Here is a 56,704-nt window from a genome sequence, read left to right as displayed (position 1 = left end):
CAGATGGAGAACGGCTGCGACGGTTACCACGTCAGCTCCGTGCACTGGAATTACTCGGCCACCATGGGCCGCCGCAAGGAAACCGGCACCAAGGCCGTGGACGCCAACGGCTGGAGCAAGAGCGTCGGCGGCGTGTACGGCTTCGAGCACGGCCACATCCTGCTGTGGACCAACTCGCTCAACCCAGAAGTGCGTCCGGTGTGGAACCGCCGCGCCGAGATCGCCGCGCGGGTGGGCGAGGACAAGGCGGACTTCATCACCCGCCAGACCCGCAACCTGTGCCTGTATCCGAACGTGTACCTGATGGACCAGTTCTCCACCCAGATCCGCGTGACCCGCCCGATCGACGTGGACAAGACCGAGATCACCATCTACTGCTTCGGCATCAAGGGCGAGAGCGCTGAGGACCGCGCCACCCGCATCCGCCAGTACGAGGATTTCTTCAACGTCTCGGGCATGGGCACCGCCGATGACCTGGAGGAATTCCGCGCGTGCCAGCAGGGTTACGCCGGCACCTCGGCCGCGTGGAACGACCTCAGCCGCGGAGCCCCGCTGTGGGTGGAGGGCCCGGACGAAAACGCACAGAAGATGGGCATCAAGCCGCTGCTCAGCGGCGGCCGCAGCGAGGACGAGGGTCTGTTCGTACGCCAGCACGAATACTGGGCCAAGGCCATGCGCGATGCGCTCGCGCGCGAACAGGCTGGAGACGCTGCGTGAGCCACGACCTGCCTGCGGTTGCCGCGTTCCTGTATCGCGAAGCCCGCCTGCTGGATGATCGCCAGTGGGACGAATGGCTGGAGCTGTACGCCACCGACGTCACCTACTGGATGCCGGCCTGGGACGATGACGACCAGCTCACAGAAGACCCGCATTCGCAGATTTCGCTGATCTATTACCCCAGCCGCGACGGGCTGGAAGACCGCGTGTTCCGGATCAAGACCGAACGCTCCGGTGCGTCCACGCCCGAGCCGCGCACCAGCCACAATGTCAACAACATCGAGGTGGTGGACACGCGCGGTGAAGAAATTGACGTCCGCTACAACTTCCACACGCTCAACCATCGCTACAAGACCACCGACCACTTCTTCGGCACCTGCTTCGTGACGCTGCGCCGCGACGGCGCCGGCTACCTGATCAGCCACAAGAAGATCGTGCTGAAGAACGACTACATCCGCCAGGTCATCGACGTCTACCACATCTGACCCGCGCGAGAGGAGGACCGCCATGAGCTATCGCATCGCCCTGAACTTCGAAGACGGCGTCACCCGCTTCATCGACTGCAACGCAGGCGAGAACGTGCTGGATGCCGCCTACCGCAACAAGGTCAACCTGCCGATGGACTGTTCCGACGGCGTGTGCGGCACCTGCAAGTGCCGCGCCGAAGCCGGTGCCTACGACCTGGGCGACGAATACATCGACGATGCCTTGACCGAGGACGAAGCGCAGGCCGGCCTGGTGCTGACATGCCAAATGGTGCCCTCCAGCGACTGCACGCTGGCCGTGCCGGTCACCTCCACCGCCTGCAAGACCGGCAGCACCAGGTTCAAGGCCGCGGTGGTGGACGTGGTCCCGCACGAGGACGCCGCACTGGAATTGAAGCTGGAAGTCACCGGCGACGCGCCGGGGTTCCTGCCGGGCCAGTACGTCAACATCGCGGTACCGGGCAGCGGCCAGACGCGCTCGTATTCCTTCAGCTCCAAGCCCGGCTCGCACGAGCCGAGCTTCCTGATCAAGCGCGTGCCCGGCGGCCTGATGAGCGGCTACCTGGATAGCGCCAGCCCCGGCCAGGTGCTGGACATGACTGGCCCGCTGGGCAGCTTCTACCTGCGCGAAGTGAAGCGCCCCGTGCTGATGCTCGCCGGTGGTACGGGCCTGGCGCCGTTCCTGTCGATGCTCGCTTGGCTGGAAGAACACGGCAGCGGGCATCCGGTGTACCTGATGTACGGCGTCACCCGTGGCGCGGACCTGGTGCTGGTGGATGAACTGCAGAAGTTCGCCGAGCGCCTGGACTTCTTCAGCTTCGATACGTGCGTGGTCGAGCCCGCCTCGCGCCACCCGAAGATCGGCTACGTCACCCAGCACTTGATGCCCGAGGCGCTGCACGACGGCAAGGTGGACGTGTACCTGTGCGGCCCGCCGCCGATGGTCGATGCGGTGCGTAAACACTTCACCGAAACCGGCGTGACCCCGGCCAGCTTTTATTACGAGAAGTTCACGCCCAACGCGCCGGCCAGCACGCCGCAGGACCTGGCCGCGTGAGCTCTCGCTTCGCCGGCAAGGTGATCGTGGTGACCGGCGCCGCCCAGGGCATCGGCCGCAGCGTCGCGCTGCGGGCCGCGGCCGAGGGCGGCAAGGTCGTGCTAGTGGATCGCGCCGAGTTCGTTGGCGACGTGGCCAACGAAGCCGATGGCGTGGCCGCGTCCTTCGTGGCCGATCTTGAAACCCATGCCGGCGCGCAGGCGGCGATGGACTTCGCCGCGCAGACTTTCGGCGGCATCGACATCCTCATCAACAACGTCGGGGGCGCGATCCGGATGCGGCCATTTGCCGAGTTCGAACCGGCGCAGATCGATGCCGAGATCCGCCGCTCGCTGATGCCCACCCTGTACGGCTGCCACGCGGTGCTGCCGCACCTGATCGCGCGTGGTGGCGGCACCATCGTCAACGTGTCCTCCAACGCCACGCGCGGGATCTACCGGGTGCCGTATTCGGCGGCCAAGGGGGGCGTCAACGCGATCACCCAGTCGCTGGCGATGGAATACGCCGATCGCAACATCCGCGTGGTCGCCACCGCGCCAGGCGGCACCTCGGCGCCGCCGCGCCGCGTCGCCCGCAATGCGCAGGGAGACACCGCGCAGGAACAGGCCTGGATGGGCGAGGTGGTCGAGCAGGTCACCAGTTCCACGTTCCTCAAGCGCTACGGCACCATCGACGAACAGGTCGCGCCGATCCTGTTCCTGGCCTCCGACGAGGCCTCCTACATCACCGGATCGATCCTGCCCGTGGCGGGTGGCGATACAGGCTGATTTTCAACGCGCCCGTTGTTGGCGGCCGCGTCTATCCAAACGCAATGCATCCTGGGAGGGAGAGGTCATGCGCAGCATCGATGTCAGTGAAGCGATCGACTCAGGTCGATTCAGCAGGTTCCAGTGGTCGGTCGTGGTCATGTGCGGGCTGTTGCTCGTCGTGGACGGCTACGACGTGTTTGTCGCGGGCACGGTGCTGCCCACGCTGATCAAGGAATGGGGATTGACCAAGCCGGAGGCTGGCATCCTGCAGGCCTGGGCGCTGTTCGGCATGATGTTCGGTGCGCTGGTGCTGGGGCCACTGGCGGACAAGATCGGCCGCAAGAAAGGCGTGACCATCAGCTTCATGCTGTTCACCCTCGCAACGCTCTGTACGGGCTTTGCCGCGAACCCCGAGCAGTTCAAGGCGCTGCGCTTCGTCGCCGGCCTGGGCTGTGGCGGGCTGATGCCCAACGCAGTGGCACTGGTGAATGAGTACGCGCCCAAGCGCATGCGCGGCACGATGGTGGCGCTGATGTTCAGCGGTTACTCGGTGGGCGGCATGGTGGCGGCGATGCTGGCCATCTGGGTCATCCCGACGATGGGCTGGCAGCCGATGTTCTGGGCTGCCGCGGTGCCGCTGCTGGCGTTGCCGTTGATCCTTTGGAAGTTGCCCGAGTCGCTGGGTTTCCTGATCCGCCAGGGGCGACAGCAGGAAGCGCAGGCGATCTACGCCAAGCTCGACACCAGCAGCGCGCTCGAGGCGCTGGACGTGCTGGTCTGCTCCGAAGCCAAGGGGCCGGCCTCGTCGGTGGTCGAGCTGTTCCGCCACAACCGCACGGTACGCACGCTGATGCTGTGGGTATCGTTCTTCTGCTGCCTGCTGCTGGTGTTCCTGCTCAGCTCCTGGCTGCCCAAGGTCATGCAGGAAGCGGGCTACGCGCAGAAGGCCAGCATGCTGACCCTGTTCTCGCTGAACTTTGGTGGCATGGCCGGTGCCATCGCGGGCGGCTGGCTGGGCGATCGCTTCGGCCTGCCCAAGGTGGTGGTGGTTTTCTTCATTGCCGCGATGGCCTCCATCGCCTTGATCGGCTACATCCCGTCGGTGCCGGTGCTGTTCACCCTGGTGTTCATCGCCGGCGCCACGACGATCGGCACCCAGATCCTGCTGTACGCCAGCGTTGCCCAGCTGTACACGATGTCGGTGCGGTCGACCGGCCTGGGCTGGGCCTCGGGCGTAGGCCGTGTCGGTGCCATTGTCGGGCCGACCCTGGGTGGCGTCTTGCTGGCCAAGGAGATGCCGCTACAGCAGAGCTTCCTGATCTTCGCCATCCCGGCTGCCGTGTCCGCTGTGGCGATGCTGATCTTCGCCATTTCCCAGCAGCGCGCCGGTGCCGCGGCACCGCTGCTGACGGCAACCCAGGCGCCCTGAGCCGATGGGCTACGCCCGCCAGCTGATCAGGGACGCATCACTCCCGGCCATCCTGGCCGGGGTGATCGCCACGCTGATCTCCTTCGCCGGCCCGCTGGTGATCGTGTTCCAGGCCGCCTCGGGACTGCCGCCTGCGGTACTAGCTTCGTGGGTGTGGGCAATCTCGATCGGCAGCGGCGTGCTGGGGCTTGGACTGAGCCTGTGCTATCGCGTGCCGGTGGTGATCGCGTGGTCGATTCCTGGCTCGGTGCTGCTGGTCAGCCTGTTGCCGACGGTGGACTTCGCGGTGGCCGTCGGTGCGTACGTGGTGGCCAGTGCGGTGTTGCTGGCGGTGGGCCTGTCCGGTGCGTTCGACCGCATCGTGGCGCGCCTGCCACCGGCGATCACCGCGGCGATGCTGGCCGGCATCTTGTTTGGTTTTGCCACGAAGCTCTTCGTCGGCATGGCCGCGCAGCTGCCGCTGGTGCTGGTGATGTTCGTAGCGTTCTTCATCGGTCGTCGCTGGTTTCCGCGCTATGCGGTGGTAGCGGTGCTGCTGAGCGGCGTGGCGGTAGCGCTGGCCACAGGTCAGGTAGGTGGGCCGAGGCCGACGCTGGCGGTGACGCTGCCAGTGTGGGTGAGCCCGCGCTTTGACTGGCAGGCGATCGTGAGCATCAGCATTCCGCTGGTGCTGGTGGCATTGACCGGACAGTTCATGCCGGGCATCGCGCTGCTGCGCACCAGCGGTTATCCGCGCCCGGCCGCCGGGCCGCTGCTGGCCTGGTCGGCGGCGGGCTCGGCGCTGCTGGCGCCGTTTGGTTGCCATGGGTTGAACCCAGCCGCGGTCACCGCGGCGATCTGCACCGGGGTCGAGGCGCACCCGGATCCACGGCGGCGCTACGTGGCCGGCGCGTCTGGTGGCGTGGCCTATCTGGTGCTGGGCTGTTTTGCCGGCACGGTGCTGGCGCTGTTCGGCACGCTGCCCAAAGAGTTGATCGCCACGCTTGCCGGTCTGGCGCTGTTCCCCAGCATTGCCGCGTCGCTGACCACGGCGGTCGCTGATGCCAGTGACCGCGATGCGGCGCTGGTGACCTTCATCGTCTGCGCGTCGGGGATGTCGCTATTCGGGCTGGGTGCGGCGTTCTGGAGTTTGTTATTCGGCGTGGCCACCCACCTGCTGCTGCAGTGGCGTCAGGTCCGCGTCGCGGCACCTGCGGGACAAGTGCCGCGCTGAGGCGGTTGTTGCAAAGGGGAACCGGAGAGCCAGCACGGCCTGCCGGCACGTTGAGCCACCACATCGCCACGGCCTGACCATCGGGGACAGGCGCGGCATCGATCACGGTTATTCCTGGGAGGGAACACATGGATTCATTCGCCGCCGCCACCCGGCGCACTTCGCTGACGTGCGCCATCGCCATCGCCCTGTTCGCACCGGGAATCGCCTCGGCACAGGCCGCCAGCGACGTCGCACAGGACAAGCGCATCGCGCAGTTGGAAACCGAAGTGCTGGCGCTCAAGCAGATGGTCGAACAGCAGCAGACCCAGCTGGTCGATGCGCGCACGCGCCTGGATGCCGCCACCCAGCCGCCGGGCGCGCCGCTGCTGCGCGGCCCGGGCATGCAGAGCAGTGGCGCCATCGTCACCGCGCCTCCGGCACAGGCCTCGCCCGCGCTGGGTGCCGGTGCGCCCTCGCGCGCGCCGATTCAGAACACGGCCATCGTCGCTGGCGGTGACAGCCACTTCACCTACGGCGGCTTCATCAAGCTGGACATGATGTCCACCTACACCAGCGACGGCGCCATCGCCGACAGCACGCCGGGCCGGCTGTTCTATTTCCCCGCGGCCACGCCTGTCGATGCAGGTCCGGGCAAGAGCTACACCGACTTCCACGCGCAGTTCTCGCGTATCTGGTTTGGCGTGGACCGCGTGACCGATGCGGGTGACAAGCTCAAGGGCTATGTGGAGTTCGATTTCTTCGGCGGCGGCAACGGCAATGTCGGCAACGAGAAGTTCTCCAACGGCTATCCGCCGACCCTGCGCCACGCCTACGTGCAGTGGAACCACTGGCTGGCCGGCCAGACCTGGACCAACGCAATGGACCTGGGCTCGCTGCCGGAAACGGTGGATTTCGTGGGCATCGTCGACGGCACGTTGTTCGCACGCCAGGCGCAGATCCGCTACAGCACCGGCAACTGGTCTTTTTCGCTGGAAAATCCGCAGACCTGGTACCAGGCCGGCAGCCCGGCGCAGGTCAGCTCGGGCGAGAACAACATCCCCGACGTGACCGCGCGCTGGACCACCAAGGGCAACTGGGGCCACTTCAGCGTGGCCGGGCTGGCGCGCCAGCTGCGCACCGCCGACGACAGCACCGCAGGCTATGCGCTCAGCGTGGCCGGCTCGTTCAAGCTCAGCGACACCGACCTGCTGCAGTACACCGTCAGCGGTGGCCCGGGCCTGGGCCGCTATATCGGCTTCGGGCTCATCCCGGATGCCTATATTGAGCGCGATGGCGGGCTGAAGGCGCAGGACGGCTACGCGGGCTTTGCGGCATGGCGCCACAACTGGACGGGCAACCTACGCAGCACGTTGGCGTATTCGGCCGCCTACATTTCCACTGACGAATCAGCCGTGGGTCAACTGGCGACCGAGCGCACCCAGTCCTGGCGCCTGAACCTGATCTATTCGCCGTTCCCGCGCCTGGACGTCGGTGCGGAAGTGAGCTGGGCCAAGCGCCAGCTTGCCAACGATGCCGAGGGTGAATTGAACCGGCTGCAGACCACGGTTAAGTACACGTTCTGAGGCATGGCCTTGCCCGCCAGTTGGCGGGCACAGGGCACTACAAGCACGGCTGCTCCGGCGCCAGGGCGGCGGTCTGCGATTTAGTCTGCGCGTGGACCGGTGTGCAGTTTGTAGACATTTTCGTGCGTGCCACCCTGTGAGCGCGCGGCTCGCAGGTGTTCATGCTCACGGCCGATGATCGTGGCGGCCCGACGCACGCACGGTGGCGCGGTTAAAAGTTCCCTTTTCTAAGGGGTAGTGCGACTGTACGCCTTGCCTCTGTACATTTATTAGTGTGCAACGACTGATTCGAAAGCGGCGAAAGCGCCGCCATGATCGCTCTTGATTTGGCAATACTTCTAGACAAGATCGATCGTCACCTGAGCAAGGCACGGCAATGATCAGCCTCAGTCAAACTCCGGTGCGTTTGGATCTTCTGGCACCGAGAGCGGGGTTGCCTTCGTCCCAGCATATGTCACGATCACTTCAACGGCCTCGTCACCGGTGAGGCCGCGATGAACAACGCCGGTTGATTCGCAGCATGCTTGGCCTTCCTTGATCGTGTGTTTTTCCCCTGTTTCCTTGTCTTCAAGCGTCATCTGTCCCTTGATGACATATGCAGCGTTTGGAACCACATGTGAGTGCCAGGGGAGGGTGGTATGAGGCGGGATCGTGATTCTCAGGACGGTGAGTTGAGCGCGCCCCGTTGGATACTCTGCATATGGCTTGCCGTTCCACGCCGACTCGCTTTGCAGGACAGTTTCGGCTCGCGGCTTGCTTTTGTTGACCTCTGATTTCGAATCGTGGCCCTGTTGGGAGTTTCTTGTATCTTCATTTTGGGTCTGGCCCATAATTACCTCTTACTTTGAAAGAATGTGTTTACTTTTGAAGGCCTGCGAAAGCTGAGGGCCGAGCTCTATTCCGCCGTCTGGGCGACAGTGTTCGCCTGCGCTGGAGTCTTCGCGGCGTGACGGAACAAAAGCAGGTTCAGGAGTGCGCATGCGCCAACGGCCGCGACGCAGATCAACATCGACGCTGACATTCCAGCGGTGAAAGCCATGCGATTCGTTGAGGAAATCAGGATGCCGAATACGGCCACACCAATGATCCCACCGGCTTGTCTGGCTGATGACATAAGACCCGCAGCTATACCCGCATCATGTTGACTTACCGCGGCCAACATCGAGTTGTTCATCGACGGCACCGTTGAGGCGCTTCCGATGCCCACGATGATCAGCGCTCCATTGAGAAGCCAAGCGGAACTGGATGGGTCGGCAACTGAGAGCAGTCCAAACCCGACGACCTGTATCAACAAGCCGGCTGTCATGACTGAGAGGGGGCTTGCCCGTTGGGCAAGTCGCGCCGAGAGCAGCGAGGAGATCGTCATTACTGCAGTCAGCGGGATAAATGCCAAGCCTGTCCTCACAGGATCGTAGTGCAACAGCGTCTGGAAATAGATGCTCAGTACGAACACCACACCGTAGAAGGTCAGATTGATGACCGATCCGGTCATCATCGTGGCGACCAGAATGTGATTGCGGGCCAACCGTGCGGGAAGCATTGGTGAAGAGGTTCGGCGCTCAACCATGAAAAAGATGGCAACAAAAATCGCCGCCAAGATCAGGCACGCCTTGGGAATAAGCGTCCAGCCTTCTCCTGCGATTGCAGTCAGTCCATAGGTCATCAGAGCAAGCGCGATAGCAATGGTTGCTTGGCCACCAAGATCCAGCTTCTTCTCGACGCCAGGCGCTTTGGGCGTGTACATCACCGTCAATCCAATCGCCAGCAGGCCGATCGGAATATTTACCAAGAACACGCTTCTCCAACCCACGTGTTCGATGAGAAATCCGCCGATCACAGGTCCTGCTGCGAGCGCAATGCCACCGCACGCCCCCCAGAGTGCGACGGCCGACTGCCGCTTGCGAGCGTCGGCAAAGTTGAGCCGGATCAGCGTGAGGGAGGTCGGTATGAGCAGCGCCGCCCCGAGACCCTGGACGCAGCGCATTGCAATCAACATCGACATGGACGACGCAATGCCGCAACCGACCGAGGCGAGGGTAAAGATGCCGAAGCCCAGTGCGAATACTGGCTTGGCGCCCCATTTGTCGCCAAGCCCCCCTGCGAGGATGAGGAGTGCCGAAAACAGCAGTGCGTAGCTATTGATGACCCATTGCATGCCGTTCAAGCCGGTGTTGAAAGCCTGTTGTAGGGCTCCTAGCCCCACATTTACGACGCTGACATCAAGCTGGACAACCAAGAAGCCCAAGCACGAAGCAATTAAGACCGCTGTTGAACTTGCGCGCTTGACCACGGTTGTCTATCCGAAGAAGGGATGATCACGTTAGGCGCTTGCCAGCCATGCGTAAATGATAATATTTGCATGACATCAATGCGGATATGCATGCATCGTGAACTGGGAAGATCTGCGTTTTCTCTTGGCCATTCGATCAAGCGGCACGATATCCGGTGCAGCGCGAGAACTTGCGGTCGATCAAGCCACCGTCAGCAGGCGGCTGCAGGCGCTTGAGGCTGCCTTGGGCGTGCGTTTGGTCGATCGTTTGCCTAAAGAGGCGCGCTTTACCAAGGTCGGTGCGGACATTGTGGAACGCGTGCTGGAAATGCAGTCCAAAGCATTTGAGATCGAGCGAGTTCTGAAGTCCTCACGCAACGACAAGCAGCGGGAGATCGCTGTTTCCGCACCGCCGGTGCTTGCACGCCATCTGCTTGCGCCACATCTTCAAGATCTGTCCAAGCGCTTGGGTGCACCGAAGATTACGATCCTGAGTGAGCCTCATTTGGCCTCTCTCGCCCGCATGGAGGCGGATCTGGCGCTACGCCTGACGCGAGGTACGGACGATGGTGAAATCGTCAAAAAAGTAGGGCGCATGAATTTTGCAATGTACGCGCATACGAGCTACCCAAAAATTGATCATCCTGCCGAGTGGGAGTTCATCGGCTATACGCGGCGACAACCGGATTTTGAGCATAAACGCTGGCTATACAAGACAATCGCCAACCGCCGGGTCGTTTGCGAAGTCACTGACTTGAGTAATCAATACGAGGCAGCCTGTTCTGGCATTGGGGTAGCAGGCCTTCCACGCTTCATAGGCGATGGCGATTCACGTCTGCTGAGGCTGACGACCGAGCAGACGATGCTGGAGCTGGGCATCTGGTTGGCGCTGCATCCGGATCGCCGCAAAGACGTCCTTGTGCGGCACACGATGAATGCAATCGTCGAGGTACTGCATTTGAAGTCGCTCACCGATTGAGTTTATTTTTGAAATTGATGATTAGATCCTGATTCTTCGACGCCCACGATCCATGCGGTTCTTCGATTCGTTGCTGCATGGCACTCATCATGGTTGATCATGGGCTGGCAGTGCTCACCACAGCGCGGAAAGTCCAGGCTGTTCACCGTGCGGTTTGCCCATTGGTTTGGACCTGCGTTCTACAATCGGCGTATTTGGGAGGCATGTCTTGGAGATCCTTCCCGATTCGCTTTCAGGGCTCAGCGCCTTCGTCTCGGTTGTCCAGGCCGGAAGCTTCACCGCCGCCGCCGATCGCCTGGGCATCACCAAGTCTGCCGTCGGCAAGAGCATCAAGCGACTGGAGACGCGGCTGGGCGTGCAACTGCTCCATCGCACGACCCGGCGGCTGCGCCTGACCTACGAAGGCGAGGCCTACTTCAAGGCCTGCGAGGCGGCGCTGGAGAGCATCGTCACGGCCGAGTCAATGATCAGCAGCCAGGACCGCGGCCTGCGTGGTCGGGTACACATCGACATGCCGATCGCCTTCGGCCGCAGCCTGCTGATGCCGATCCTGTTCAAGGTGACCTCCGGGCATCCGCACCTGCACCTGACGATGACCTTGAACGACGGCGTCATCGATCCAATGACCGTCGATGCGGATCTGGTGGTGCGGTTCGGCAAGCTCCAGGACAGCAGCCACCTGGTCGCGCGCAGGCTAGGGCGCCAGCCGCGGGTCATCTGCGCGGCGCCGGCCTACTTGGAGACGCATGGTACGCCCCAGACCCCGGACGACCTGGCAGAGCATCGCTGCATTGTCGGCACCGAGCACGGCCCCCCCCAACACTGGAACATCCGCGAGGAAGGGCGTTCGCGCTTGGTCACGCCGCCGGCCACCCACCAGATCAGCGATGGCGAGTCGATCGTGGAGGCTTGCGCGGCGGGATTCGGGTTGTGCCAGATGCCGCTGTCGCTGCTGCGCTCGCGGATCGAGCTCGGGGCGCTGGTGCCGGTGCTGTCGGGCTATGCCGACGTGGACGTGGATATCCACCTGCTGTGGTTGCGCCAGGCGGAGCTGGCGCCGCGCGTGCGCTATCTGGTCGACCGCTTGGTCGAATATGCCGAACAAGGCGCCTTCAACTAGCGGCACGGGTGTGCCCACGGTGCGAGGGCGGCGGTCTGTGGCGCGGAACGCTCAACTGGCGACATCCCGTCAACAATCTGGCGACATGCGGTCTGTTTATCGCAGCCGCCGCGCCTCCTATAGTGCCGACCGGCTTGGAACGGTGGCGCCGGCTGATTGTCCGTAATCGCAACGGCATGCGCGGTATTGCTGCAGGCGCCATGAGACGGTGCCTGCGTTCTGAAGGACGCGGCATCGCCGCGCTGGTCCGTCTCCAAGGCCGGGACAAGACACACATGCGCTGGTGGAGCAGGACCTTTGCCTGTGCCGGTGGCGCGAGTGCGCCTGCTTCGCACGCGTTGACGTGCATCCAACGGGCCGGATAACCCGGCTCCCGGGAGACTCTCCATGTCGTTCGTTTCCGAGCCCAAACGTCGGGATGTTTCCGTCGGCTTGAGGCTCTATGTCTACATCCTTGGCGCCGTGATCGCGCTGGTGGGTGCCTATCTGGTCTATGGCGGAATCCAGCTCCTCTCGCTGGGTGGATCGCTGTATTACCTGCCCGCTGGCCTCACCCTGATCGCCAGCGCCGTGCTACTGGCACGGCTGCGCAGGAGCGCGGCGGCGCTGTATTCGGCGTTCTTTGCCGTGACTGCGGTGTGGGCGTTGTGGGAAGTGGGGCTCGCGTTCTGGCCATTGGCGGCCCGGCTTGGCCTGTTCGCGGTGCTGGGCGTGCTGCTCGCCCTGTGCGTGCCCTCGCTACCAGCAAGCCGAAGCACCAGGCATGTCCGCGCGGTGTCCTATGGCATTGCCGGACTGACCTTCGCGGCACTGGTGGCCACCTTCATCGGGGCGTTCAGCCCGATCTGGCTGGTCAAGCCCGGCAAGGCCGTGGCGGCTGCGCAGGATTACGATGCCGCGCGCGAACCCAAGGACTGGGTCGGATTCGGCCGCAGTACCACGGGCGAGCAGTTCTCCCCTGACAAGCAGATCAACAAGGACAACGTTGCCCAGCTGCAGGTGGCCTGGACGATGCATACCGGTGACATGACCATCCCGGGCAGCGAGAACCAGAACACGCCCCTGCAGATCGGCAACACGCTGTATCCGTGCACGCAGTCCGGGCGGGTATTCGCCGTGCGCGGCACCACCGGCGAGAAGCTCTGGCATTTCGATCCCAAGGTCACCGCCAAGTCCGCGGCCAACTGGCTGCGCTGCCGTTCGCTGGCCTATTACGAGGTCCCGTCGCTGCCGGACGGCGCGCCGGGCAAGAAGCGCATCTACCTGACCACCGGCGACATGCGCCTGATCGCGCTGGACGCCACCACCGGCACGCCGGTGGCCGCGTTCGGCAACGGCGGCACGGTGGCCCTGGCCAGCAACATGGGCGAGCTGCGCCCGGGCTTCTACAACCCGACCTCCGGTCCACTGCTGGCCGGCAGCAACCTGCTGGTCGGCGGCTGGGTGATGGACAACCAGTCCACCGATGAGCCTTCAGGCGTGGTGCGTGCGTTCAACGCGGTCACCGGCGAACTGGCCTGGGCCTGGGACGTGGGTCGTCCAGGCCAGATGCAGGCGCCGGCCAACGGCGCGTCCTATACCCGTGGCACGCCCAACATGTGGGCCACGCCCAGCTACGATCCCAAGCTCAACATGGTCTACCTGCCCACCGGTGGTGGAACCCCGGATCTGTTCGGCGGGCAGCGTTCGGCCGCCACCGACCGGGTCTCGCAGTCGGTGGTCGCGCTGGATGCCACCACGGGCCAGGAGCGCTGGACCTTCCAGCTGGTCCACCACGACGTGTGGGACTACGATCTGCCGTCCAAGCCGGTGCTCTACGACATGCCCGACGGCAAGGGCGGTCGCATCCCGGCGCTGGTCCAGGCGGGCAAGAACGGGCAGATCTACGTGCTTGACCGCCGCACCGGCAAGCCGATCACCCAGGTGGTCGAAAAGCCGGTGCCCACCAACGGCGTGCCCGGCGAGACGCTCTCGCCGACCCAGCCGTATTCGGTGGGCATGCCGGCCATGCGCGATGGCGTGCTGAGCGAAGCCAAGATGTGGGGCATCACCCCGATCGACCAGCTCAACTGCCGCATCCAGTTCAAGCAGCTGTATTACAAGGGCGACTACACGCCGCCGCAGCTGAGCTGGTACCTGGAGAATCCCTCCTGGTACGGCACCACCAACTGGGGTGGCCAGTCCATCGACAAGCAGCACGACGTCATGATCGTCAACGACATGCGGATCATGATGAAGGGCCGGCTGATGTCGCGCGGGGAAACCAACGGCATGCTGGCGGCCAAGTCGTCCGAAGGCGTCGGCGGCGTGATCCCGATGTCCAACACGCCTTACGGTGCCGAGCGCGGCATGGTCCAGTCCTTCCTGGGCGTGCCGTGCACCGACCCGCCGTTCGGCACCATGGCCGCCATCGACATGACCACCCAGCAGGTGCTGTGGCACCGCTCGCTGGGCACGCCCGAGCAGTTCGGCCCGCTGGGCACCAAGACCCACTTGCCGATAGAGCTGGGCATGCCGACCCTGGGCGGGGCGGTGACCACCGGCTCGGGCCTGGTGTTTTTCTCGGCGACCTCGGACTACTACCTGCGCGCGCTCGACGTGATGACCGGCAAGGTCGTGTGGAAGAGCCGTCTGCCGGTCGGTGGTGGCGCCACGCCGCTGGTGTTCACCTCGCCCGAGGACGGCCGGCAGTACGTGGTGGTGACGGCCGGCGGTTCGCGCTCGGCGCCGGACCACGGCGATTACATCATCGCCTACGCATTGCCTAAGACCACGCCGACCCAGCATTGAGCCTGCGGGGCAAGCAAAGCGCAGCCTGCTGGCTGCGCTTTGCCGTGCCCGCCTTAGCTTTCCCTCCGTCAACGCGCCATGTCCATGGCGTACCGAAGCCCGCGCGAGGCGCTGTGTGCACCCGCGCTCGACATGGTCTCGAAAGGAACCCTGCATGCCCTCCAAGAACACGCTCGCCCTGTTGTGCGGCTCGGCGCTGGCCTCGCTCGCGGCCGGGGCCGATGCGCAACAGCAGCATGTTGCCCCCTCCACCGACAGCCTCAGCCAGCGCGCCTTGCTGACCGGCTCATGGGATGGGCTGCGGACCCGCTTGGCGGACGCGGGCTATACCGTGACCGGCAGCGAGGTCGTCGACTCGGCCCATAACTACACCGGCGGCGATCGTGAGATGAGCCGCGCCGCGGGCCAGTTCCTGTTCGGTCTGACCATCGATACGGACAAGGCCTGGGGCCATCCGGGCGGCAAGGTGCAGATGACCGTCACCAACCGCCACGGCCGCAATCTCTCCAACGATGCCAACCTGGGCCTGCTGCAGCCGATGCAGTCCATCTACGGGCGCGGTGAGATCTGGCGCCTGGCCGACTTCTGGTACGAGCAGACCTTCAACGATGGCACCACCGCGCTGAAAGTGGGGCGGGTCACCCACGGCGAGGACTTCGGCGCCACGCCTTGCGGCAACGTCTCCAACGTCGTGCTCTGCGGTCCGGCCTCGAGCCAGATCGTCAGCGGCTACCTGTACAACCTGCCGGTCAGTTCGTGGGGCATGCGCCTGCGCCAGCAGCTGGCGACCAACCTGCACCTCAATGTCGGCGTCATTGAATCCAACCCGGTCAACCTGCGCGAGGACCGTGGGTTCTACCTGGGCACCAGCGGTGCCACCGGGACGATCTACGCCACCGAACTGCAGTGGACGCCAAGCTTGGGCGCCGCGGGCAACCTGCCGGGCACCTACAAGATCGGCGGCTGGTACGACACCAGCAACTCGGACAACGTCGCCTACGACATCCATGGCAATTACACGCTGCTGAGCGGCCTACCTGCGGCGCGCGAAAGCCATCATGTCGGCTTCCACGGCAACGTCGTGCAGCAGCTGGTAGCCCCGCGCGCCGATGGCTCCCATGGCCTGAACGTGGTGGCCAATCTGGCCGTGACCGACCGGGCCAGCAACAAGCTGCGCAGCAAGATGGCGATGATCCTGAGCTACACCGGTCCCATTCCGGGCCGGCCCCGGGATGATGTGACCTTCGGCATCGGCCAGGTCACGGTCAACAACCACGTCACCCGCGCCCAGCGTGCGCAGCACGATACCGGCCTGCGCCTGCTGGACCCGCAAAAGAACGAAGTGGCCGCCGAGCTCAACTATGGCTTTAGGATCACCCCGGCGGCCACGATCCGGCCCGGCCTGCAGTTCGTGCGTAATCCGGGTGGCCAGCGCGACCGCGGCGACATCCTGGCCGCCAGCCTCAAACTGGTCCTGGCGCTTTGACGGGGCGATGCCACACGTGATTGCGGACCACTGAGCTGCAAAGAAAAATGGCGACCTGCCTGCTCCTGAAGGGAGCGGGCAGGTCGCCATCTTGCTCTGCAGGGCCACCGTGATGGTGGGCGCTGCGAAAGGTCAGTCAGGCAGGCGGTCGAAGCCGTCGAAGGGCTTCAGGTAGACCGCGCCGAACGGATCGAGCCGCTTGCGGGTTTCCGCATCGGGATTGCCGTAGACGGTCAGACCCACAAAGCGCACGTGGTCGTTGAAGGGCTGCGCGAATGGGGCGAAGGTTTCGTCCACGTGCGAGACGACAGTGTCGGCCTGGTAACGCTCGACGATGTGCGCGGTCTTGCCGTCATCGCTGAAGCTGTATTCGTAGATCAGGGTTCCCGGTTCCTTCTGGGTCGCTGCGACGGCGGCCTTGACGATCTCCTTGAAGCTCTCGAGCTTGCCGGGCAGGATTTCCATCTGGAAGACGTTGGTGATGTGGTCTTTCATGGGCGATATGGCTCCAGTGATGTGGCACGCAGGCTGGTCTAGACCAACGTGCGTCGATGGCCCGCAGGCCCGCAGGTCACGGACCTGCAGGCCATCGGGCGCGGGTGGGGCGCGGTCAGGAGGCCGACGCCGGCCCTTCGCCGAACAGCTTGCCGGCGCCGGCCCAGTCCGACGGCTTGACGTCTTCGAAGATCACGTAAACGTAACTGGCATCGGTACCGGTGTTCTTGACGATGCTCTCGGTGATCTCGGCGGCAACGGCGGCCTTGGCCTTGGTGTCTTTTCCTTCAAACCAGCTCACGCGTACGACGGGCATTGGAGATTCCTCTCGTTGATGGGGAGTAACGATGGGCCAGGCGCAACACACTGCGCCAACCCGTGGGTGAACTAGGGATTGGCGTCGCCGCGGTCGGGCGCCGGCACCGAGAGCGGCATGCCTGGCGTGCCGGCATAGGTGATCACCACCACGCACGGCTCGTCACCGGTGAAGCCGCGGTGTTCGGCGCCGACCTGCTCGTTGAAGGATTGCCCGGCGCGCACGACATGGGTCTGTCCCGTCGCACGGTCTTCGACCGTCAGCTGGCCTGACAGGATGTAGGAGGCGTTGGGCATCGGATGGGTATGCCAGGCCAGCTTGGTCCTGGGTGGAATGGTCATGCGTTTGACCGTCAGCTCCGGCGTGCCCGGGGGATAGGCGTCGTAGGGCTTGCCATTCCATGCGCACGTCCCCTGCGACACGATCTCGTCGCGGGTGGGCGGGGCATGCTCGTGGTCATCTTTGGACATATTGATGCTTGGTCCATCCAGGGATTGTTCGCATGCGGAGCGGTCGGCGGCGCAAACGGGACAGGACTGCCGGTGCAGGTCGCAGGAAGCCGCTGTTCGATCGACGGCGTGGGACGGGACGTCAACCGCCCGGTCTTGTTGCAGGGCTTGCATCGTAGATCGCGCGCGTGCCCCGATAAACGACTGGCGCGGAGACGCAGTAGCGACTTCAGGTCCACAGTGCCTGGCGGAACGTGCAGGCGAGGGCCTTCGCATGCTCATCCGCTCCAGACCGGATAATGCAGTACTTGCCGAGCGCGAAGCGTCCCCACGCCATGACCCATCCTTCCAATCCTGCGGCCGACGGCTTTGTCCGGGTCCGCGGTGCGCGCGAACACAACCTCAAGGATGTCGACGTCGACATTCCGCGCGATGCGCTGGTGGTGTTCACCGGGGTCTCCGGATCGGGCAAGTCGTCGCTGGCCTTCGGCACCCTGTTCGCCGAGGCGCAGCGTCGCTACCTGGATTCGATCTCGCCGTACGCACGGCGGCTGATCGACCAGGCAGGCGTGCCGGAAGTCGATAGCGTCGAAGGCCTGCCGCCTGCGGTGGCCCTGCATCAGCAGCGCGGCGCGCCGACCACGCGCTCGTCGGTGGGCAGCATCACCACCATCTCCAACTCGCTGCGCATGCTGTATTCGCGTGCCGGTGACTATCCCAAGGGCCAGGAGATCATCTACGCCGATGGGTTCTCGCCGAACACGCCCGCCGGCGCCTGTCCGACCTGCCATGGCCTGGGCCGCGTCTATGACGCCACCGAGGCCTCGATGGTGCTGGATCGCAACCTGACCATCCGCGAGCGTGCAATCGCCGCGTGGCCTGGTGCCTGGCACGGGCAGAACCAGCGCGACATCCTCACCACCCTGGGCATCGACGTGGATATGCCCTGGTCCAAGTTGCCCAGGAAAACCCGCGACTGGATCCTGTTCACCGATGAGCAACCCGTGGTGCCGGTCTATCCGGGTTTCGATCTGGACGAAGCCCGCAACGCGCTCAAGCTCAAGACCGAACCCAGCTACATGGGCACCTTCACCAGCGCGCGCCGCTACGTGCTGCATACCTTCGCCACGACCCAGAGCCCGCAGCAGAAAAAGCGCGCGTCGCAGTATCTGGTCAGCACGCTGTGCCCCACCTGCGACGGCAAGCGGCTGCGGCGCGAAGCGCTGTCGGTGACCTTCGCCGGGCTGGACATCGGCGCGCTGTCGCAACGACCGCTGGCCGAGGTGGAGGCGCTGCTGGCGCCGGCCGCGCAGGGTAAATCCCGACGCAATGCGGCCCATCCCGAGCAAGTCGTCGCCGCCCAGCGCATCGCCAGCGACCTGCTGGCGCGCATCGCGATCCTGCAGGACCTGGGGCTGGGCTATCTCACACTGGAGCGCAGTACCCCGACGCTCTCGCCCGGCGAGCTGCAACGCCTGCGCCTGGCCACCCAAATCCGTTCGCAGCTGTTCGGCGTGGTTTACGTCATGGACGAGCCTTCAGCCGGACTGCATCCGGCCGATGCGCAGGCGCTGCTGCGGGCGCTGGATCAGCTGAAGGCGGCGGGCAATTCCATCTTCGTGGTCGAACACGAGATCGACGTGATCCGCCATGCCGACTGGATCGTGGATGTCGGTCCGGCCGCGGGCGAGCAGGGTGGCCAGGTGCTCTATAGCGGTCCGCCGGCCGGGCTGGAACAGATCAAGGCTTCGGCGACGCGGCGTTATCTGTTTGGCGGGCAGGAGCCGGTGACCAGCCGCGCGCGCGTGCCGGGCGCCTGGCTGCAGCTGCGCGGCATCACCCGCAACAACGTGGAAGGACTCGACGTTGACATTCCGCTGGGGGTGTTCACCTCGGTCACCGGGGTCAGCGGTTCTGGCAAGTCCTCGCTGGTCAGCCAGGCGTTGGTGGAACTGCTGACCCGGCACCTGGGCCAGCCGCGCGGCGAGGCCGAGGAAGACCTCGATCCGCTGGAGCGCGGCGCCGAGGCGCCCATCGGTGGCCATATCGTCTTGGGGCTTGAACAGGTGCGTCGGCTGGTGCGCGTGGACCAGAAAGCCATCGGCCGCACGCCGCGCTCAAACCTGGCCACGTACACGGGCCTGTTCGATCACGTGCGCAAGCGCTTTGCCGATACCCCGGCGGCGAGGAAACGACGCTTCGACGCGGGGCGGTTCTCCTTCAACGTGGCCAAGGGTCGCTGCGAGACCTGCGAAGGCGAGGGCGCGGTGAGCGTGGAGTTGTTGTTCATGCCCAGCGTGTACGCGCCTTGCCCCACCTGCCATGGCGCGCGCTACAACGCCAGAACGCTTGAGATCCAGCTGCATGGGCACAATATCGCCCAAGTATTGCGCATGACCGTGGCCCAGGCGGCGGCATTCTTTGCCCAGGACGCCACCATCGCCCGGCCGCTGCAGGTGCTGATCGAAGTGGGGCTGGGCTATCTGCGCCTGGGCCAGCCGGCGACCGAGCTGTCCGGTGGCGAAACCCAGCGCATCAAGCTGGCGACCGAACTGCAGCGCGCCCAGCGTCGCGACACCGTGTACGTGCTGGACGAACCCACCACCGGGCTTCATCCGTCCGACGTGGACACGCTGATGATCCAGCTGCAGGGACTGGTCGATGCCGGCAATACCGTAATCCTGGTCGAACACGACATGCGCGTGGCCGCCGGCAGCGACTGGATCATCGACATGGGCCCGGGCGCCGGTGACAAGGGCGGCAGAGTGGTCGCCGCGGGTTCGCCTGCCAAGGTGGCCGCTTCCAGGGCAAGCCGGACCGCGCCGTTCCTCAAGGCGGCGATGCAGCCCGCTGGCTGATATCACCTGCGCGTGCTGTCGGCGTTGCCGCGCTTGGCCGCGCTTGCGTTGCGTAGCAAAGCAGCCATAGCGGCAGGAAAGAAAACCGTGCCTTTCGCTCTGATCCGCCCGGCTGTTTCTCTTCGTTTGACGTGGGCGCGCGCGATGACCGCGGCGCCCGTTCGCTCGTCACGTCATCAGCCTTCGTACAGCGGCTGGCCGTTGGCTGCGGTGACACCGCCATCCACCGCTAGGTTCACGCCCGTCACGAAGCCCGCGTAATCGCTGGCCAAAAACAGGACGGCCTTGCCGATGTCCTCTGGCGTGGCGATGCGCCCCAAGGGCACGCGATCCAGCTGGTGCTTGACCGTGGCGTCGTCGGCCAGCATGTCTTTGGTCATGCCGCTGGCGGTCATGGTGGGACAGACCGCGTTGACCCGGATGCCCTGGCGACCATGGTCGATGGCCATCGCGCGGGTGAGGTTGGTGATCGCGCCCTTGGCGGCGTTGTAAGCCGCCATGCTGATGTCACCGCCGACGCCGGACACCGACGAGGTATTGATGATGCAGCCCTTGCGCTTGGCCAGTTCCGGGATCGCGGCCTTGCAGCCGTTGAACACGCCGGTGACATCGACGGCCATGACCCGGTTCCAGTCCTCCAGCGCGGTCCGGGTGACATCGCCCTGGTGATGGATGCCGGCGTTGTTGTAGAGCACGTCCAGCCCGCCGAACCTGTCGACCACTTCCTGGACCAGGGTCTTCATGGCCTGCGCATCGGAGACGTCCACCTGCTTGGCCCAGGTGCGCTCCGCCGGCAGGCTTGCGGCCACCTGCTCCAGCAGCGCGACGTTCTGGTCTGCCAGGACAACCGTGGCGTTGTGCTGCGAAAACAGCCTGGCGGTGCCCTCGCCGATGCCGGATGCGGCGCCGGTAATCAAGACGACTTTGTCTTTGAAGTCCATGGGATTCTCCTGCAGTGATGGAAGCGATCGGTCATGCAGACCGTTGCCAACACTGTAGGAAGCAGGTTGTCTAGCGCTCGTCCATTTTCATGTGGAGATGGCGTAACACTTCGTCCGTACTGATGGAAAGGCATCAGGCATCAGCCATCAACACGACATGCCATGCACGTGACCGCCAGCTTCGGCGCCAATAACAAAACACCAGTGTTGCGCGAAGGTCTGCGCTGGCCAGGAGCAGGTGCGATGCGCAGGCATGGCCTTCGCCAGGGCAGCGTCGCGCTGGTCGGCGCCGCCGCTGCCGTCAGAGGCTCAGCAGCCTGAGCATGTCGGGCGATGCCGTGCCCAGGCGCTGGTCGATGCCGCGCATGGCCTGGAGGCTGCGCTCCAGCTTGGCGTAGACATCGCCGGCATAGTCCCAGCCCAGCACGCCGATGCTGCCGGTATAGCCGGCCCGGTTCAGCGCGGCAACCACGGCGAAGTTGTCCAGCTCGCCGCGATCAGGTGGCTCCATCGTCGCGACCTGTCCCCAGCCCAGCGGCGAGACCGCGCTGCCGGACAGCACCGCGTGCATCAGCCACGGCTGCATCGCCGCCAGGCGCTGGTCCAGCTCGCCTTCCTGCGCGGCATACCAGTGGTAGCCGTTGAAGGAGGCGCCGAGCTGGGGGTGGTCGAACTGCGCGCAGATCTGCACGACCTCGGTGGTGGTCTGGGTGACGTGGTGGAAGTGCGGATACAGCGCGATGCGCAGGCCGCGACGTTCGGCCACGCGCAGCAGCGAGGCGATGCTGCGCAGGATCGCGGCCTGGCCGTTGCGCGAGGTCTGCACGGCCAGCTCTATCAGCTCGACGCCGTCGACCGTCTCCAGGATCCGGCGCAGCAGCGCGTCGTTGCGGCCTTCATGCAGCACGCAATACAGCGCGGCCACATCCAGGCCATGGCGCGCCTTGACCGTGGGCAACAGCGACAGGTCGGTATAAGGCTGGCCGCCCCAGGCCGAGACGGTGATGCCGTTGTAGCCCAGCTCAGCCAGCATCTCGCACTGCGACTGGAAGGCATACACGCCCATCGAGGTGTAGAAGAACGAATCCAGCGCGTGGATGGGGTGCGGCAAGGCGGTCTGCTCCAGGGTCACGCGGGCGCGCCGCTCATCACGGCCCACTGCGGATGGTCGGCCAGGCGCTGCTCCATGGCGCGGAAGGCCTTCTGCGAGCGCTGCAGGTTGCCGTAGACATCGCCGCCCATGCTTTCCCAGCCCATCGCAGCGTAGCGGCCGGTGTAGCCGCGCCGTGCCAGCGCTCCCATGACCACGAAGTTGTCCAGCTCGCCTTCGTCCAGCGGCTCGATCGTGGCGACTCCGCCCCAGCCCAACGGCGAGAGTCGGGTGCCGGCGATGTTGACCTGACGCAGGTACGGCCATAGTGCATCCAGGCGCTGCTCGAGCTGTTTTTCCTGCGTCGCGTACCAGTGGTATGCGTTGAACACGATGCCCAGGTTGGGATGGTCGAACTGCCGGCACAGCGCCACCGCTTCGGTGGTGGTCTGCATGCCATAGCGCACGTGCGGGTAAAGCGCGATGTCAATGCCGCGGCGCTCGGCGATCGGGAGCAGGCGTTCCAGCATGCGCCGATCGCCGTCCTGAACCCTGTCGCCTGAGTGCAGCGCCAGCTCGATGCTGGTGCTGCCCTCCAGCGACTCGAGGATATTCGTGACGAAGCCTTCCAAACCCGGCCGATAGATCAGGTAGAGCGCACCGATATCCAATCCCCAGTCGCGCTTGACTGTCTGCAGGCTGGACAGCTCCTTGCTCCAACCCGACACGGTTAGGCCCTGGTAACCCAGCTCGGCCAGCATCTGGCACTGGGCTTGGAGCGGGTAGGTGCCTAGCTTGGTCTGGAAGATGAAATCCATGTGGTGCAGCGGATGGCTCATGCCGCCGCTTCCACTGCCACGGCAGGCGCAAGGCTGGGGAACACGGGCAGCAAGTACTGACCCAGCTCGTCAATGACATCGGCAGCCGGTCGACGGGTCGGCTTGAAGTGCAGGGCCACGTGCGACACGCCCTGTTCCTGCTGGCGTAGCCACAGCTCGCGTAACGCATTGCGGCCGCCGCGTAGCACCCTGCCTGGAATGATCGGCGCATGCGGGTCGCGGTCGAGGTCAAACATGGTGCCGTAGCCATATGGCGTGAATACCCCTTGCTCGCCGGCCGCGCGCCATTGGGCCAGAATCTGAGGGATGCGCATCGGGTCTGCGATGTAGGACAGAATGCCGTCGGTGTTGCGCACGGTCCATTCAGTGCTTTGGCCGGCATGGCCGATCACAACGGTAGGCAGTCGCGGCATCACTGGCTTGGGTACCAGATCTAGCCCGCCATCGAGACGACCGTAGAAGCTTGAGGTGTGGACAGGCCAGGACCGCTCAGTTGTAGCCCGGATGACGCCAAGCGCGTCGCGGAACCGCTCAGCCCGGTTCTCGAAATTGACGCCGAAGGCCGGGTATTCAACAGGCCGGTCGCCGGTGGCCAGGCCCAGGATGAAGCGTCCTCCGAGCAGTTGGTCGATGGTCGCCGCCTGCTTGGCCACGATCACCGGATCACGCAGTGGCAACACGATGCCTGCGGTGCCAATGGCGATGTCCGAGGTCACCGCGGCCAAGTAGCCGGCATAGACCAGCGGATCCAGTACCTGCCCGACGTCACCGAAGTTCGGATCGTAGAAAGGCACGTCGCGCAGCCAGATTGCGGCGAAGCCGGCTTGGTCGACCTTCTGTGCCATCTCAGCGTGGTCAAGGAGATGCGGGCCAACGGTATTTGGATAGCTTTCAAGCGGTGCGATGAACCCAAAGGTCAGGTGACCGGGCTGGAAGACGCGGGCATAGCCAGGGTGCGATGCAAGCGCAGGGGGAAGGTGGGTGGGTGCGTGCTGCTCAGTCATTGGGGTATCCATCGGCGGCGTCAGGCCGCCAAGCAGGACCTCACTCTAAGCAAGCGTATTGCGAAGAAAAATGGGTTAATTTTCCGAACATATCGGACCGAAACGCAAAACTGACCATGGACCGCTTCGCAGCAATCGAAACCTTCGTCCAAGCCGCCGAAACCCGTAGTTTCACTGAGGCGGGTCGACGCCTTGGTGTGTCCTCCTCTGCCGTGGGCAGGTCTATCTCGCGACTTGAGCAGGAGCTAGAGGTACGCTTGTTCCATCGCTCGACTCGTGCCATCACCCTGACGGCCGAAGGCCACCTGTTCCTGGATCACTGTTACCGGATCTCAGCAGAGTTCGAACTGGCAAGGGAACAGCTGAGCCATGCGGCAGGAAAACCGAGCGGTCGGCTGCGGGTGGGGCTACCGCATCTGGGGATCCATCTGATGCCAGATCTCATTGCCTTCCAGCAGCGCTACCCCAGCATTGAACTGGAGCTGGACTTCAGCGACAGGTTGGTCAATGTGATCGAAGAGGGCTTTGATGCCGTCATGCGCATCGGCGAAATCGATGATTCCAGGTTGACCATGCGCCGGCTTGATGGATACCGGCACCGGCTCGTGGCATCGCCGCAATATTTGGCCCGACGTGGGCAGCCCATGCATCCAGCGGAGCTGGCCGCGCACGCTTGCCTGAGGTACCGCTATCCAACCAGCGGAAAGCTGGCGCCATGGCCGTTGAAGGTGCCCACGCATGAGGCGGTCCTGGATATTCCTGAAACCTCGATCGCCAATGCGATTGATCCATTGATGCGCATGGCCGAGGCCGGCCTTGGCATCGCGCTGCTGCCGGATTTCATCATCAAGGACCAAGTCGGTGCGGGACGCTTGACTGTGGTGCTTGACCAATACGTCGAGGATCAGCGCAACTTTTGCATGTTGTGGCCGGCCAGTCGCCAGTCGCCTCCCAAGCTCAAGGTTTTCGTGGAGTTCATGGCCAACCGCTTTGGACCGGCTGGTGCCCTGGCAAACACGCTGGCCGGTCCTGCCGGAGCCGCGGCATGACAACATGCGTCAGTTCTGGCATGCGAGCTTGTACGTTGTGCGGGCTTGGCAGCGAGTATCCTCGCAATATGTATTCTCTCGATCTCACCAGCGCTTACGAGACTGCCCGCACGAGCGCTGCGCCCGGCGAGCTGCTGGTGCTGATGCGAATTAATGATGAGTCCACTGAGCTGGTGCATGGAACCGGACTGCATCCTGCTGTGACGCTGGCACTCCAGGTCGGTGCCGTGCGCGTGGTGCGCGAGCAGTTTAATGGTCGCTTTCCTGGACTGCTGCAGCTGGAGAACGCTATCGCGACGGTCGAGGACGAAGTCACCAAGCCTTGGTTGCCTCCTGGGCAAGCGCGAGAGTTGGTGCTCTTTGACGCGGGGCTTCATGACAACGTTGCGATTGAGCGAGCACACCACGATGCCCCGATTGCGATGGCGCTTGACGAGGTCGAACGCTGGTTCAACCGGCTGGTCGCCGTGGTTGCGGGCAGCCCGCCCTCACAGCAAGGGGTTCCTGATGATCCCGAATTCGCCGCAAGGCTGCTGATCGTGCGAGAGGCTTTGCATCACCTGAAGATCAGCGGGCTGCGACTAGAGGGGGCTGTTCAAGCAGGTTAGGTGCCGTTTTTCGGAAAGCAGCGCCCGTGTCGCGGCATTCAGGGCGCCAGTAATAGGCGCTCCTTGATATTGCCGTGCTCAAGCAGGGCGTGCGCATGTCCTGCCTCCTCCATAGGGATCAATCGATAGCGCGGAGCCGAGAGGGTCTGGATGTCCAACCAGCCCAGCAATGCCTCCAGTGTATGTGCTAGATCCGCTCCGCTCAGGCTCTCTGTTGAGTAGCCGGTCAATCGAACCGGGCGGATCAATTGCCACGCGTCAAAGCCGATGTCGGCACCGGCGACGGCACCGACCAGGCAGAGGGTTCCGTCGGCCGCCAAGGCTTCAACGCTGGATTTGAACGAATGACCGGCGGCGGTCTCAAGCACCGCGTCGAAAGCCTCAGCGGGAAAATTGGCCTTTTGCTCTTTGGCAACGACCACGACGTGGTCCGCTCCCTTTCTCAGCACGTGGTCAACATCTTCGAGCTTGGAGACCACTGCTGTCACTGTCGCGCCAAGTGCGTCACCGAGGGCGATCGCTGCACTGCCTACCTGGCCCGCAGCGCCAGTAACCAACAGGCGTTTCCCTGACAACGGCCCCATGCGCACAAGCGCTTGGTGTGCGGTTACTGCTGGCAATCCGAGAGCGGCGATATCGAAGAGGCTGTAGCCCAGGGGAATGGCTGCTGCCGCTGCGGCGGCCACGGTGACAAAATCCGCGTATCCGCCACTGCGTTCTGCGCGCACCCCGCCCAAGCCCTGCATCATCGTGATGGCTTGGTCACCCGGCTTCCAAGTGGTGACGCCAGCGCCTACTTCGGTGACCGTGCCAACAACCTCGACCCCTGGTGTGTAGGGAAATGGCTGGCTCTTGTGCACGGGCCAAATTCCGGCCCTGATCTTCAGGTCCGTGTGGTTGATCGCGGCGGCGACAGTGCGAATCCTGATGTCATCATGGCCAACAGGTGCAAGGGCCACATCCCTGCAGACGAGCACCTCTGGTGGCCCATATCGTTCGATCTGGATGGCGCGGATTTGGGTCATCTCACGTGCAAATGTTGTCTGTAATCAGTCGATGCAGGAGGCGCGCAGTGACAGGGAGTGACCAGCGTTAGGCTTTCAACAGGCTCCATCTGATGCTCGGCGGGGGTCTCGAATGCACGCATGCGGCTCTCATCCGCGGGCGCCGATGCGTCAGGCTTGGAAGCGATCAAACCCCTTGAACGGCTTCATGTAGATCGCACCAAACGGATCAAGGCGCTTGCGGATTTCTGCATCGGGTTCGCCATAGACAGTCAACTTGGCGAAGCGGACGTGATCAATGAATGGCTGGGCGAAAGGTGCGAAGGTCTGGTCGACGTGCGACACAACGCCGCTGGCGAGGTAGCGCTCGATGATATGGGCCGACTTACCGTCATCACTGATGCTGTACTCGTAGAGCAGGGTGGTGAGTTCTGTCGAAGTGGCTTCCACGGCACCACGGATGATTTCCTTGAAGCCCTCCAGCTTGCCCTCGATGATCTCCAGCTCGAAGACGCAGGTGATTCGATCAGTCATTGCGATTGTTCCATCCCGTGCTGCGCCAAGGAATTGGCGAGAAGCCGGCAACACTAGACCAGCTTTGAGCATTGATAAATGCTCGAGATGAACCATCATTGGAATCAATGGGCTTCTAATCGGTGTTGCACTTTGTTGGAGACCAGCTTAGCCAAATGCTTTGACGGAAAAATCCAGAAAACTTCTTAACTTGGGCGTGACCCGCCGGTCTGGCGCATACAGAAGATGCATGGGCCGGGAAGGGACCTTGTAATCGGGCAAAAGCTCGACGAGTCTGCCGTCAGCGATTGCCTCTCTTACCAGCTCCAGAGGTTGCAGCAGGATGCCAAGCCCCGCCATTGCCGCGCAGAGCAGGGGTTCCCCATGGTCGACCATCAGACGGCTGGTCACGGGCACGACCACTTTTCCTTCTGGGCCATCAAAGCTCCAGTGGGTTCGCAATTCTGTATGGGTGAAACCCAGGCAATCGTGGGCCTGCAAGTCCCACGGGGACGTGATCGGCGGATGGCCGGCAAGGTAGGAAGGCGCCGCACAAAGCACCAGCCTGTATGGGGCGAGCGGGCGTGCAATGAGTCCGCTGTCGGACAGTCTGCCTACCCTGAAGACCGCGTCGTATCCCTCATCGACCAAGTCGATCGAACGGTTGCTCAAGGTCAGTTCGACTTCCACCTTGGGGAAGGCTTTCATGTAGTCGGGTAGCTTTGCTGCCAAAGTGCGCATGCCGAAACTCACCGGCGCGTTGATGCGCAACTTGCCGGTCGGCACCGCCCTGGTCTCTTCCGCAAGATTTTCTGCCGCATCAACCTCGGCCAGGATGATGCGTGCCCGTTCGTAAAAAGCCCTACCGAAGTCGGTCAGGCTTTGTCTGCGCGTCGTGCGTGACAACAGCCGCACGCCCAAGCGGGCTTCCAAGCCCTGCACATGCTTACCGACCTGCTGCGATGACATCTGCAGCGCCGCTCCTGCGGCGCTGAAAGATCCCAAATCGACTGCTTTGACGAACACGCTGAGGCTGGTCAGGCGATCCATTGCAATCCCATCGATTCAAATGATGATCAATTCTAGTTATTTATCGCCTGCCAGTACAGGTTCAAAGTTCGCCCCAGCAACTCGGAGGCGAGAAATGAAGTACGCGGTCATCGGCACCGGAAAATTGGGGACTACCTACGCGACTGCCATTGCCCAGGCCGGGCTTGACCTCGTTATTGGCGCACGTGATCCATCGCACTCAGCTGCCCTAGCGAAGACGCTGGGCGGCGAGGTGGAGGGCGGCGGCATCTGCGCCGCGGTCAAGCTCGCCGATGTGATTCTCATTGCATTGCCTTATCCGGCCACACGGGACGCGATGCGCAAGGCCAGCGACCAGATCGACCTGGCCGGGAAGATCCTTGTCGACATAAGCAATCCGGTCACGCCCGATTACCAGGACTTGCAGGTCGGACCACACACCTCGGCCGCCGAAGCATTGCAAGCCGACTTGCCCGGCACCGTGGTGGTCAAGGCTTTCAACACGATCCTGGCCCAGTTGGTTCCGCCAGAGGCGCGCGTTGGCAGGCAGCTGCAGGTCTTCCTTGCGTCCGACGACGACGGCGCCAGGCGTCAAGTGGCAGCGCTAGCCACGGCGTTGGACTTCAGGGCTGTCGATGCCGGTCCGCTGCGCAACAGTCGATACCTGGAGTCGGTAGGGATGATGAATATCCAGTTCGCCTTTTTCCTGGGAGCCGGGACTGCCACGGCACCGGCTTGGTCGCACGCCTGACCTGACAATCGCATCCATCCATCAACAACAGACCCTTTCAAGAACTTAGATGAACAGACTTCTCGCCTCAGCGGTGATTGCCCTTGGTGCATTGGGGATCTCCGGCGCCAGCCATGCCGAAACAGCCTTGGTCGCGCTTGGGCACGACTATACATTTCCCAACAAACTCGAAGGATTTCCGTCCAAGCTCTCCGATTTCCCTGGGCTGTCGATTAACAGCTTTACCACCTCAGATCACGTCAAGCTGACCTACTGGGAGGCGGGCAAGGGCAAGCCGCTAGTGTTCGTGCCGGGCTGGTCAGCCAATGGCGCTGAGTACATCAACGTTATGTATCTGCTCAGCCAGCATTACCGCGTCATCGTGCTGGATCCACGTAACCAAGGACTGTCCCAGCATGTCGAGTACGGCGGCCGCATATCCCGCTTCGGTATGGACCTCAAAGAGCTCGGTGACCATCTGAAGCTGAAGAAGGCGACTTACGCGGGTTGGTCGATGGGCGCATCGGTGATCTGGAGTTATATCGACCTGTTCGGTACGGCAGGCATTGACAAGGCTGTTTTTGTCGACGAGCCGGTGTCGATCTATTCGCATGACGACTGGTCCGAGCAGGAGCGGCTCGATGCCGGTGGAACTACGACCTCGGCAGAGCGCATGGTGGCCGGCTTCACCAAGGGTGCGCCTCTCAACGCGCTGGTGACCGACCTGCGCCCCTGGGAGCGAGCCATGGCCAAGGACTCACCGTACTTCGTCAACTCCGAAGCCTTCGCCAGCGCTTTCGTCAAGACCGATCCGGATGCGATCTCGCGAGTTCTATTCGATCATGTCACCAATGATTGGCGCGACGTGATCCAGCACAAAATCGACGTGCCGGTCGCGATCTTCTCTGGTGACTACAGCAACAACCTGCCCAGCCAGCGCTGGATCCAGAAGACCGTTCCTGGCGCCAAGCTGTTCGTCTATACGAAGGAGGAGCAGGGCGACCATTTCCTTATGTTCAAGAATCCGATCAAGTTCACCTCGGATCTGCGCGCATTCTTGGAGCAATGAGTCGGGGCGACTCGCTTTAGTCGCCGGATCACTGAGCCACCAGCTGCATTTCCCAAGTTTTATCAACAGGAGTCAACGCTATGCCCGTCGCACGCATTACTTGGTTTGAAGGCAAGGATCACAAGGCCAAGGCAGCCGTCGCAGCCGATGTCACAGAAAGCATCGTCAAGCACACTGGTACTGATCCCAAGTACATCTATGTGATCTTCGAGGACGTCAAGGCGTCTGACTGGGCCGGATCCGGCCAGCTGTTTGGTAGCGACCCGGACGCAGCTTCCTAACGCTGCCAGGGCTGCGAGTCCTGCCTTTGTGGCTTCACTCGCAGTGTGGTGCTCGCCGCCACCATTAATTCCTATCAAAAACTCAGTGACCAACATGCTCGACGTTCTCAACAAGCGCACCTCGGCAAGTGTCTACGATAGTAGCCATGCGCTAAAGAAAGACGACATCATTGCTCTCGTCCACTCAGCCACGTTGGCGCCATCAGCCTTCAATCTACAGAATTGGCGCTTCATCGCCGTGCAGAGCGAGGCGGGCAAGGCCAAGTTGCTGCCGATCGCCTACGGCCAGCAGAAAGTCGTCGATTCCGCTGTGACCTTCATCATCTGCGGCACGCTCGAGCCCCACCTAGGCTTGCCAGCGGCACTAAAACCTGCGGTGGAGGCCGGCATCTTGGACGAGGCGACTTTCGCCGGCTGGGTCGGCGCCGCGGAAGCAATGTACGGTTCCAATCCGCGTTTCCAGCGAGATGAGGCCATTCGTTCGGGTTCGCTCGCCGCAATGACCTTGATGCTGGCTGCTCAGGAGATGGGCCTGGCATCAACCCCGATGATTGGTTTCAACGCCGACGAGCTGTCCGCTGCTTTCAATCTTGGTGCGACGGATGTACCGGTGATGCTGGTTACGGTCGGCAAGGCTGGCGCGGGCAACTGGCCGCAGAAGCCGCGCAAGGCCGTGCTCGAAGTGTTGAGCTTCGCCTGATTAGCCATGCGGTGGGAGTTCGAACTCATCTAGCAACGTTTGTTTCCTCAGCCTGCATCGAGTTGAAGTGGCCGTGCGCCCAATTGTGATTTGCGCCGGCTGCTTTCAAGTGTCCATCAATTTTCATGCTTGATCACACGCCGGTTGGCCTTCAGGGTTCAAGTTCATTCTCTAAGTGACACTCATGGATCGGCTGTCAGTCCGCTGTCTGCATGCATCCATCGGCGGTCGAAGGATCAAGATGTTTGGCTATGCGTAGCGGCCGCCTAGCGGCGCCGGCCAGTAAGGGTCGATACGCGGCCATCATCGGAGCATTGGCGACCGGTGGATTCGTTATCGGATTGAGCGAATTCGCCATCATGGGGCTGATGCCCAACGTGGCTCACGACTTCCATGTCAGCGAGCAAGCCGTCGGCCACCTGATCAGTGCTTACGCATTGGGCGTGGTGGTAGGCGCTCCATTGTTGGCGATCCTTGGCGGCCGTTTAAGGCGCAAGACGTTGTTGATGGGATTGATGGCGCTCTATGCGCTAGCCAACCTGCTCAGCGCACTTGCCCCGACCTATCACTGGATGATGGCGTTCCGCTTCATCTCAGGTCTTCCACATGGCGCGTTCTTCGGCGTTGCGGCACTGGTCGCGGCATCGGTCAGTCGAGCTGACAGGCGAGGCGCAGCGGTCGCGCGCGTGATGATGGGCATCACACTGGCCCTGGTGATCGGTAATCCCCTGGCCGTTGCGCTGGGCCAGGCGTTGAGTTGGCGCTATGCCTTCGTCGTAGTTGCCATCGGCGCATTGGCCACTGCGGCTTGCCTGGCCATTGCGTTGCCCCAGACCAAGGATGAGAACAATACCAATCCGCTTGATGAACTCCGCGATTTCAACAGCGCGCCGGTATGGCTGTCGCTGTTCACCGGCGCATTGGGCTTTGCGGGCATGTTCTGCGTCTTCAGCTACATGGCCACGACCATGCTGCAGGTCACCCATGTCTCCGAGCGTTGGATTCCATTTGCCATCGGGGCTTTTGGCGTGGGCTCGCTGCTCGGCGCCCAGTTTGGCGGCTGGATGACCGACCGGCTTAAGCAGCGCGCCATTCCCTTCAGTCTGCTCGGTGCAATCGCGGTGCTGGTGATCTACACACTGGCTGCCAAGTCCAGTCTGTTGATTATCCCCGCCATCGTGCTGGTGGGCACGATGGGGACGTTGGTCCCGATCATGCAGATCCATCTGATGGATGTCTCCCGAGGAGCGCAAGCTTTGGCATCTGCATCAAACCAGGCGGCCTTCAACGTCGCCAACGCGCTTGGCCCCTGGGCTGGCGGAGTTGCGGTTTCGGCTGGATTGGGTTGGGAATCGACTGGCGTGGTGGGTGCCGCCCTAGCGGCGATCGCGCTGCTGGCGTGGTGCCTCTCACCTCGCGCTTTTAAGGGACACGTTGCGTAGGAAATGGGCTTGGTTAACTCCGCGCGGTTCTCTTGGATCGGGTACGCTGCGATCAAGGGTGCCGTGAGACGAAAGGGAGCGGCAATGGGTGGCTGCGCAAGCATCCTGCTTATAGCCTGGCTCAACGTCGCGACGGCTGGGTAAATCGGAACGTAAGGTTGATTCGCGCTTTGGAAAGCCTGCAACGCATCATGGCGTGCTGCCAGAAACGCTGGGTGCTACCGGACATGACCAGCATGCTGCCGTGCGCCAGCGGTAGGTGAACCACTTCAGCATGATCATCGCGTCTTCGTAGGTCGAAGCGGCGTTCGGCGCCTAGGCTGATCGAGGCGATCACCGGCGCGGGACCCAGCTCGGGCTCATCGTCGGCGTGCCAGCCGATGGCGTCGTTGCCGTCCCGATATAGGTTGGCCAACACGGAGTTGAAACGCGCACCAGTGATGCGTTCGACCTGTTCGCGCACAACCAACAAGGTCTGGTTCCAAGGCGCTGGGTGCAGATCATGGGCCAGGGTCGAATAGCGATGGACTACATCGCCATGCCAACTGCTCAGGCGGGGCTGGGCAATGACCTTGGACGCGATATTGACGTGGTGCTGCTGCCAAGGGATCTCATGGCGCAGTCGTGCCAGCAGAGCGTCTGCGGACATTCCCAAGTCCGGGGCAGGGTGATAGTGCAGATCCGCGCCGCGCAGGCAGATCCTGATGGAGTCAGTGAAAAGGGCCAAGCGCGCTATTCCAGGCACACGGTCAGTAGCAGCTCAAAACAGTGTCAGCGCGATGCCATGATTAAGTACGTCCTGATAGAACGCGCGGTGCTCCTTAGTGAGCATCGGCGCCATATGCGGTCTGCTGCCCAACACCATCATCGATGGCGCCATGTCATCGTAGCGCTCCCATGGCGGCAGCCCATCGCCGTTGGGATCGCCGTGTTTCACGAAGTTAATCCAATAGTTGGACATTTGCGTGGAAAGCGCGGTGTCGATAGCGGTGAACGCACGGCCTGGCGCATGATCGAGCGTGGCCAGCGCATAGGGAACCTCGGAGGTATGGAAACTTCCCCATTCTCCGGCGCCCGGCTGGACGTGATCGAACAAGTACATGTAGCTGGCATTGTGGCTCGTCGCGGCGCGTTGCCGGGACCAGTTCCAAGTGGAGGCAATGCCACGCTCGCGACGAACCAGTCGATCCAGCGTCTTGAGGTCGCTTGCCTGGCTGACTCGATACAGCGTCCTGGCCTCCGGCGCCATCGGGCCAAACAGCTGGTCGATATCCGAAGCAAGTTCCTGCACCGTATCTGCTGGAAGACTGAAAGCCTCGTTGGCATTCATGCCCGCCAGGATGGGTGTGTCGATATAGGTGCCGGCCGCGCTTCCATACGGATCAACCGGAACGAAGGTGCCATCGATCACCGGTGCAAAGCGCAGCATGCCCGGGCCAAGCTTCTGTTCGGCCTCCATCAGCGATTGCGCCGGCAGGGCGCGTAGCTGATCGATGTCTGCAACGCCGGCGGCCTTGGCCAGCTGCAGGCCCACTTCCTGGGCCTTGCTGATCGAGGCGGGCGGCCGGCCCATGCCGGGGCCGCTCTCGGAGATGGCGCGGGCGAACAGGCCTTTGGCCGCGGGGCTGACCATCAGGTCGTGGATAGCCATCGAGCCGGCCGACTGGCCGGCAATGGTCACCTGCTCTGGATCGCCGCCCAGCGCCGCTGCGTTATCTCGCACCCATGTGAGCGCAGCCACGATGTCGCCTAAGCCATAGTTGCCGGCGCCGACACTTTCCTGCACTAACGCCGGATGGGCCAAGAAGCCGAATAGGCCAACGCGATAATTAAGATTGATGAAGACCACGCCCTTGGCTGCCATCGCTGCGCCGTCATAGATCGGCACTGAACCGGAGCCTGAGCTGAAACCGCCGCCGTGGATCCAGACCATGATCGGCAGCTTTTCCGGGCGGATCGCTGAGGGGCGCCACACGTTAAGGTAGAGGCAGTCCTCGCTGACCTTGCCGCTGACCTGGTACTCGACCGACCAAGGACCAAAGGCCCCAGATAATGATTGCTGGCAACTCGCACTGAAAGCGGTGGCTTGGCGAGTTCCGACCCATGTCGAGGCCGGCTGGGGCATGCGCCAGCGGTTGGTGCCAATGGGCGGGGCTGCGTAGGGGATGCCCAAATAGGTTTCGACGCCCTTGGACACGGTGCCTTGCAGGTCGCCCTGCGCCACGTGCAGTGTCGTGGCGGCAATTGCGTGCGAGCACGCGAGAGTGCCTAGCAGGAGCAGCAGCGAGGCCGCCCGTTGTGTTGCGGTCATGGATCACCGTGCGAGGTGCGGGTGAACATGGCCGGAGCCTGACATCCAGTCTCCGGCCACCGGATTACCAGGGCAGGGTCTTGCCGAGGTGGGTGAAGGTGCCGGTCGGGCCGTTCGCATCCAGCAAGGCCATCTCCACGCTGCTCTTGGCGCCGGTGGGGATGTCGATCTCACCCTGGCCACCATTCATGTCAGTCTGCACGTAGCCCGGATGCACGGCGTTGACCTTGATTGGGGTGTCGCGCAGCTCATAGGCCAGGTGCACGGTCCAGGAATTGACCACGCTCTTGGAGGCGTTGTAAGCGGGGATTTTGAAGTCATAGATGCCCGAGTTCGGATCGGTATGCAGACCGAACGAGCCCAGCTGGCTGGAAAGGCTGACGATGCGCGCGGCCGGAGCTGCCTTGAGCAGAGGTAGGAAGGCCTGGGTCACTTCGACCACGGCGAAGACGTTGGTATCAAAGGTTGCGCGCCACGTGTCCAGCGTCTGCTCAGAGGGCTTTTTATCGCCGGCATCCAACAGAACACCCGCGTTGTTGACCAAGATGTCGAGCTTGCCAAAACGCGAGGTGATATCAGCAACGGCCGCCTGGATGCTCTCGGTTTTGGTCACGTCCAGCGCGATCGGCTCGACAGCGAGGCCTTCGGTGTTCAGCTGGTCGGCCGCTTCGGTAGCGCGCTCCAAGCTGCGGCCTGCCAGCAGGACCAAGGCGCCGGCCTTTGCCAGCTGCCGACAGGTTTCCAGTCCAATGCCACGGGTTGCGCCAGTAACCAGCGCGATTTTCTGCGAAGTGTTCATTTTGATTCCTTTGAGTAAGGCCCTGACCTTGGATCCACCCTGAAAAGGGTCTGTGCAATCCAATCAAGTCAGTTGGGAAGTGTGCGTGAGGCCACTCTAGGACTGCGTGCGGACAAGATAAATTGACAATCCAGCTCATGATCTGAATCGAATCGATTGCAATGGCGCCTACGGGCATGTTTGCAATCAATAACCTGATCAATGGTGTCCTTCGCGCGCCAATCGACGCTGCGCCCAACGATCAAATCCTGCAGCTTCAGCTTTCGGCTCGTGCCAATTCATCACGATGTCGCAGAAGTTCCTGCGGAACCTCATGGCCGCGCTCGGCTAGAAAACGTGCGATGACAAAGTACAGAGCCTCAATTTCAGTCGAGCGGTCGTCCTGCCTGTGGCACAGCACGATCGGTGAGGTGATCAACTCGGCGAGGGGACGATAGGTGACGTCGGGGACTGCTACCAGGCGAGCTGATGAAGGGACGATGGAAACCCCGCATCCCGCGGCGATCATGATCAGCGCCGAATCGTACTGATCTACTTCTTGCGTGTTGGTCAGTTCTACGCCGCGCTTAGATAGCTGCGAGAGGACGTGATCGGCCAGGCTCGGACGGGGGTGGCTGGTGTAAATGAGGAAAGGCTCGTCCCGGATATCCTCCAGGGACATGACTTCCTCCTGGTTTGCCAGCGGATGATCGCTTGGCAGTGCAGCCACCATCGGTTCATGGCGCAGCACGATTCGGTGCACGCCTTCAGCCTGGATGTCGACCCGGCTGATGCCAGCATCGATGCGGCCTTCCCGCAATGCGTCGATCTGTTCCAGGCTGTTGAGCTCAAGCAGCCGCACCGTCATCAGCGGCAGGGCCTGTCGAAACAGCCGGATAATCGTGGCAAAGCTGCCGTGGAAGTTAGCCGGGACCACACCGAAGGTGAAAGTTGGCCGTTGACTGCTGAGCATGCGCTGCATGCTTGCGGTCATGGCCTCTGCCCTCTGCAGCAACTCCACGGCCTGGTCGTACAACAACTGACCGGCGGCAGTGAGGCTCAAGGGGCGAGAATCACGGTCGATCAGCTTGGCGCCGACCTCCATTTCCAGTTCTTGAATCCGCTGGCTCAACGGAGGTTGGGAGATGTGCAGCTCCTCCGCTGCCTTCACGAAACTGCGTCGCCGGGCCACCGTGACAAAGTAGCGAAGTCGCTTCAAATCCATATCAAAAAATGCCGTTGATGGAGGGCTCGGGGGCGTTTTTTCCGATTAACTTTCTTACTATATACCGTCTTGATATACACAGGACTGAAACGGTGTTTCGCTTCCCATCGCGCTGTTCCTAGTATCGCTGTCCGGCGGCCCCCGACCTTTAGGCTGCAGGAGCATCAAGATGAGCCAACAGATTTCGAGCGAGCGGAAGCCCATACGCGCCGCCGTTCTTCGTGTCGCCAAGACACCGCTGGTGTTTGAAGACGCTTCGCTAGAAGCACCTCGCGCCAACGAAGTCCTGGTCCGGATGGTGGCTACCGGTGTGTGTCACACCGACATGGTCGTGCGCGATCAGCTTTACCAGACAGCGCTACCCATGATCCTGGGCCATGAAGGCGCAGGCGTGGTGGAGAAGATTGGTTCGGATGTCACCACGATTGAGGTCGGTGACCATGTGGTGATCACCTATGCCTACTGCGGCTTGTGCGGTCCCTGTGCGACCGGCCATCCGGCCCACTGCCAGCACATGGGTGAGCTCAACTTCGCCGGTGGACGCCTAGACGGCACGTCGGCGGCGTGTGATGCGCACGGCGGTGAGCTTCATGATCATTTCTTCGGACAGTCATCGTTCTCCACCCACTCGGTTGTCAGCGAGCTCAATGTCGTCAAGGTTCGCAAGGATGTTCCCCTGGAGCTGCTGGGGCCGCTTGGATGTGGCATTCAGACCGGCTCGGGTGCAGTGCTCAACGCCCTGAAGGTGCACGCTGGTTCCTCGTTCGTTGCCTTTGGCACCGGTGCTGTGGGCCTGGCGGCGGTGATGGCGGCTCGGGTGGCTGGCGCAACCACGATCATCGCGGTGGACATCAACGCCGAACGACTGGCCATGGCTCTCGAGCTGGGTGCGACCCACGTCATCAATAGCCGTGAAACCGACCCCGTCGCGAGAATTCGCGAGCTGACCAACGGCGGCGCCGACTTCACCCTCGAATGCAGTGGCCGTCCTGAGGTGCTGCGCCAGTGCATCGACAGTCTCGGCATCCTGGGCAGCTGCGGCATCGTCGGCGCGACCCGTGAAGGCACCGAGGCCTCGTTCAACGTCAACGACGTAATGATTCCGGGCCGTCGCATCATCGGCATCGTCCAGGGTGACGTGGTCTCACGCACCTTCATTCCCGAGCTTGTCGAGCTCTATCGCCAAGGCAGGTTTCCCTTTGACAGGCTGGTCAAGTTCTACGACTTCGAACAGCTCAACCAGGCCATGGCAGACAGCGAAAGCGGCATCACGATCAAGCCGATCCTGCGCTTCCCCGCAGCTGCCTGACCCCATCCAGATTCGCTTCACGGAAAAAAGCCATGAAAACCAAATTGCACATCGATAACGTCGCCTGCCAGGCCAATGGCGGCGCGACATTCGAACGACGTCACCCGGTCACTAACGAGGTGGTTACCACTGGAGCGGCGGCAACGGTACGCGATGCCATCGCCGCTGCCGATTCTGCTGGTGCTGCTTTCGCTGCGTGGTCTGTGACCGGGCCATCCACGCGTCGAGCCATCCTGCTTAAGGCAGCCGACCTGCTAGAGGAAAAGATCCCGGAGTTCTGCGAGGTGATGGCCGCCGAAGTAGGGGCCTCAGCGCTGTGGGCCACTTTCAACGTTCGCGGTTCTGCTGCGCTGTTCCGAGAGGCCGCTGGCCTTGCCACGCAGATCCAAGGCGAAACCATCCCCACTGACAAGCCCGGCACGCTGTCGATGACCATTCGCCAGGCCGCAGGGGTTGTGCTGAGCATTGTGCCTTGGAATGGCCCTGTGCTTCTGGGCGCGCGCGCCATTGCATATCCGCTGGTCTGCGGCAACCCGGTGATCTTCAAGGCCTCGGAAAGCAGCCCCCGGACCCACGAGCTGCTGGTCGAGTGCGTCAACGCCGCAGGCCTGCCGCCGGGTGTGCTGAACTTCATTACTTCCGCGCCAAGTGAGGCGGGCGAGGTCACCGAGGCGCTGATCGCACATCCGGCCGTACGTCGTGTGAACTTCACCGGCTCCACGCGCGTGGGTCGCATTATTGCCGAGACGTCGGCGCGCTATCTCAAGCGCAGCCTGCTCGAGCTGGGCGGCAAGGCTCCGTTCGTGGTGCTGGATGATGCGGACCTGGACGGGGCTGTGAATGCCGCGATCTTCGGGGCATTCCTCTACCAAGGCCAGATCTGCATGTCGACCGAGCGCTTCGTCGTCGACGATAAGATCGCAGACGCCTTCGTCAGCCGATTCGCTGAACGTGCCAAGGCGCTGGTCGCAAACGACCCGCGCGACAATCCGGGTACCGTCATCGGGCCAATGGTCAGCGCCTCCTCGGGTGAGCGTCTCAACGAGATGCTCCTGGATGCGGTGAACAAAGGGGCGGTCGTCGTCGCGGGGCACAAGGCCCAAGGTGCCAGCATGCCCGCAACGATCATCGATCACGTCAAGCCTGGCATGGTGATCTATGACGAAGAGACCTTCGGACCGATCACCACGATCGTGCGGGTCCACGGTGACGAGGAGGCCATCAAGGTCGCCAACGACACCGATTATGGTCTCTCGTCGGCGGTCTTCAGTAGCAACATCAATCGCGCAATGAAGGTCGCTTCTCAGCTGCAGTTCGGTTGCGTGCACGTCAATGGAGCCACGGTGCAGAACGAGGCGCAGGCGCCGTATGGCGGCATGAAGAATAGCGGCTATGGCCGTTTCGACGGGCGCGCGGTGATCGATGAATTCACCGAGATCAAGTGGATTACCTTGGAGGACCCGGCCCAGCCGTATCCGTTCTGATCACGGGTGCGTCCGCGCTTCAACATGAATTTCATTCGTCAACGGCTGCGCCCCGTGCGCAGCCTTGTTATTTCGTTCCTGGCGTTGTCTGTGGCCGCCTGTAGCACCGGCGGCCTGACCACCAAGTCGCACCTGCTCCAACTCGAGGGGCATGCCAATGTCGAATTGCCGGCCGGCGTGGTGCTGTCTTCGGCAGCCTGGCCCACGGCGGATTGGTTCAAGTCCTTCAATGATTCCCAGCTTGACGCGCTGGTCGAGCGGGCGCTTGTTGGAAATCCCAGCCTGCAATTGGCACAGGCAAGGGTTGATCAAGCCACTGCAGTCAGTGGACTGGCGGGTGCCTCGCTGGAGCCGCGGATCGATGGCACTGGCAGCATGATGCGACAGCGCTTCAGTGATCACGGCACCACTCCGCCTCCTGTGGCCGGAACCTGGGACTACGTGACCCAGGTTGGCCTAGGTGTGCAGTACGAGCTGGATTTCTGGGGGAAAAACCGCGCTGCGCTGGCGGGTGCAGTTGGCCGCCAGCATGCGGTGGAAGTCGATCAGGCTGCTGCACGCCTGATCCTGATCACATCGGTGGTTCAGGGCTACATCGCCCTGCAGAACACCGATGATCAGGTGGATGTCGAGCAACGTCAGCTCGACCGGCAGCTGGACATCCTTTCGCTGACGGCGAACCGGGTGAGGGTGGGGCTAGATTCGCAGGTCGACCTTAAGCTGGCACAGTCACAGATCCCCGTACGCCGATCATCCATCGCCGCGCTCAAGGAGCGTCGCGAACTGCTGTGCAACGAACTGGCGATGCTGACCGGCGCGCCGGCCGGAAGTCTGGGGGCCCTCACCCGGCCGACAATGAAGCGACCGCAACAAGTGGCGCTGCCAAGCGTAGTCCCCGCCGAACTGGTTGGAAACCGACCTGACGTGGTGGCTCAACGCTGGCGGGTTGAAGCAGCCGGGCACGATATTGAAGTAGCCAAGGCAAGCTTTTATCCCAACATCAACCTGGTCGGATCGATGGGCCTGCAGAGTCGGGGCCTGGATGACGTAACCGACATTGGTAACCGAGTCTTCGGCATCGGTCCGGCAATCAACCTGCCCATCTTCGAAGGTGGGCGCCTTCGCGCAGGTCTAGCGCTGCAAAACGCCAACTACGACGCAGCAGTGGAGACCTACAACAGTACTGTACTTGGCGCCTTTCGTGACGTCGCAGACCAGCTGACCTCGTTGCGGTGGCTGCGCGAGCGCATGGCCCAGCAGCAGGACGCAGTGGCCACGGCCGACCAGGCGCTGGACCTTGCCAAGCGCCGTTACGCAGTGGGATTGTCCAGCCAGGTGCAGGTCTTGATCGCCGAATCGGCGGTGCTGCAGCAGGAGCGAGCACTAGTCGACCTTCAGGCGCGCGCTTTGTCATTGGACGCGGGCCTGCATCGAGCGCTCGGCGGCGGGCAGCTGCCTGCAGCAACACCAAGTGCCACATCCGACCCATCTACGGCCGTTGGCTCCACTCCTTCATCTTCCAAAGCCCATGGCCACTGAACCCTCTCCTTCCTTGTTGTCCCAAAAGCGCTTCCTGATCTGGGCGGCCCTGCTTGTCGTGGTGCTGGTCTGCCTCGCCATATATTTCATCAGCACAGCAGGACTGGAACGGACCCAGGATGCCTACGTTCAAGGCAACATCGTGCAGGTGACCTCCCAGATTGGAGGCACGGTGGTCTCCATCGGCGCTGATGACACCAACGCTGTCAAAGCCGGGCAGTCCCTGGTCAAGCTCAACCCCGTCGACTATCAGGTTGAGTTGGAAAGGGCGGAAGCAGCCCTGGCCACAGCAACGCGCCAGGCCCGGGTGCAGTTCCATCAGGCTGACCAGCTGCGCGCCGAAGTGCGGCAGCGACAAAACGATCTGACCAAGGCGCGCGAGGACCAGCATCGACGCGCGCAGGTCGCCGATAGCGGTGCGGTTTCCGGTGAGGAAATGCAACACACGCAGGACGTACTGAACAATGCGCGCGAGGCGCTGGAGGCAAGCAGTCAACAGCTCCAGCAACGCTTGGCGATGACCGATGGCCTGACGGTTTCCACCCACCCGGACGTGCTGGCCGCCAGTAGCCGGGTCAAGGACGCCTTCATTGCCCTGCATCGCACGACCGTGCCGGCTCCGGTATCGGGCATGGTGAGCCGACGTACCGTCCAGGTGGGCCAGCACATCGCCCCTGGCGCGTCGCTGATGTCGATCGTGCCTCTGGACCAGATCTGGGTGGACGCCAATTTCAAGGAGTCGCAGCTGCAACATATCCGGGTGGGTCAGTCGGTGACCTTGACCACCGATCTACTCGGCGGAGGTGTGATCCTGCATGGCAAGGTCAGTGGGCTCAACGCAGGTACGGGAAGCGCGTTCTCGCTGCTTCCCGCGCAGAATGCGACCGGTAATTGGATCAAAGTCACCCAGCGCGTTCCGGTGCGCATCGAGCTGGATCCTGCAGATCTCAAGCGCCATCCGCTGCAGATCGGGCTGTCTGTACACGCCAGCGTCGATACCAAGGGTTATACCGATCATTCTGTCACTCCGGTATCTACGACCCGCGGCCTTGGCACGACCGCTTTCGAGCAGGAGCTGCATGACGCCGACGCGCTTGTCCAGTCGATCGTCAAGAAGAACAGCGGATCGGCGACCGACCAGGACCCTGCAGCGCTCTGACCATGTCACGTCCACGCGCATTGCTTCCTGCGATCTTCCTGCTCAACGCAGTCGAGTTCCTACAGTCGGGCATGATTGCTTTCGGCGCAGGCCCGATCATGGGCGAGATCGGTGCCGGACCCGAGGAATTCAGTGTCATTGCCTCGCTGTATGCCTGCGTAGCCGTAGTGGCCATTGCAAAGCAGCAATGGGTGATCGAACGGATTGGCTGGCGCTCTTACCTAGCGGCCACGACATTGCTCTTCTGCCTGGGCGCGCTGATGTGCGCCCATGGAGATCGACTTGCTCCATTTGCCATTGGCCGGGTCTTGATGGGTCTTGGCGGCGGAGGGCTGATGACTTCCGCGCGTTTGCTGGTCAATTTCAAGCCGCCGGGGCCTGGCCGTTTCACTGGCATCAAGGTCTTTGCCAGCGGGCTGGGATTTGGCATGGCGTTGGCGCCGCTGTTGGCTGCGCTGGTGATCACCAGCAGTGATCGCTCCCTCATCTTCTATCTGCTGTGCGTGGTGATGATCGTGGGAAGCTTGCTTGCCGCGCTCGCGGTGCCGGCGCATGTGCCTCCCGAAGTCCTGCACAGCCAGGGGGGGGGAGGGAGGGTTCTGCTCCTTGCCTCCAGTACATTCTTCATGTTGTATCTGCTGCAGCGTACCTACTACGACTTCTACAGCGACACTTGGATCCTGATTGCGTTCATCGCACTTTCGGCCGTTGGCATCTACACGTTCGTCCATCTGCAGTACCGCCACCATGCGCCGCTGCTCAAGATACGAGAGCTGGTCTCACGACGATATCTTGCCGGCATGGCGCTGTTCGCGACAGGCTATGTGCTGCTTGGCGCCAACAACTACATGATCCCGGTATTCCTGCAGCGTGGTCTCGGCTTTTCTTGGGAGACTACGGGAATGGTCCAAGGAGCAGGGTTGGCAGCGGCGCTGCTGACCTGGATGGTCATGACCAGGTTGCTGCCCAAGTCGCCAGCGCTGCCTAAGTATCTCATCACCGGAATGAGCTGCCTTGCCATCTTCGCCTTCCAGATGACGCGAGTATCCCCGGCCTCGGACGTCCAGACCTCGGTGTTGCCCGCGCTACTGCTCAACGGGAGCTTCGTCATCCTGACCCTTGCAACGGCAGCGCTGCACACCTTTCGGGACATGCAGGGCAAGGACCACTTGTTCGCCCATGGCTATCAGCTCAAAACCATGCTCGCCCAGATCGCTACTGCATTGGGAACCGCACTGGCGACGCTTGTCCTGCAGTGGCGCTCGACGGTGCAGTACGACCATATTGCCGTTCGTATTTATCCCGGTTCGACGCCTTACATGGAATATCTACAGGCCATTGGAACGGTTGTGTCAGGCAACGGCGCTGATGCCAACGCCAGCCGTGTGGCACTGGCCAGCCTTGGGCAGGAGGTTGCGCGCCAAGCAACCTTGCTTGCCGGCATTGAATACTTCAAGGCAGTCAGCCTCTTAGGCGCTGGTATCGTGCTGGCGATGATCCTGCGCGTCACGCTGCGCTGGCTTGGCGCGTGGCGGGACCGTGCGCATGCTCCGCTGCGCGCGGCGTCGACAGAATGACGATGTTCTGGCGTGGCCCGCTTGGGGCCATGCCTATGGCATTATTGGCGGCGAGGATTAGTGCTAAATCTGATTCAACATTTGTCGCTGGAAGTTTTGAATGCGCATTGCAACAGTGCTGGCGCGGCTTTGCACTCGTGAACAGCGTGTAGTGCGCTTTACAACACGTTTGATGTCCATACACTCATTGGTCCCGTCGCGGGCATGAGTAGTCCAGGGATGGAGTTTCTGCAGACTCCCAAGGTTTTCACGGCTCCACGGTGAGCATCGGTCGGGCAGGCCGCCTTCTTGAACGAACATGACCGAGGGCTTTGGCGGCGTTGCCGTTGAAGACCAATCGCTCTCTTCTCGATTGACTAGCGCTTATCGCCAGCGACCCTTATGAAAGACAAGAAATCAAACTTCTGCGATATCGCGCTCCATGCGGGGGTCAGCGCGAGCACCGTCGATCGCGTGCTCAATGGCAGGGCGGGTGTCTCCTACAAGCTTAGACTCAAGGTCATTGCCGCCGCTCGCGAGCTCGGTGTGCCAAGGGTCCTGCCAACCGTCAGTCGTTCAAGCCTCCAGATTGATGTCGTGCTGCCCGCGGAGTCTTTGCCCGGAATCGAGGCGTTTCGACGAGCGCTTTCGGTCGAGTCTGAACGCTTCAGGGTGCCGTTAGACATCAATCTCCATCAGTTCACCACTGACGAAACCCCCAAGCTGATCGCATTTTTGAGAAGGAAATCGAAGCGGCGTCGTGGATTGATCATCCTGGAGCGGGATGAGGAGGCTATTTCCCGTGAGTTGTCTGTGCTTATTGAGGGTGGATGTCCTGTTGTTGCGCTCGCAGCCGCCAGGCCCGTGGTCGACGGTGCGCACTTTGCGGGGATCGATAGCCTCAAGGCTGCACGCACGCTCGCCGGGCTCATGGGACAGTTCATTCACCGCTCTGGAAAGGTCTGGATTGCTGTCCCTAACTTGGAAGAGCGGCTACATCATGATCGCTACGAGGGATTCCGCCAGGCGGCCGGCGAGCTGGCCCCGCACTTGGAACTGATGGCGCCTGTTCTGACACGGGGCATTGCGAGGGTGGGGCGGCAAGCGTTGAGCCGGGACCTTGCCAAGCATGGCGATATCGTGGGCCTCTACAACACTGGTGGAGGTTCGCAGGGCATCCTGGACGCGCTGCGCACCAAGGCAGGACATCATCTTCCTGTCTGGGCGGGATTTGGTCTGGACGAAGAGCACGCCGAGATGCTGGAGGAGGGCGTGCTGTCGCTTGTCGTAGACCAGGACGAGACGACGCAGGCCTCCAATGCCATCCGCATCATTCTCCAGCAATGCAGCGAGCTGCCCGCAGTGCCGGTGCCCCCTACCAGGTTTCATATCGTGACGAAGGAAAACCTGGGCCAGTTCAGTGGACTGTTTCACGCCCAGCAGGACAGCTGAGAGGGCGCTCTAGACCTCGTAGAACACGTTGTAGGCGGGGTCGAGTGATTCGTGGCCCTCTCGCAAGAAGTTACGCACGATCACCCTCATCGAGTCGACGAGCACCTGATCTTCCTGGGTTCGAAAACACATGAAGACCGGCAGCGTTGCATCCGGATCTGCCAGGCGATAAACAATATCGGGTCTGAGGTGGCGCGACGTCGCAGGAATCAGGCAGACGCCTACGCCCGCTGCCACAAAGGCCAATGCGGTATCGATCTCCTTGACCTCATGCACTTGGGGAGGGGCTACTCCGAAGGCGCGAAACATGGAGAGTGTTTTGTTGGCGAATCCGTCGGTGGTCGCGCCAACCGGATAGACGATCAGGTCATGCCCTTCCAGCATGCCGATGGACATTGGCTCGTCGGACTTGGCCAAGCCATCTTCACGCGGAAGCGCAATGAACAATCGTTCGTCGCGTGTCAGCACTTTAACGATGTCCCGTTCGACCAAGTCTGACCTTCCGAAGGAAATGTCGATGGTGCCCTTGCGAAGTGCGTCGGCTTGATCAGCCGAGAGCATTTCCTGCCAGCGCACCTCGAATTGCGGCATGGCAAGTCCAATGCGTTTGATGATTTCCGAGATTCCGCCGTAGACGATAGTCGGCGAAAAGCCGACCGTCACGACCCTGCGATGGTCGCGAGCGATCTTTTTTACTGACTCCTGCATTCGATCGGCACGCTCCAAGAGGATGACTGCCTCATCGTAGAGTCGCCTTCCTGCCTTAGTGAGCTGAAGTGGGCGTGCGTCACGATGGAAAAGAAGGGCCTCAAGCTGATCTTCCAGACGCGCAATCTGCTTGCTGAGCGCCGGCTGTGCAACGTGCAAGAGCTCCGCGGCACGAGTGAAGTTGCGCTGTTCTGCGACGACAACGAACTTGCGAAGCTGTTTCAACTCGATCATGGGTCGACCCGCTTGCAAGAAGGCATGCCGCCGAACCGACATTGGCGCCCACTGCTGTTGGCGGCGGTGTGTGGGAATAAGTGCACATCATAGGCAATGCGTCGCTGCGCGGCCACGATACAAGTCGCTGGACGAGCTTTGGGCGCATCGGCTGCGGCGCCGGATCTCCGCCTGGCCCCGCTATAACTAAAAAGGAATAGTTCCAAGGCAGTTTTGGTCTTGGACGAGATAAGGGACGAGGCGAAGAATATCGCTTGATGGATACGCGTCAAATGCCTGGGTGCGAGCTGCCGGGCAGGGCGCTAGGTCAATCGAACAGGCGCACATCCGCGTGACTGACGAGATTTCCTGGGCCACTTCGGGTGGCCCCGGCCGTCACTCCGTTTGCCGCCATTACGCTTCCAGCAACATTGTGGAGATTGAAATGTCTTTGGAACAACCTCGTAAAGCATGGTCGACGTGGCTTGTACGCCCGTTGGCCGTCTTGATTCTTTTTTTATCAATCTGGTTCTTCATTGGCGGCGGCATGCTCATCGCTGCCGGCGGATCTTGGTACTACGTCCTTGCCGCCATGTTGCTGCTGGCCTCGGCCGTCCAGTTGTGGCGCTATCGCACTTCCGGCGCGTGGTGTTTCGGGGCGCTGTATGCGGCCACCATCCTATGGACGATCTGGGAAACTGGCGCCGACTACTGGGGCTGGATTCCGCGCCTAAGCCTGCTGACCGTGCTGGGCCTGATCTTGAGTCTGGTGCTTCCCAACCTTGACCGTCGCACGTCGCGGAAGGTATCGCTGGGCTACACCGGCGCGGGCGTGGCGATCTTCGCGACCTTCTTCGGTCTGTCGTTCGTCACCCACGGCTATGTCGCACCCACTGGCCCTCTGCCGAACAGCCCCATTGCCGGCGCCGATTCGGATATCGATGCTGGCCTCCCCGATGGCGATTGGTCGCACTATGGTCGCGACAGCCACGCCACCCGCTACAGCCCGCTCAAGCAGATTGACGCTAGCAACGTGAGTGGACTCAAGCGCGCATGGGTCATGCGCACCGGAGACCTGCCGAAGGACCCGGCGCACAATAAGTGGGCGCCTCAAACCACGCCTATCAAGGTCGGCGATGCCATCTATATGTGCACCGCCACCAACGACATCCTGCGCCTGGACCCGGCGACGGGCAAAGAAGTCTGGCGCTACAAATCCGGCGTGGTCGAGGGTGATATTCCCTACACCGCCGCATGTCGTGGCGTTACCTATTACCAGTCCACACAGACCCCTGCCGGTGAGGTGTGCCACACGCGCATCCTTGAAGGCACGCTCAACATGAAGTTGATCGCGGTGGATGCCGAGACAGGCAAGGCCTGCCCGCAGTTTGGCAACAACGGACGCGTGGACCTGTTCGCCGGTCTGGGCAAGACGGTGCCGGGCATGGCTGCCATGACCTCACCTCCGCCGGTCGTCAATGGTGTGATCATCGAAAACCACCAGGTCATGGACGGCCAGCGCCGCTGGGCACCGTCTGGCGTGATTCGCGGCTGGGATGCTGAAACTGGTGCTTTCCGCTGGGCGTGGGACGTCAACCGGCCCAATGACCGTGGCGAACCCGGCCCGGGCGAGTCCTACAGCAAGGGCACGCCGAACTCCTGGACCACGCTGACCGCCGACGCAAAGATGGGCCTGGTCTATCTGCCGATGGGTAACTCCACGGTGGACTACTACACGGCCATGCGCACCCCGGAAGAAAATGCCGTATCCACTTCGGTGGTGGCGCTGGATGTGCAGACCGGCAATCCGCGTTGGGTCTACCAGACGGTCCACAAGGACGCCTGGGACTACGACATGGGCTCGCAGGTCACGTTGCTGGATTACCCGGACCAGAGCGGCAAAATTGTTCCGGCGATGATTGTGCCGACCAAGCGCGGCCAGACCTTCATCCTCGACCGCGCAACCGGCAAGTCACTGACCAAGGTCGAAGAGCGTCCTGCTCCGGCAGGCAACGTGCCTGGCGATCCGCGTGCGCCGACCCAACCGTGGTCGGTCGACATGCCGCGCATGAGTGCTCCTGACCTGACCGAAAAAACCATGTGGGGCATCACCCCGCTGGATCAGCTGTACTGCCGCATCAAGTTCCGCAATACCCGTTATGTCGGTGAGTTCACTCCGCCGGGCGTGGGCGATCACTGGCTGGTGTTCCCAGGCTACAACGGCGGCAACGACTGGGGCAGCGTGGCCTACGATCCGGCGCGCGGGATCATGGTCGGCAACTACAGCAATACTCCGCTGCGTGAGCGTCTGGTGCCCCGTGCCGAACTCGAGGCTAAGGGCATCTACGCGATGGACAATCCCAAGTTCAACCCGAACGGTCCAGGCGTAGAGGGCAACGGCGCCCAGGAAGACACGCCTTACGGCATCGAGACCATCCCATTGATGCTGCCGTTGACCAACATGCTGTGCAATGAGCCGCCTTACGGCAAGATCGTGGCCATCGACATGCATACCCGCAAGACCTTGTGGGAGCGTCCGCTGGGCACGGCCCGCGCCAACGGCCCGTTCAACATCGCCACCGGCATGCCGATGGAAATCGGTACTCCCAACAATGGTGGTCCCATGATCACTGCCGGTGGACTAGTCTTCATTGCAGCGGCCACCGACAACCTGCTGCGCGCGATCGACATGTCCACTGGCAAGGTGGTGTGGAAGGACGTGTTGCCCGCCGGTGGCCAGGCCACGCCCATGACCTATGAGTACAAGGGTAAGCAGTACGTACTGCAGATGGCCGGCGGTCACCACATGATGGGCACGCCTACGGCTGACTATCTGGTGGCATACACCCTGGACAAGTAACACCTTCGTCCGGCTTCACCGCCTGGCGCGTCGGGATGACGCGCCAGGCCTGTGGTCCGGCACGACCAAAAAAGCGGGCGCGTCTGAACTGTCCTACAGGAGACGCGCCCTTTTTTTGCCTTTCAATTTTTGAAGACTCCCCAATGAACACATACAGATTGTTGCCAACGGTTCTGGCAGCGGCGCTGCTGGCCATGTCCGGCCGTGCGATGGCCTGGGACCTTGAGACCTCGCCTTACCTGCTGGGAGACTGGGGCGGCGCACGCGCAGACCTAGAGAACCGCGGGGTCAAGTTCCAGTTCAACTGGGTCAATGAAGTGGCGCACAACTTCAGTGGTGGTGATCGTGACCTGACGCGCAGCGCCGGCCAGGTCGTCGCTGGAGCAACAGTGGATCTAGAAAGGTTCGTTGGCTGGAGTGGCTGGAGCACCCAGGTTGCATACACTCAACGGCTTGGCAGGACGGTCGATCAGGATGCCAAGCTGGGCACCAGCATGCAGGTCCAAGAGATCTACGGAAGGGGGCAAACGCTCTGGCTTACCCAACTCTCGATTGAAAAAACGATGTTTGATGGACGCTTCTCGTTAAAGATGGGGCGGCTGCCGATCAACGGTGATTTCGGCTATGCCGATTGCGACTTCCAGAACCTGTCCTTCTGCGCGCCACAGGCAGGCAATATTGATGGTGGCTACTGGTACAGCGCGCCGGTCGGTGTCTGGGCCGCGCGCGCGCGGTGGAACACCACGGCCCGTACCTATCTGCAACTGGGTGCTTATCAGGACAGCCCGGTCTACGGGGACACCCGTTGGGCGCGGCGTAGCGCCTGGAAGATCGAAAACCCAGGTAGCACGGCAGGGGCTTTGATACCACTAGAATTCGGCTGGACGCCCAATTGGAATGGGCTAGATGGTCTGTACAAGATTGGAGCGTGGGTCACCACAGGCGGTGGCAATGACCTGGTGCGCAACCAAGATCATGGACTGTTGGCCACCGACGGCGGCGTGCCGATGCACCACACCAATAGCTATGGTGGCTACATTGCCTTCAAGCAGCAGGTGCACCAGATTGCAGGAGGAGGAAGTACGACGCTGTTCCTCAATCTGACCAAGTCCGATCATGCGACTTCGCAGACCAGCGGGCAGTTGTCGATGGGCGTGCAGGTCGCGGGCGCGTTCGGTCGAAGCAACGACGTCTTCGGCTTCGCAATGGCCGCCACGCAGTCCAGCAGTTATTACGCTGAGTACGCCAGGTTGTACAACCTGGAGCATGGAGCAGATACGATCGTGGTTGGCGGTGGCTATGAGAAGACGGCAGAGATTCACTACGCGTGGTCACCCATCCCATCCCTGAGCATCAGCCCCAACATCCAGTACGTGGTCGATCCGGGCGGCGACTCGGATCACGCAAGCGTGGTGGTGCTCGGCCTTAGGACGATCGTCAACTTCTAACGTGCCGCTCCGTCAGTCGGGAGACGGCACGCTGGGCTAGCCAAACGGCCCAGCCTCACATCCAGATGAACTAGCGCGTGAAGGGTGCACGCGCATTTGCAGCGCTGCGTGCAATGCCATGTTTCATTCAACGAAGGGTGAATTTTTCGCCTTGAAATGTCACAATTTCGATAGGGTTCTAACGATTATTGCGTAGTCGGCCCCCTACGGGGCGCTCGCTGATTCAGTGCGCGTTTGCCCTCGGAATCATCCACGGCGGAATCGCATCTCAAATGAATACAGCCCTCAAAACGATCATCAGCCACGTCATGAGGACGGCTTTCTTTGCATGGATGGTGAGCCTTCCGGTGATCGCGCTCTATATCGATCTCCACTGGCTCAAGGATGATCTGGGGGAATGGTCATTGGTCGAAATTACACAAGAGCTGTTCCTGCTGTTCAGCACACTGGCCTTCGTCGACCTTGCAAGGCACAACCCGCGTGACCGTGCATTTGCAGTGCTGGCCGCTGGCTTCATGGCCTGCATGCTGATCCGGGAACTGGACGCAGTGTGGGACCTAGTCTTCCATGGATTTTGGCAGGTACTGGTGGCAGTGGTTGCAGCGAGCTGCTTCATCTTCGCTCTGCAGGACGTGCGCAGGGCGATCAATGCACTGGCGCGTTTGCTCGTATCCCGTAGCGGCACCGGGGTCACGACGGGGCTGGTTCTGCTGTTGTTCTATTCCCGCCTTTTCGGCATGACCGCGCTTTGGCAGGGCTTGCTGGGTGATGCCTACATCCGCGTGTTCAAGAACGCGGTGGAGGAGGGCACTGAGCTGCTCGGCTACACCTTTATCCTAGCGGCCTCATGGTCATATGTGCACCAGCAAGTCAAAGCACCTTGGTCATCAGCCCAAGACACTCCTGTGCATCCGTATGCCCTGCGTTGAGTTGGTTGCTTGGCAGCAGGCGGTTCCACACCTCATCAATCCTCGCGTCAACACTTTCTAGTCAACGGCTTCCCAGTGTCCAGGCAGAAATTACTCCTCATCATCGACGAAAACGACGGTATACACGGCCGGCTTCCGGATGTTCCGGAAGGCTGGACCTTCAGGATCACGCCATGGATGCAGATGGCCGAGCTATTTCAATCCGTTGATGTGCGGCAGATCGATGCCATCGTGGCGGTCGAGCCTGTCGAGGAAGCCCGCGGATTCGAATTCATCGGAAAGCTTCGCAAATCGCTCCGGAGCAGTGCGCCGTTGCTTTGGATCTCGTCTGATCAGCGTGTAGAACGCAAAGTCCAGGTACTGAAAGAAGGGGCAGACGACTATCTATCGGTTCCCTATGCGATGCCTGAGCTGCATGCGAGGCTCGTGGCGTTGCTTCGCAGATCCAAGGGACAGGTGCTGCAGGAAAGACTGCAGGTGGGCACGCTGGAAATCGATGTGCAAGCCCATCAGGTTCTTATGGGGGGGCGTCCCCTTGCGCTGAATCCAACAAGTTGGCGTTTGATCCTCTGCCTGGCGCGCGCTTTTCCCGAGCCGGTGTCGAGGAAGGCATTGATGAGCTCACTCAACTGCAAGGCCGAGCTTTCTCAGAAATCTTTCAGCAGCCACATCTACAATCTGCGGAAAGCCATGGGTGGCGCATCGAGTGATCCGACGCTGCTGACGGTCCCTGGTGTTGGATTTAAACTGGTGGCCGATCGCGCTTTGAATTTTCAGGCCAACTTTCCAAGAAGGCTGGCAGCCCTGCCGAAACTTCAACGCAGCGGCGTCATCAGAACTGCGGAATCTTATTGTAGGCAGGCTCAAGCCAAGCAGGCGCTTCGCTGAAGAGCTTACGGGTCACTGCCTTGATGACTTCGATTACTGGGTCTTCGTCTTTGGCGCGATAGTTCATCACGATCGGACTGACTGCATCGGCGTCTTGTGTGGGGCGATAGACAAGGGCAGGGCGCAGGTGGCGTGCGGTGGCTGGTATTAGGCAGACACCACTACCTGCCGTTACAAGGGCCAGAGCGGTCTGCAATTCCTTGACCTCGTGCACCTCTTGCGGGCGCGCTCCGTGTTCGCGCAACAGCGACAGGACCTGGTCGGCGAAGCTCGGGCGAGGCTTGCTCGGATAGACAACAAGCGCACAGCCGTCCAGTTCGTGTAACCGAACAGCTGTGCGCTTCTTTGAGAGGCGATGTTCAGGCGAGATGGCAAGGAACAGGCGCTCTTCGCGAAGAATCACGCGCTTGACCGAGGCATCGCCAGTGATGATCCGTCCAAAGCCGACGTCGATCAGTCCGCGTCGGAGCGCGTCCTGCTGCTCAACCGAGGTCATTTCCAGCCAACGCACATCCAGATCAGGCCGCTGCTCCATCAATCGGCGCATGACCGTGGGCAGGCCGCCATAGAGGGCTGATGCCACAAATCCAACATTGAAGATCCGTTTGCTGCTTAAGCCCAGTCTGCGTGCAGTGATCTCCATCTGCTCAATCCGATCAAGCACTGCCAGTGAATCCTCGTAAAAGCGGCGGCCTGCTTCGGTCAGGCGGATCGGCCTGCTTTCGCGTTGGAACAGTAGCGTGGAGAGCTGATCTTCTAGCTGGCTGATTTGCTTGCTCAAGGACGGCTGGGTCATGTGCAGGACTTCAGCCGCACGGGTGAAATTGCGGGCCTCAGCGACGGCAACGAACTTGCGGATCTGCTTGATATCGATAGTCATTGGTCTAATTGCCAAAAAGCTTGATTGGGAATGGTGCGACGCACCAAACATTACCGATCAGTGACATACGTTAACACTATGTCGTGGCCGACATGATGACCTGGCAGAACTTATCTTAGACACGAGTCGGCCTCAGGACCACGATCTGCCCCGCTGCGCAGCTGCATCGATGCGCATTGGCCAGCCAGAGAGAGGTGATCGTGACCCCTTCAGCACAAGCAACGCCGGAAGCACAGACGCCGGCTCGCGGATCTGACCACGCGCTGAGCGTGGCCATCATCGGCGGCGGCATCGCCGGTGTCGCACTGGGCATTGGACTCGCCAACCATGACCACCTGAAGGTGGATCTTTTTGAATCGGCCGAACGTTTTGGCGAGGTCGGCGCGGGTGTTTCGTTCGGCCCCAACGCGGTCCGTGCCGTCGCCGGACTGGGATTGGAAAAAGAATACCTGGCCCTGGCCGATCGCACGCCCGAGCCGTGGCAGGACATCTGGTTCGATTGGCGCTTTGCCGATGACGGTCGCCATATCGCGTCCAGCGTCGCCGCACCGACAGGCCAGTCCTCGGTACATCGCGCTGAATTTCTGGAGCTGCTGGCAGCGCGACTGCCCGCTGGCACCGCCCATTTTTCCAAGCGGGCCAAGCATGTCGAACGCCATGGCATGCAGTCGAAGGTGACCTTTACCGACGGCACGTCGCATATCGCGGACCTGATCATCGTGGCCGACGGCATCAAGTCCGCGCTGCGTCCTCTGGTGCTGCAGGGCCGCGGCAAGCCCGCTGCCAACCCCGTGTTCTCTGGCACCCGCGCCTATCGCGGGATGGTCGATACCGCGGCGCTGCGTGCGGCCTTCGTGTCTGGGAGTATGGACCCGCGCATGGTCGACGTGCCGCAGATGTTCCTGGCGCAGAACATCCACATCCTGACGTTCCCGGTCAGGCATGGGGCCCTGATCAACATTGTGGCGTTCATCACCCGTCCCGAGGATCGCGACTGGCCTGCCGACATGCCGTGGGTCCGCGAGACGACCAAGCAAGAAATGCTCGCCGATTTCAGCTGCTGCGGCGATGCGGTGCGCGTGATCCTCGACAGCATTGAACGCCCGACGATCTGGGCTCTGCACGACATTCCCGAGATCGAGGCCTATATCGACGGCAATGTCGCCCTGATCGGCGATGCCGCCCACGCCATGCTGCCCCACCAGGGCGCCGGCGCGGGGCAGGGGCTAGAAGATGCCTACTTCTTCAGCGAGCTGTTGGGCGACCCTTCGCTCCAGGCCAGCGACGTCCCGCGCCTGCTGGCAGCCTACGAGAACGTTCGCCTGCCGCGCGCTTGCGCGGTGCAGCGCACCTCGCGCGAAGCGGGCGATCTGTATGAATTCCGCTCAGCCGAAGCAGGCAGTGACCCGGCCGCGCTGAAGCAGCTTCTGGAAACCCGATTCGACTGGATCTGGAACCACGACCTGGACAGCGATGTCACCGCCGCCAGGCAGCTGCTGTCCGATAGAAAATCCGTGGCCTGACGCCGCAGCACAAGCCCTCACGACGCCCTTAATCGTAAAAACCGGGAGTAAATTTCAATGTCGCAACTGACTGAAACCAAGCACGCATCTACCGTCGCCGTGGTGCGCGAGCCGGGCGCCGCGCTGAGCATCGAGCAGGCCCAGGTAATGACTCCTGGTCCCAAGGAGGTCCTGGTCAAGGTGGTGGCCTCGGGCGTCTGCCACACCGACATGGTGTTCCGCGATCAGTTCTTTCCCTCGCCGCTGCCGATCGTGCTGGGCCACGAGGGCTCGGGCGTGGTGGTGGAAGTCGGCGCCGACGTCACCGTCGTGGCGCCGGGCGACCACGTGGTGATGACTTACATGTCGTGTGGACTTTGCGCGCCTTGCGAAACCGGCCATCCGGCGCACTGCTCCAACATGGCGCCGCTCAATTTCGGCGGTGGACGTCCCGATGGCACCACCGGCATGTGCGATGCGCACGGTCATGTGCTGCATGACCACTTCTTTGGCCAGTCTTCTTTCTCCAACTACTCGATCGCCAACGAGCGCAACGTGGTGAAGGTGCCCAAGGAAGCGCCGCTTGAGCTGCTGGGGCCGCTCGGCTGCGGGATCCAGACTGGCGCCGGCGCCGTGCTCAAGGCGCTGGGCGTGCGTGCGGGCAACAGCTTTGCGGCGTTTGGCACGGGCGCCGTCGGCCTTGCCGCCATCATGGCCGCGCGCGTGGCCGGCGCCACGATCATCATCGCGGTGGACGTGGTGCCCTCGCGTCTTGAACTGGCGCTCGAGCTGGGTGCCACGCACGTCATCAACAGTCGCGAGCAGGATCCGGTCGAAGCCATCCGCGCCATCACCGGTGGCGGCAGTGACTACAGCTTGGAATGCTCGGGCCGCGCCGAAGTCTTGCGGCAGGCCATCGACGCGGTGGGCATCCTGGGCACCTGCGGCATCGTGGGTGCGACCAAGATGGGCACCGAGGCCTCGTTCAACGTCAACGACGTGATGATCCCCGGCAAGCGCGTGATGGGCATCGTCCAGGGCGACGTGGTGGCCTCGACCTTCATCCCGGTGCTGGTCAACCTCTACCTGCAGGGCCGCTTCCCGTTCGACAAGCTCTGCAAGTTCTACGAATTCGACCAGATCAACCAGGCGATGGAAGACAGCGAGAAAGGCCTGACGATCAAGCCGATCCTGCGTATCTCCTCCATGGCTGCGTGAGCGGCCGGCCAACCAACAAAGGCATCTTCGCCATGAATGTTGAACTCGTCATCGACAACAAGAAGCAGGCCGGCGCCAGCGGCCTGACCTACCAGCGGCTGAGCCCGCTGTCGCAGAAGGCCGTCACCACCGCCAGTTCGGCCACCGTGGAAGACGCCACCCGCATTGCCGAATCCAGTGCCCGCGCTTTCACCACCTGGTCCAAGGTCGGCCCCGGCGAGCGCCGGCGCCTGCTGCTGGCCGCCGCCGACGCGCTGGAAGCCAAGATCGGCGAACTGTCCAGCGTGATGGCTGAAGAGATCGGCGCTTCGGCGCTGTGGGCCGGCTTCAACGTGATGGCCTCGGTTGGCCTGATCCGCGAGGCCGCTGGCCTGACCACCCAGGTCCGCGGCGAGACCATCCCGACCGACAAGCCCGGCACGCTGTCCATGACCCTGCGCCAGCCGGCCGGCGTGGTGCTCAGCGTCGTGCCATGGAACGGCCCGGTCATCTTGGGCACGCGCGCTATTGCATACCCGCTGGCGATGGGCAACACCGTGATACTCAAGGGCTCCGAACAGAGCCCGCGCACCCACGCACTGCTGGCCGATGCGTTCTACGAGGCAGGTTTTCCGGCAGGCGTGTTGAACTTCCTCACCACCAGCCCCGAGCATGCCGCCGACGTCACTAACGCGCTGATCGCGCACCGCGCAGTGCGCCGGGTCAACTTCACCGGCTCGACCAAGGTCGGCCGCGCCATCGCGGTGGAAAGCGCCAGGCACCTCAAGCGCTGCCTGCTCGAGTTGGGCGGCAAGGCGCCATTCGTGGTGTTGGATGATGCTGATATCGACGGCGCGGTCAATGCTGCGGTGTTCGGTTCGTTCCTGTACCAAGGGCAGATCTGCATGTCGACCGAGCGCTTCGTGGTGGACCAGGCAGTTGCCGAGGATTTCGTCGCCAAGTTCGCGGCGCGCGCCAGCGCGTTGTCGT

General features: G+C 62.2%; 50 protein-coding genes (1 of these 50 running past the window's edge). 32 read left to right on the top strand and 18 right to left on the bottom strand.

Features of this window, described 5'->3' with window-relative positions:
- From BMZ17_RS20310 to BMZ17_RS20280, 7 genes are all read left to right on the top strand, one after another.
- The coding region (locus BMZ17_RS20310) for an RHO alpha subunit C-terminal catalytic domain-containing protein (RefSeq protein ID WP_254775493.1) at window positions 1-717 on the top strand (717 nt) is incomplete at its 5' end.
- Entirely contained in the window at window positions 714-1,202 is a 489-nt protein-coding gene (gene benB / locus BMZ17_RS20305; protein WP_093144247.1) for a benzoate 1,2-dioxygenase small subunit, read from the top strand. The genes BMZ17_RS20310 and benB, both read left to right, overlap by 4 nt.
- Window positions 1,203-1,224: 22 nt before the next feature.
- On the top strand, window positions 1,225-2,259 hold the full coding sequence (benC, locus tag BMZ17_RS20300) for a benzoate 1,2-dioxygenase electron transfer component BenC (RefSeq protein WP_093144244.1): 1,035 nt from the start codon (window positions 1,225-1,227) through the stop codon (window positions 2,257-2,259).
- A complete protein-coding gene (benD, locus tag BMZ17_RS20295) occupies window positions 2,256-3,026 on the top strand; it encodes a benzoate diol dehydrogenase BenD (protein ID WP_093144241.1) in 771 nt (256 codons plus the stop codon). The genes benC and benD overlap by 4 nt, the downstream gene beginning before the upstream one ends.
- 67 nt (window positions 3,027-3,093) lie before the next feature.
- Window positions 3,094-4,437, top strand: a complete 1,344-nt coding sequence (locus BMZ17_RS20290) for an MFS transporter (protein ID WP_093144238.1) — start codon at window positions 3,094-3,096, stop codon at window positions 4,435-4,437.
- A gap of 4 nt (window positions 4,438-4,441) precedes the next feature.
- Window positions 4,442-5,650 (top strand): benzoate/H(+) symporter BenE family transporter, encoded by a 1,209-nt coding sequence (locus BMZ17_RS20285; protein WP_093144235.1) that lies wholly within the window; start codon window positions 4,442-4,444, stop codon window positions 5,648-5,650.
- A gap of 128 nt (window positions 5,651-5,778) precedes the next feature.
- Window positions 5,779-7,215 carry a DcaP family trimeric outer membrane transporter gene (locus BMZ17_RS20280; protein WP_254775492.1) on the top strand — a complete coding sequence of 479 codons (1,437 nt, stop codon included), beginning with the start codon at window positions 5,779-5,781 and terminating at the stop codon, window positions 7,213-7,215.
- 386 nt (window positions 7,216-7,601) lie between these two features.
- On the opposite strand, the gene BMZ17_RS20275 is transcribed toward BMZ17_RS20280, so the two are convergent.
- Both BMZ17_RS20275 and BMZ17_RS20270 read right to left on the bottom strand, forming a co-directional pair.
- Entirely contained in the window at window positions 7,602-8,045 is a 444-nt protein-coding gene (locus BMZ17_RS20275) for a cupin domain-containing protein (protein ID WP_093144232.1), read from the bottom strand.
- A 65-nt stretch (window positions 8,046-8,110) separates the two neighbouring features.
- Window positions 8,111-9,505: an MFS transporter gene (locus tag BMZ17_RS20270; RefSeq protein ID WP_093144229.1), complete on the bottom strand. Its 1,395-nt coding sequence runs from the start codon at window positions 9,503-9,505 to the stop codon at window positions 8,111-8,113.
- Window positions 9,506-9,602: 97 nt separating this feature from the next.
- On the opposite strand from BMZ17_RS20270, the gene BMZ17_RS20265 reads away from it, so the two are divergent.
- The 4 genes from BMZ17_RS20265 (at window position 9,603) to BMZ17_RS20250 (ending at window position 15,859) form a co-directional block, all read left to right on the top strand.
- Window positions 9,603-10,463: a LysR family transcriptional regulator gene (locus tag BMZ17_RS20265; protein WP_093144226.1), complete on the top strand. Its 861-nt coding sequence runs from the start codon at window positions 9,603-9,605 to the stop codon at window positions 10,461-10,463.
- Window positions 10,464-10,671: 208 nt separating this feature from the next.
- Window positions 10,672-11,583: a LysR family transcriptional regulator gene (locus tag BMZ17_RS20260; RefSeq protein ID WP_254775491.1), complete on the top strand. Its 912-nt coding sequence runs from the start codon at window positions 10,672-10,674 to the stop codon at window positions 11,581-11,583.
- 387 nt (window positions 11,584-11,970) lie between these two features.
- On the top strand, window positions 11,971-14,373 hold the full coding sequence (locus BMZ17_RS20255; RefSeq protein ID WP_093144222.1) for a membrane-bound PQQ-dependent dehydrogenase, glucose/quinate/shikimate family: 2,403 nt from the start codon (window positions 11,971-11,973) through the stop codon (window positions 14,371-14,373).
- Between the two features lie 154 nt (window positions 14,374-14,527).
- Window positions 14,528-15,859: a carbohydrate porin gene (locus BMZ17_RS20250; RefSeq protein ID WP_093144220.1), complete on the top strand. Its 1,332-nt coding sequence runs from the start codon at window positions 14,528-14,530 to the stop codon at window positions 15,857-15,859.
- Between the two features lie 132 nt (window positions 15,860-15,991).
- Here the strand turns inward: BMZ17_RS20250 and BMZ17_RS20245 are convergent, their stop codons facing one another.
- The 3 genes from BMZ17_RS20245 to BMZ17_RS20235 all read right to left on the bottom strand — a co-directional run bounded on the left by BMZ17_RS20245 (window position 15,992) and on the right by BMZ17_RS20235 (window position 17,140).
- Complete coding sequence (locus BMZ17_RS20245) at window positions 15,992-16,354, bottom strand: putative quinol monooxygenase (RefSeq protein WP_093144218.1); 363 nt, start codon at window positions 16,352-16,354, stop codon at window positions 15,992-15,994.
- Window positions 16,355-16,469: 115 nt separating this feature from the next.
- Window positions 16,470-16,670, bottom strand: a complete 201-nt coding sequence (locus BMZ17_RS20240; RefSeq protein WP_093144216.1) for a tautomerase family protein — start codon at window positions 16,668-16,670, stop codon at window positions 16,470-16,472.
- A gap of 71 nt (window positions 16,671-16,741) precedes the next feature.
- Window positions 16,742-17,140, bottom strand: a complete 399-nt coding sequence (locus tag BMZ17_RS20235) for a cupin domain-containing protein (protein WP_093144214.1) — start codon at window positions 17,138-17,140, stop codon at window positions 16,742-16,744.
- 314 nt (window positions 17,141-17,454) lie between these two features.
- Between BMZ17_RS20235 and BMZ17_RS20230 the strand changes: the two genes are divergently transcribed.
- Complete coding sequence (locus BMZ17_RS20230) at window positions 17,455-19,977, top strand: excinuclease ABC subunit UvrA (RefSeq protein WP_093144212.1); 2,523 nt, start codon at window positions 17,455-17,457, stop codon at window positions 19,975-19,977.
- A gap of 176 nt (window positions 19,978-20,153) precedes the next feature.
- Here the strand turns inward: BMZ17_RS20230 and BMZ17_RS20225 are convergent, their stop codons facing one another.
- The 4 genes from BMZ17_RS20225 to BMZ17_RS20210 form a co-directional block, all read right to left on the bottom strand.
- Window positions 20,154-20,918 carry a meso-2,3-butanediol dehydrogenase gene (locus BMZ17_RS20225; RefSeq protein WP_093144210.1) on the bottom strand — a complete coding sequence of 255 codons (765 nt, stop codon included), beginning with the start codon at window positions 20,916-20,918 and terminating at the stop codon, window positions 20,154-20,156.
- Between the two features lie 301 nt (window positions 20,919-21,219).
- A complete protein-coding gene (locus BMZ17_RS20220) occupies window positions 21,220-22,029 on the bottom strand; it encodes a sugar phosphate isomerase/epimerase family protein (protein WP_093144268.1) in 810 nt (269 codons plus the stop codon).
- A gap of 17 nt (window positions 22,030-22,046) precedes the next feature.
- Window positions 22,047-22,847, bottom strand: a complete 801-nt coding sequence (locus BMZ17_RS20215; protein WP_093144208.1) for a sugar phosphate isomerase/epimerase family protein — start codon at window positions 22,845-22,847, stop codon at window positions 22,047-22,049.
- Window positions 22,844-23,851 carry an LLM class oxidoreductase gene (locus BMZ17_RS20210; protein WP_093144206.1) on the bottom strand — a complete coding sequence of 336 codons (1,008 nt, stop codon included), beginning with the start codon at window positions 23,849-23,851 and terminating at the stop codon, window positions 22,844-22,846. Before BMZ17_RS20210 ends, BMZ17_RS20215 begins: the two co-directional genes overlap by 4 nt.
- Before the next feature lie 116 nt (window positions 23,852-23,967).
- Here BMZ17_RS20210 and BMZ17_RS20205 point away from each other — a divergent pair, with 116 nt between their 5' ends.
- Together BMZ17_RS20205 and BMZ17_RS20200 are read left to right on the top strand one after the other, a co-directional pair.
- A complete protein-coding gene (locus tag BMZ17_RS20205) occupies window positions 23,968-24,900 on the top strand; it encodes a LysR family transcriptional regulator (RefSeq protein WP_093144204.1) in 933 nt (310 codons plus the stop codon).
- Between the two features lie 68 nt (window positions 24,901-24,968).
- Window positions 24,969-25,508: a hypothetical protein gene (locus BMZ17_RS20200; protein WP_093144202.1), complete on the top strand. Its 540-nt coding sequence runs from the start codon at window positions 24,969-24,971 to the stop codon at window positions 25,506-25,508.
- A gap of 38 nt (window positions 25,509-25,546) precedes the next feature.
- Here the strand turns inward: BMZ17_RS20200 and BMZ17_RS20195 are convergent, their stop codons facing one another.
- The 3 genes from BMZ17_RS20195 to BMZ17_RS20185 all read right to left on the bottom strand — a co-directional run bounded on the left by BMZ17_RS20195 (window position 25,547) and on the right by BMZ17_RS20185 (window position 28,075).
- Window positions 25,547-26,533 carry a quinone oxidoreductase family protein gene (locus tag BMZ17_RS20195; protein WP_093144200.1) on the bottom strand — a complete coding sequence of 329 codons (987 nt, stop codon included), beginning with the start codon at window positions 26,531-26,533 and terminating at the stop codon, window positions 25,547-25,549.
- 150 nt (window positions 26,534-26,683) lie between these two features.
- Window positions 26,684-27,046: a hypothetical protein gene (locus BMZ17_RS20190; RefSeq protein WP_093144197.1), complete on the bottom strand. Its 363-nt coding sequence runs from the start codon at window positions 27,044-27,046 to the stop codon at window positions 26,684-26,686.
- A 147-nt stretch (window positions 27,047-27,193) separates the two neighbouring features.
- On the bottom strand, window positions 27,194-28,075 hold the full coding sequence (locus BMZ17_RS20185; protein WP_093144194.1) for a LysR family transcriptional regulator: 882 nt from the start codon (window positions 28,073-28,075) through the stop codon (window positions 27,194-27,196).
- Window positions 28,076-28,169: 94 nt separating this feature from the next.
- Here BMZ17_RS20185 and BMZ17_RS20180 point away from each other — a divergent pair, with 94 nt between their 5' ends.
- The 5 genes from BMZ17_RS20180 to BMZ17_RS20160 all read left to right on the top strand — a co-directional run bounded on the left by BMZ17_RS20180 (window position 28,170) and on the right by BMZ17_RS20160 (window position 32,276).
- The gene (locus tag BMZ17_RS20180; RefSeq protein ID WP_093144191.1) at window positions 28,170-28,805 is read left to right on the top strand and encodes an NADPH-dependent F420 reductase; all 636 of its coding nucleotides are present in this window, start codon (window positions 28,170-28,172) and stop codon (window positions 28,803-28,805) included.
- A 49-nt stretch (window positions 28,806-28,854) separates the two neighbouring features.
- Entirely contained in the window at window positions 28,855-29,853 is a 999-nt protein-coding gene (locus tag BMZ17_RS20175; protein WP_093144189.1) for an alpha/beta fold hydrolase, read from the top strand.
- A gap of 80 nt (window positions 29,854-29,933) precedes the next feature.
- Window positions 29,934-30,134: a tautomerase family protein gene (locus BMZ17_RS20170; RefSeq protein WP_093144187.1), complete on the top strand. Its 201-nt coding sequence runs from the start codon at window positions 29,934-29,936 to the stop codon at window positions 30,132-30,134.
- 94 nt (window positions 30,135-30,228) lie between these two features.
- Complete coding sequence (locus BMZ17_RS20165; RefSeq protein ID WP_254775499.1) at window positions 30,229-30,834, top strand: nitroreductase family protein; 606 nt, start codon at window positions 30,229-30,231, stop codon at window positions 30,832-30,834.
- 212 nt (window positions 30,835-31,046) lie between these two features.
- Entirely contained in the window at window positions 31,047-32,276 is a 1,230-nt protein-coding gene (locus BMZ17_RS20160; RefSeq protein ID WP_343124191.1) for an MFS transporter, read from the top strand.
- Window positions 32,277-32,397: 121 nt separating this feature from the next.
- Here BMZ17_RS20160 and BMZ17_RS20155 read toward each other — a convergent pair whose 3' ends face one another.
- The 4 genes from BMZ17_RS20155 to BMZ17_RS20140 all read right to left on the bottom strand — a co-directional run bounded on the left by BMZ17_RS20155 (window position 32,398) and on the right by BMZ17_RS20140 (window position 36,590).
- Window positions 32,398-33,003 carry an alpha-ketoglutarate-dependent dioxygenase AlkB family protein gene (locus tag BMZ17_RS20155; RefSeq protein WP_254775487.1) on the bottom strand — a complete coding sequence of 202 codons (606 nt, stop codon included), beginning with the start codon at window positions 33,001-33,003 and terminating at the stop codon, window positions 32,398-32,400.
- A gap of 33 nt (window positions 33,004-33,036) precedes the next feature.
- Complete coding sequence (locus BMZ17_RS20150; RefSeq protein WP_093144175.1) at window positions 33,037-34,587, bottom strand: carboxylesterase/lipase family protein; 1,551 nt, start codon at window positions 34,585-34,587, stop codon at window positions 33,037-33,039.
- Between the two features lie 64 nt (window positions 34,588-34,651).
- Window positions 34,652-35,386 (bottom strand): SDR family oxidoreductase, encoded by a 735-nt coding sequence (locus BMZ17_RS20145; RefSeq protein WP_093144173.1) that lies wholly within the window; start codon window positions 35,384-35,386, stop codon window positions 34,652-34,654.
- Between the two features lie 256 nt (window positions 35,387-35,642).
- Window positions 35,643-36,590: a LysR family transcriptional regulator gene (locus BMZ17_RS20140; RefSeq protein ID WP_093144170.1), complete on the bottom strand. Its 948-nt coding sequence runs from the start codon at window positions 36,588-36,590 to the stop codon at window positions 35,643-35,645.
- 169 nt (window positions 36,591-36,759) lie between these two features.
- Between BMZ17_RS20140 and BMZ17_RS20135 the strand changes: the two genes are divergently transcribed.
- The 6 genes from BMZ17_RS20135 (at window position 36,760) to BMZ17_RS20110 (ending at window position 45,089) form a co-directional block, all read left to right on the top strand.
- Window positions 36,760-37,899 (top strand): NAD(P)-dependent alcohol dehydrogenase, encoded by a 1,140-nt coding sequence (locus BMZ17_RS20135; protein WP_093144168.1) that lies wholly within the window; start codon window positions 36,760-36,762, stop codon window positions 37,897-37,899.
- Window positions 37,900-37,931: 32 nt separating this feature from the next.
- The gene (locus BMZ17_RS20130) at window positions 37,932-39,383 is read left to right on the top strand and encodes an aldehyde dehydrogenase (RefSeq protein ID WP_093144166.1); all 1,452 of its coding nucleotides are present in this window, start codon (window positions 37,932-37,934) and stop codon (window positions 39,381-39,383) included.
- Between the two features lie 24 nt (window positions 39,384-39,407).
- Window positions 39,408-40,922, top strand: a complete 1,515-nt coding sequence (locus tag BMZ17_RS20125; RefSeq protein ID WP_093144164.1) for an efflux transporter outer membrane subunit — start codon at window positions 39,408-39,410, stop codon at window positions 40,920-40,922.
- Window positions 40,912-42,081, top strand: a complete 1,170-nt coding sequence (locus BMZ17_RS20120; RefSeq protein WP_093144161.1) for an HlyD/EmrA/EmrK family protein — start codon at window positions 40,912-40,914, stop codon at window positions 42,079-42,081. Before BMZ17_RS20125 ends, BMZ17_RS20120 begins: the two co-directional genes overlap by 11 nt.
- A gap of 2 nt (window positions 42,082-42,083) precedes the next feature.
- Entirely contained in the window at window positions 42,084-43,658 is a 1,575-nt protein-coding gene (locus tag BMZ17_RS20115; protein WP_093144159.1) for an MFS transporter, read from the top strand.
- Window positions 43,659-44,039: 381 nt separating this feature from the next.
- Entirely contained in the window at window positions 44,040-45,089 is a 1,050-nt protein-coding gene (locus BMZ17_RS20110; protein WP_093144156.1) for a LacI family DNA-binding transcriptional regulator, read from the top strand.
- Between the two features lie 9 nt (window positions 45,090-45,098).
- Here the strand turns inward: BMZ17_RS20110 and BMZ17_RS20105 are convergent, their stop codons facing one another.
- Window positions 45,099-46,031 carry a LysR family transcriptional regulator gene (locus BMZ17_RS20105; RefSeq protein WP_175485701.1) on the bottom strand — a complete coding sequence of 311 codons (933 nt, stop codon included), beginning with the start codon at window positions 46,029-46,031 and terminating at the stop codon, window positions 45,099-45,101.
- Window positions 46,032-46,362: 331 nt separating this feature from the next.
- Here BMZ17_RS20105 and BMZ17_RS20100 point away from each other — a divergent pair, with 331 nt between their 5' ends.
- The 4 genes from BMZ17_RS20100 (at window position 46,363) to BMZ17_RS20085 (ending at window position 52,135) form a co-directional block, all read left to right on the top strand.
- Window positions 46,363-48,870: a membrane-bound PQQ-dependent dehydrogenase, glucose/quinate/shikimate family gene (locus tag BMZ17_RS20100; protein WP_254775485.1), complete on the top strand. Its 2,508-nt coding sequence runs from the start codon at window positions 46,363-46,365 to the stop codon at window positions 48,868-48,870.
- Window positions 48,871-49,013: 143 nt separating this feature from the next.
- Window positions 49,014-50,318: a carbohydrate porin gene (locus tag BMZ17_RS20095; protein ID WP_175485700.1), complete on the top strand. Its 1,305-nt coding sequence runs from the start codon at window positions 49,014-49,016 to the stop codon at window positions 50,316-50,318.
- Between the two features lie 272 nt (window positions 50,319-50,590).
- A complete protein-coding gene (locus BMZ17_RS20090; RefSeq protein WP_093144145.1) occupies window positions 50,591-51,247 on the top strand; it encodes a hypothetical protein in 657 nt (218 codons plus the stop codon).
- 75 nt (window positions 51,248-51,322) lie between these two features.
- Window positions 51,323-52,135, top strand: coding sequence for a winged helix-turn-helix domain-containing protein (locus BMZ17_RS20085; protein WP_175485699.1), 813 nt, complete (start codon window positions 51,323-51,325; stop codon window positions 52,133-52,135).
- Here the strand turns inward: BMZ17_RS20085 and BMZ17_RS20080 are convergent.
- On the bottom strand, window positions 52,080-53,015 hold the full coding sequence (locus BMZ17_RS20080; protein ID WP_254775484.1) for a LysR family transcriptional regulator: 936 nt from the start codon (window positions 53,013-53,015) through the stop codon (window positions 52,080-52,082). The genes BMZ17_RS20085 and BMZ17_RS20080 overlap by 56 nt on opposite strands.
- A 269-nt stretch (window positions 53,016-53,284) precedes the next feature.
- On the opposite strand from BMZ17_RS20080, the gene salA reads away from it, so the two are divergent.
- The 3 genes in view from salA to BMZ17_RS20065 are tightly spaced (at most 57 nt apart) and all read left to right on the top strand, a layout consistent with a single transcriptional unit that may run on beyond the window.
- A complete protein-coding gene (gene salA / locus BMZ17_RS20075) occupies window positions 53,285-54,538 on the top strand; it encodes a salicylate 1-monooxygenase (RefSeq protein WP_254775483.1) in 1,254 nt (417 codons plus the stop codon).
- A 57-nt stretch (window positions 54,539-54,595) separates the two neighbouring features.
- On the top strand, window positions 54,596-55,735 hold the full coding sequence (locus BMZ17_RS20070; protein ID WP_093144139.1) for an NAD(P)-dependent alcohol dehydrogenase: 1,140 nt from the start codon (window positions 54,596-54,598) through the stop codon (window positions 55,733-55,735).
- A gap of 32 nt (window positions 55,736-55,767) precedes the next feature.
- A protein-coding gene (locus BMZ17_RS20065) for an aldehyde dehydrogenase (RefSeq protein WP_093144259.1) crosses the window boundary here: on the top strand, window positions 55,768-56,704 show its 5' portion. 515 nt of this gene lie beyond the right edge of the window; only the first 937 of its 1,452 coding nucleotides appear in the window; the start codon lies at window positions 55,768-55,770; its stop codon lies beyond the right edge, outside the window.

The organism is Pseudoxanthomonas sp. GM95, from assembly GCF_900109775.1.
Lineage (GTDB): Bacteria > Pseudomonadota > Gammaproteobacteria > Xanthomonadales > Xanthomonadaceae > Pseudoxanthomonas_A.
The sequence above is the reverse complement of the archived record's forward strand: the minus strand, read 5'-3'. Positions and strand labels throughout refer to the sequence as shown.

Bases quoted from the DNA above. Each gene is read 5' to 3' on its own strand.
- BMZ17_RS20250 (WP_093144220.1), top strand. From the start codon at position 14,528: ATGCCCTCCAAGAACACGCTCGCCCTGTTGTGCGGCTCGGCGCTGGCC.
- BMZ17_RS20140 (WP_093144170.1), bottom strand. From the start codon at position 36,590: ATGGATTTGAAGCGACTTCGCTACTTTGTCACGGTGGCCCGGCGACGC.
- BMZ17_RS20290 (WP_093144238.1), top strand. From the start codon at position 3,094: ATGCGCAGCATCGATGTCAGTGAAGCGATCGACTCAGGTCGATTCAGC.
- BMZ17_RS20125 (WP_093144164.1), top strand. From the start codon at position 39,408: ATGAATTTCATTCGTCAACGGCTGCGCCCCGTGCGCAGCCTTGTTATT.
- BMZ17_RS20180 (WP_093144191.1), top strand. From the start codon at position 28,170: ATGAAGTACGCGGTCATCGGCACCGGAAAATTGGGGACTACCTACGCG.
- BMZ17_RS20090 (WP_093144145.1), top strand. From the start codon at position 50,591: ATGAATACAGCCCTCAAAACGATCATCAGCCACGTCATGAGGACGGCT.
- BMZ17_RS20195 (WP_093144200.1), bottom strand. From the start codon at position 26,533: ATGACCCAAATCCGCGCCATCCAGATCGAACGATATGGGCCACCAGAG.
- BMZ17_RS20200 (WP_093144202.1), top strand. From the start codon at position 24,969: ATGTATTCTCTCGATCTCACCAGCGCTTACGAGACTGCCCGCACGAGC.
- BMZ17_RS20225 (WP_093144210.1), bottom strand. From the start codon at position 20,918: ATGGACTTCAAAGACAAAGTCGTCTTGATTACCGGCGCCGCATCCGGC.
- BMZ17_RS20150 (WP_093144175.1), bottom strand. From the start codon at position 34,587: ATGACCGCAACACAACGGGCGGCCTCGCTGCTGCTCCTGCTAGGCACT.
- BMZ17_RS20170 (WP_093144187.1), top strand. From the start codon at position 29,934: ATGCCCGTCGCACGCATTACTTGGTTTGAAGGCAAGGATCACAAGGCC.
- BMZ17_RS20130 (WP_093144166.1), top strand. From the start codon at position 37,932: ATGAAAACCAAATTGCACATCGATAACGTCGCCTGCCAGGCCAATGGC.
- BMZ17_RS20205 (WP_093144204.1), top strand. From the start codon at position 23,968: ATGGACCGCTTCGCAGCAATCGAAACCTTCGTCCAAGCCGCCGAAACC.
- BMZ17_RS20245 (WP_093144218.1), bottom strand. From the start codon at position 16,354: ATGAAAGACCACATCACCAACGTCTTCCAGATGGAAATCCTGCCCGGC.
- BMZ17_RS20190 (WP_093144197.1), bottom strand. From the start codon at position 27,046: ATGACTGATCGAATCACCTGCGTCTTCGAGCTGGAGATCATCGAGGGC.
- BMZ17_RS20215 (WP_093144208.1), bottom strand. From the start codon at position 22,847: ATGAGCCATCCGCTGCACCACATGGATTTCATCTTCCAGACCAAGCTA.
- BMZ17_RS20235 (WP_093144214.1), bottom strand. From the start codon at position 17,140: ATGTCCAAAGATGACCACGAGCATGCCCCGCCCACCCGCGACGAGATC.
- BMZ17_RS20175 (WP_093144189.1), top strand. From the start codon at position 28,855: ATGAACAGACTTCTCGCCTCAGCGGTGATTGCCCTTGGTGCATTGGGG.
- BMZ17_RS20275 (WP_093144232.1), bottom strand. From the start codon at position 8,045: ATGGGCCAGACCCAAAATGAAGATACAAGAAACTCCCAACAGGGCCAC.
- BMZ17_RS20210 (WP_093144206.1), bottom strand. From the start codon at position 23,851: ATGACTGAGCAGCACGCACCCACCCACCTTCCCCCTGCGCTTGCATCG.
- BMZ17_RS20255 (WP_093144222.1), top strand. From the start codon at position 11,971: ATGTCGTTCGTTTCCGAGCCCAAACGTCGGGATGTTTCCGTCGGCTTG.
- BMZ17_RS20280 (WP_254775492.1), top strand. From the start codon at position 5,779: ATGGATTCATTCGCCGCCGCCACCCGGCGCACTTCGCTGACGTGCGCC.
- BMZ17_RS20110 (WP_093144156.1), top strand. From the start codon at position 44,040: ATGAAAGACAAGAAATCAAACTTCTGCGATATCGCGCTCCATGCGGGG.
- BMZ17_RS20080 (WP_254775484.1), bottom strand. From the start codon at position 53,015: ATGACTATCGATATCAAGCAGATCCGCAAGTTCGTTGCCGTCGCTGAG.
- BMZ17_RS20230 (WP_093144212.1), top strand. From the start codon at position 17,455: ATGACCCATCCTTCCAATCCTGCGGCCGACGGCTTTGTCCGGGTCCGC.
- BMZ17_RS20240 (WP_093144216.1), bottom strand. From the start codon at position 16,670: ATGCCCGTCGTACGCGTGAGCTGGTTTGAAGGAAAAGACACCAAGGCC.
- BMZ17_RS20105 (WP_175485701.1), bottom strand. From the start codon at position 46,031: ATGATCGAGTTGAAACAGCTTCGCAAGTTCGTTGTCGTCGCAGAACAG.
- benC (WP_093144244.1), top strand. From the start codon at position 1,225: ATGAGCTATCGCATCGCCCTGAACTTCGAAGACGGCGTCACCCGCTTC.
- BMZ17_RS20185 (WP_093144194.1), bottom strand. From the start codon at position 28,075: ATGGATCGCCTGACCAGCCTCAGCGTGTTCGTCAAAGCAGTCGATTTG.
- BMZ17_RS20165 (WP_254775499.1), top strand. From the start codon at position 30,229: ATGCTCGACGTTCTCAACAAGCGCACCTCGGCAAGTGTCTACGATAGT.
- BMZ17_RS20120 (WP_093144161.1), top strand. From the start codon at position 40,912: ATGGCCACTGAACCCTCTCCTTCCTTGTTGTCCCAAAAGCGCTTCCTG.
- BMZ17_RS20285 (WP_093144235.1), top strand. From the start codon at position 4,442: ATGGGCTACGCCCGCCAGCTGATCAGGGACGCATCACTCCCGGCCATC.
- BMZ17_RS20115 (WP_093144159.1), top strand. From the start codon at position 42,084: ATGTCACGTCCACGCGCATTGCTTCCTGCGATCTTCCTGCTCAACGCA.
- BMZ17_RS20160 (WP_343124191.1), top strand. From the start codon at position 31,047: ATGCATCCATCGGCGGTCGAAGGATCAAGATGTTTGGCTATGCGTAGC.
- BMZ17_RS20135 (WP_093144168.1), top strand. From the start codon at position 36,760: ATGAGCCAACAGATTTCGAGCGAGCGGAAGCCCATACGCGCCGCCGTT.
- BMZ17_RS20095 (WP_175485700.1), top strand. From the start codon at position 49,014: ATGAACACATACAGATTGTTGCCAACGGTTCTGGCAGCGGCGCTGCTG.
- BMZ17_RS20070 (WP_093144139.1), top strand. From the start codon at position 54,596: ATGTCGCAACTGACTGAAACCAAGCACGCATCTACCGTCGCCGTGGTG.
- BMZ17_RS20145 (WP_093144173.1), bottom strand. From the start codon at position 35,386: ATGAACACTTCGCAGAAAATCGCGCTGGTTACTGGCGCAACCCGTGGC.